This is a genomic window from Alteromonas antoniana (assembly GCF_019249295.1).
Taxonomy (GTDB): domain Bacteria; phylum Pseudomonadota; class Gammaproteobacteria; order Enterobacterales; family Alteromonadaceae; genus Alteromonas; species Alteromonas antoniana.
This window is the reverse complement of record NZ_JAESDH010000001.1, coordinates 1-57,671: the sequence shown is the minus strand read 5'-3', so window position 1 is coordinate 57,671 and position 57,671 is coordinate 1. Positions and strand designations below refer to the sequence as shown.

Annotated in this window: 58 protein-coding genes and 3 tRNA genes (1 of these 61 running past the window's edge); 25 read left to right on the top strand and 36 right to left on the bottom strand. The window is 50.0% G+C overall.

Annotated elements, in window-relative coordinates; all coding sequences use genetic code 11:
- From astA to rpe, 6 genes are all read right to left on the bottom strand, one after another.
- Positions 1–827: the 5' portion of an arginine N-succinyltransferase gene (gene astA, locus JKP77_RS00300; RefSeq protein ID WP_218309212.1), read on the bottom strand. It extends 208 nt beyond the left edge of the window; the window shows 827 of its 1,035 coding nt (coding positions 1–827); the start codon lies at positions 825–827; the stop codon falls past the left edge of the window.
- A 27-nt stretch (positions 828–854) separates the two neighbouring features.
- On the bottom strand, positions 855–2,063 hold the full coding sequence (locus JKP77_RS00295) for an aspartate aminotransferase family protein (RefSeq protein ID WP_218309211.1): 1,209 nt from the start codon (positions 2,061–2,063) through the stop codon (positions 855–857).
- Between the two features lie 295 nt (positions 2,064–2,358).
- Positions 2,359–3,522, bottom strand: a complete 1,164-nt coding sequence (locus tag JKP77_RS00290; RefSeq protein WP_218309210.1) for an HDOD domain-containing protein — start codon at positions 3,520–3,522, stop codon at positions 2,359–2,361.
- A gap of 183 nt (positions 3,523–3,705) precedes the next feature.
- Positions 3,706–4,305, bottom strand: a complete 600-nt coding sequence (locus JKP77_RS00285) for an anthranilate synthase component II (RefSeq protein ID WP_218309209.1) — start codon at positions 4,303–4,305, stop codon at positions 3,706–3,708.
- Between the two features lie 20 nt (positions 4,306–4,325).
- The gene (trpS, locus tag JKP77_RS00280) at positions 4,326–5,333 is read right to left on the bottom strand and encodes a tryptophan--tRNA ligase (protein WP_218309208.1); all 1,008 of its coding nucleotides are present in this window, start codon (positions 5,331–5,333) and stop codon (positions 4,326–4,328) included.
- A 34-nt stretch (positions 5,334–5,367) separates the two neighbouring features.
- Positions 5,368–6,045 carry a ribulose-phosphate 3-epimerase gene (rpe, locus tag JKP77_RS00275; RefSeq protein WP_218309207.1) on the bottom strand — a complete coding sequence of 226 codons (678 nt, stop codon included), beginning with the start codon at positions 6,043–6,045 and terminating at the stop codon, positions 5,368–5,370.
- 404 nt (positions 6,046–6,449) lie between these two features.
- Between rpe and JKP77_RS00270 the strand changes: the two genes are divergently transcribed.
- The 3 genes from JKP77_RS00270 (at position 6,450) to JKP77_RS00260 (ending at position 8,013) form a co-directional block, all read left to right on the top strand.
- Positions 6,450–7,115 (top strand): TorF family putative porin, encoded by a 666-nt coding sequence (locus JKP77_RS00270; RefSeq protein ID WP_218309206.1) that lies wholly within the window; start codon positions 6,450–6,452, stop codon positions 7,113–7,115.
- A gap of 365 nt (positions 7,116–7,480) precedes the next feature.
- On the top strand, positions 7,481–7,816 hold the full coding sequence (locus JKP77_RS00265; protein WP_218309205.1) for a hypothetical protein: 336 nt from the start codon (positions 7,481–7,483) through the stop codon (positions 7,814–7,816).
- Positions 7,816–8,013: a DUF2970 domain-containing protein gene (locus tag JKP77_RS00260; protein WP_338024819.1), complete on the top strand. Its 198-nt coding sequence runs from the start codon at positions 7,816–7,818 to the stop codon at positions 8,011–8,013. The genes JKP77_RS00265 and JKP77_RS00260 overlap by 1 nt, the downstream gene beginning before the upstream one ends.
- A 302-nt stretch (positions 8,014–8,315) precedes the next feature.
- Here the strand turns inward: JKP77_RS00260 and JKP77_RS00255 are convergent, their stop codons facing one another.
- The 11 genes from JKP77_RS00255 to pilM all read right to left on the bottom strand — a co-directional run bounded on the left by JKP77_RS00255 (position 8,316) and on the right by pilM (position 19,181).
- Positions 8,316–9,221, bottom strand: a complete 906-nt coding sequence (locus tag JKP77_RS00255; protein ID WP_218309204.1) for a Dam family site-specific DNA-(adenine-N6)-methyltransferase — start codon at positions 9,219–9,221, stop codon at positions 8,316–8,318.
- A gap of 12 nt (positions 9,222–9,233) precedes the next feature.
- Positions 9,234–9,362, bottom strand: coding sequence for a hypothetical protein (locus JKP77_RS22465; protein ID WP_274608599.1), 129 nt, complete (start codon positions 9,360–9,362; stop codon positions 9,234–9,236).
- Positions 9,363–9,606: 244 nt separating this feature from the next.
- Complete coding sequence (locus JKP77_RS00250; protein WP_218309203.1) at positions 9,607–11,061, bottom strand: sensor domain-containing diguanylate cyclase; 1,455 nt, start codon at positions 11,059–11,061, stop codon at positions 9,607–9,609.
- Positions 11,062–11,141: 80 nt separating this feature from the next.
- The gene (locus JKP77_RS00245; RefSeq protein WP_218309202.1) at positions 11,142–12,638 is read right to left on the bottom strand and encodes an SPOR domain-containing protein; all 1,497 of its coding nucleotides are present in this window, start codon (positions 12,636–12,638) and stop codon (positions 11,142–11,144) included.
- 71 nt (positions 12,639–12,709) lie between these two features.
- Positions 12,710–13,777 (bottom strand): 3-dehydroquinate synthase, encoded by a 1,068-nt coding sequence (aroB, locus tag JKP77_RS00240; protein WP_218309201.1) that lies wholly within the window; start codon positions 13,775–13,777, stop codon positions 12,710–12,712.
- A gap of 24 nt (positions 13,778–13,801) precedes the next feature.
- Positions 13,802–14,317, bottom strand: a complete 516-nt coding sequence (gene aroK, locus JKP77_RS00235) for a shikimate kinase AroK (RefSeq protein WP_218309200.1) — start codon at positions 14,315–14,317, stop codon at positions 13,802–13,804.
- A gap of 304 nt (positions 14,318–14,621) precedes the next feature.
- Complete coding sequence (locus JKP77_RS00230; protein ID WP_218309199.1) at positions 14,622–16,394, bottom strand: type IV pilus secretin PilQ; 1,773 nt, start codon at positions 16,392–16,394, stop codon at positions 14,622–14,624.
- A complete protein-coding gene (locus JKP77_RS00225; RefSeq protein ID WP_218309198.1) occupies positions 16,387–16,935 on the bottom strand; it encodes a pilus assembly protein PilP in 549 nt (182 codons plus the stop codon). Before JKP77_RS00225 ends, JKP77_RS00230 begins: the two co-directional genes overlap by 8 nt.
- Complete coding sequence (locus tag JKP77_RS00220; protein WP_218309197.1) at positions 16,932–17,540, bottom strand: type IV pilus inner membrane component PilO; 609 nt, start codon at positions 17,538–17,540, stop codon at positions 16,932–16,934. The genes JKP77_RS00225 and JKP77_RS00220 overlap by 4 nt, the downstream gene beginning before the upstream one ends.
- Before the next feature lies 1 nt (position 17,541).
- On the bottom strand, positions 17,542–18,126 hold the full coding sequence (locus tag JKP77_RS00215) for a PilN domain-containing protein (RefSeq protein ID WP_218309196.1): 585 nt from the start codon (positions 18,124–18,126) through the stop codon (positions 17,542–17,544).
- On the bottom strand, positions 18,114–19,181 hold the full coding sequence (pilM, locus tag JKP77_RS00210; RefSeq protein ID WP_218309195.1) for a type IV pilus assembly protein PilM: 1,068 nt from the start codon (positions 19,179–19,181) through the stop codon (positions 18,114–18,116). The genes JKP77_RS00215 and pilM overlap by 13 nt, the downstream gene beginning before the upstream one ends.
- 139 nt (positions 19,182–19,320) lie before the next feature.
- Here pilM and JKP77_RS00205 point away from each other — a divergent pair, with 139 nt between their 5' ends.
- The 5 genes from JKP77_RS00205 (at position 19,321) to yghU (ending at position 27,111) form a co-directional block, all read left to right on the top strand.
- Entirely contained in the window at positions 19,321–21,984 is a 2,664-nt protein-coding gene (locus JKP77_RS00205; protein WP_218309194.1) for a penicillin-binding protein 1A, read from the top strand.
- Positions 21,985–22,041: 57 nt separating this feature from the next.
- A complete protein-coding gene (locus JKP77_RS00200; RefSeq protein WP_218309193.1) occupies positions 22,042–23,733 on the top strand; it encodes an NAD-dependent malic enzyme in 1,692 nt (563 codons plus the stop codon).
- A gap of 175 nt (positions 23,734–23,908) precedes the next feature.
- Entirely contained in the window at positions 23,909–24,649 is a 741-nt protein-coding gene (locus JKP77_RS00195; protein WP_218309192.1) for a substrate-binding periplasmic protein, read from the top strand.
- Positions 24,650–25,056: 407 nt separating this feature from the next.
- Positions 25,057–26,025, top strand: coding sequence for a DUF4382 domain-containing protein (locus JKP77_RS00190; protein WP_218309191.1), 969 nt, complete (start codon positions 25,057–25,059; stop codon positions 26,023–26,025).
- A 234-nt stretch (positions 26,026–26,259) separates the two neighbouring features.
- Positions 26,260–27,111, top strand: coding sequence for a glutathione-dependent disulfide-bond oxidoreductase (gene yghU / locus JKP77_RS00185; protein ID WP_218309190.1), 852 nt, complete (start codon positions 26,260–26,262; stop codon positions 27,109–27,111).
- Positions 27,112–27,247: 136 nt separating this feature from the next.
- Here yghU and JKP77_RS00180 read toward each other — a convergent pair whose 3' ends face one another.
- The 8 genes from JKP77_RS00180 to argC form a co-directional block, all read right to left on the bottom strand.
- Complete coding sequence (locus JKP77_RS00180; RefSeq protein ID WP_218309189.1) at positions 27,248–27,799, bottom strand: TMEM165/GDT1 family protein; 552 nt, start codon at positions 27,797–27,799, stop codon at positions 27,248–27,250.
- A gap of 407 nt (positions 27,800–28,206) precedes the next feature.
- Positions 28,207–29,079 carry an alpha/beta hydrolase family protein gene (locus JKP77_RS00175; protein ID WP_218309188.1) on the bottom strand — a complete coding sequence of 291 codons (873 nt, stop codon included), beginning with the start codon at positions 29,077–29,079 and terminating at the stop codon, positions 28,207–28,209.
- 123 nt (positions 29,080–29,202) lie between these two features.
- Positions 29,203–30,513, bottom strand: coding sequence for an amino-acid N-acetyltransferase (gene argA / locus JKP77_RS00170; protein WP_218309187.1), 1,311 nt, complete (start codon positions 30,511–30,513; stop codon positions 29,203–29,205).
- Positions 30,514–30,520: 7 nt separating this feature from the next.
- Positions 30,521–31,903: an argininosuccinate lyase gene (argH, locus tag JKP77_RS00165; protein ID WP_218309186.1), complete on the bottom strand. Its 1,383-nt coding sequence runs from the start codon at positions 31,901–31,903 to the stop codon at positions 30,521–30,523.
- An 11-nt stretch (positions 31,904–31,914) separates the two neighbouring features.
- A complete protein-coding gene (locus JKP77_RS00160; RefSeq protein ID WP_218309185.1) occupies positions 31,915–33,120 on the bottom strand; it encodes an argininosuccinate synthase in 1,206 nt (401 codons plus the stop codon).
- A gap of 14 nt (positions 33,121–33,134) precedes the next feature.
- Positions 33,135–34,046 carry an ornithine carbamoyltransferase gene (locus JKP77_RS00155; protein ID WP_218309184.1) on the bottom strand — a complete coding sequence of 304 codons (912 nt, stop codon included), beginning with the start codon at positions 34,044–34,046 and terminating at the stop codon, positions 33,135–33,137.
- Positions 34,043–34,834, bottom strand: coding sequence for an acetylglutamate kinase (gene argB, locus JKP77_RS00150; protein WP_218309183.1), 792 nt, complete (start codon positions 34,832–34,834; stop codon positions 34,043–34,045). Before argB ends, JKP77_RS00155 begins: the two co-directional genes overlap by 4 nt.
- Entirely contained in the window at positions 34,834–35,847 is a 1,014-nt protein-coding gene (gene argC / locus JKP77_RS00145) for an N-acetyl-gamma-glutamyl-phosphate reductase (protein WP_218309182.1), read from the bottom strand. Before argC ends, argB begins: the two co-directional genes overlap by 1 nt.
- 726 nt (positions 35,848–36,573) lie before the next feature.
- Between argC and JKP77_RS00140 the strand changes: the two genes are divergently transcribed.
- Positions 36,574–36,990, top strand: coding sequence for a methylglyoxal synthase (locus tag JKP77_RS00140; RefSeq protein WP_218309181.1), 417 nt, complete (start codon positions 36,574–36,576; stop codon positions 36,988–36,990).
- Positions 36,991–37,095: 105 nt separating this feature from the next.
- Complete coding sequence (locus JKP77_RS00135) at positions 37,096–37,935, top strand: acyl-CoA thioester hydrolase/BAAT C-terminal domain-containing protein (protein ID WP_218309180.1); 840 nt, start codon at positions 37,096–37,098, stop codon at positions 37,933–37,935.
- 145 nt (positions 37,936–38,080) lie between these two features.
- Here the strand turns inward: JKP77_RS00135 and JKP77_RS00130 are convergent, their stop codons facing one another.
- Positions 38,081–38,854 carry a Spy/CpxP family protein refolding chaperone gene (locus JKP77_RS00130; RefSeq protein ID WP_218309179.1) on the bottom strand — a complete coding sequence of 258 codons (774 nt, stop codon included), beginning with the start codon at positions 38,852–38,854 and terminating at the stop codon, positions 38,081–38,083.
- A 329-nt stretch (positions 38,855–39,183) separates the two neighbouring features.
- On the opposite strand from JKP77_RS00130, the gene JKP77_RS00125 reads away from it, so the two are divergent.
- From JKP77_RS00125 to JKP77_RS22635, 7 genes are all read left to right on the top strand, one after another.
- Entirely contained in the window at positions 39,184–39,891 is a 708-nt protein-coding gene (locus JKP77_RS00125) for a response regulator transcription factor (protein WP_218309178.1), read from the top strand.
- Entirely contained in the window at positions 39,888–41,249 is a 1,362-nt protein-coding gene (locus JKP77_RS00120; protein ID WP_218309177.1) for an ATP-binding protein, read from the top strand. Before JKP77_RS00125 ends, JKP77_RS00120 begins: the two co-directional genes overlap by 4 nt.
- A 1-nt stretch (position 41,250) precedes the next feature.
- Positions 41,251–42,234 carry an alpha/beta fold hydrolase gene (locus JKP77_RS00115; protein ID WP_218309176.1) on the top strand — a complete coding sequence of 328 codons (984 nt, stop codon included), beginning with the start codon at positions 41,251–41,253 and terminating at the stop codon, positions 42,232–42,234.
- Positions 42,235–42,461: 227 nt separating this feature from the next.
- Complete coding sequence (locus JKP77_RS00110) at positions 42,462–42,656, top strand: hypothetical protein (protein ID WP_218309175.1); 195 nt, start codon at positions 42,462–42,464, stop codon at positions 42,654–42,656.
- A gap of 232 nt (positions 42,657–42,888) precedes the next feature.
- Entirely contained in the window at positions 42,889–43,353 is a 465-nt protein-coding gene (gene trmL / locus JKP77_RS00105) for a tRNA (uridine(34)/cytosine(34)/5-carboxymethylaminomethyluridine(34)-2'-O)-methyltransferase TrmL (RefSeq protein WP_218309378.1), read from the top strand.
- A 162-nt stretch (positions 43,354–43,515) separates the two neighbouring features.
- On the top strand, positions 43,516–44,511 hold the full coding sequence (locus JKP77_RS00100; RefSeq protein WP_218309174.1) for a DJ-1/PfpI family protein: 996 nt from the start codon (positions 43,516–43,518) through the stop codon (positions 44,509–44,511).
- 3 nt (positions 44,512–44,514) lie between these two features.
- Complete coding sequence (locus tag JKP77_RS22635; protein ID WP_218309173.1) at positions 44,515–45,471, top strand: GlxA family transcriptional regulator; 957 nt, start codon at positions 44,515–44,517, stop codon at positions 45,469–45,471.
- Positions 45,472–45,515: 44 nt separating this feature from the next.
- On the opposite strand, the gene gpsA is transcribed toward JKP77_RS22635, so the two are convergent.
- From gpsA to JKP77_RS00075, 4 genes are read right to left on the bottom strand one after another with little or no spacing between them, the layout of a single operon-like run.
- Positions 45,516–46,523: an NAD(P)H-dependent glycerol-3-phosphate dehydrogenase gene (gene gpsA, locus JKP77_RS00090; protein WP_338024825.1), complete on the bottom strand. Its 1,008-nt coding sequence runs from the start codon at positions 46,521–46,523 to the stop codon at positions 45,516–45,518.
- A 10-nt stretch (positions 46,524–46,533) separates the two neighbouring features.
- Positions 46,534–47,046, bottom strand: a complete 513-nt coding sequence (secB, locus tag JKP77_RS00085; RefSeq protein ID WP_218309171.1) for a protein-export chaperone SecB — start codon at positions 47,044–47,046, stop codon at positions 46,534–46,536.
- A gap of 49 nt (positions 47,047–47,095) precedes the next feature.
- Positions 47,096–47,353: a glutaredoxin 3 gene (gene grxC, locus JKP77_RS00080; RefSeq protein ID WP_218309170.1), complete on the bottom strand. Its 258-nt coding sequence runs from the start codon at positions 47,351–47,353 to the stop codon at positions 47,096–47,098.
- An 11-nt stretch (positions 47,354–47,364) separates the two neighbouring features.
- On the bottom strand, positions 47,365–47,790 hold the full coding sequence (locus tag JKP77_RS00075; protein WP_218309169.1) for a rhodanese-like domain-containing protein: 426 nt from the start codon (positions 47,788–47,790) through the stop codon (positions 47,365–47,367).
- Positions 47,791–48,133: 343 nt separating this feature from the next.
- Here JKP77_RS00075 and JKP77_RS00070 point away from each other — a divergent pair, with 343 nt between their 5' ends.
- Positions 48,134–48,475 (top strand): DUF4870 family protein, encoded by a 342-nt coding sequence (locus tag JKP77_RS00070; RefSeq protein WP_218309168.1) that lies wholly within the window; start codon positions 48,134–48,136, stop codon positions 48,473–48,475.
- A gap of 90 nt (positions 48,476–48,565) precedes the next feature.
- Positions 48,566–49,684, top strand: coding sequence for a murein hydrolase activator EnvC family protein (locus JKP77_RS00065; RefSeq protein WP_246601005.1), 1,119 nt, complete (start codon positions 48,566–48,568; stop codon positions 49,682–49,684).
- A gap of 46 nt (positions 49,685–49,730) precedes the next feature.
- Here the strand turns inward: JKP77_RS00065 and JKP77_RS00060 are convergent, their stop codons facing one another.
- The gene (locus JKP77_RS00060) at positions 49,731–50,735 is read right to left on the bottom strand and encodes a threonine/serine dehydratase (protein ID WP_218309167.1); all 1,005 of its coding nucleotides are present in this window, start codon (positions 50,733–50,735) and stop codon (positions 49,731–49,733) included.
- A 24-nt stretch (positions 50,736–50,759) separates the two neighbouring features.
- Positions 50,760–51,131 carry a hypothetical protein gene (locus tag JKP77_RS00055; RefSeq protein WP_218309166.1) on the bottom strand — a complete coding sequence of 124 codons (372 nt, stop codon included), beginning with the start codon at positions 51,129–51,131 and terminating at the stop codon, positions 50,760–50,762.
- 45 nt (positions 51,132–51,176) lie between these two features.
- Between JKP77_RS00055 and JKP77_RS00050 the strand changes: the two genes are divergently transcribed.
- Complete coding sequence (locus JKP77_RS00050; protein ID WP_218309165.1) at positions 51,177–52,109, top strand: divergent polysaccharide deacetylase family protein; 933 nt, start codon at positions 51,177–51,179, stop codon at positions 52,107–52,109.
- Positions 52,110–52,274: 165 nt separating this feature from the next.
- Positions 52,275–52,706, top strand: coding sequence for a MerC domain-containing protein (locus tag JKP77_RS00045; protein ID WP_218309164.1), 432 nt, complete (start codon positions 52,275–52,277; stop codon positions 52,704–52,706).
- A 28-nt stretch (positions 52,707–52,734) separates the two neighbouring features.
- Here the strand turns inward: JKP77_RS00045 and JKP77_RS00040 are convergent, their stop codons facing one another.
- The 4 genes from JKP77_RS00040 to rsgA form a co-directional block, all read right to left on the bottom strand.
- Positions 52,735–53,433: a glycerophosphodiester phosphodiesterase gene (locus JKP77_RS00040; protein WP_218309163.1), complete on the bottom strand. Its 699-nt coding sequence runs from the start codon at positions 53,431–53,433 to the stop codon at positions 52,735–52,737.
- On the bottom strand, positions 53,402–54,307 hold the full coding sequence (locus tag JKP77_RS00035) for a DMT family transporter (RefSeq protein ID WP_218309162.1): 906 nt from the start codon (positions 54,305–54,307) through the stop codon (positions 53,402–53,404). The genes JKP77_RS00040 and JKP77_RS00035 overlap by 32 nt, the downstream gene beginning before the upstream one ends.
- Positions 54,308–55,183 (bottom strand): archaetidylserine decarboxylase, encoded by an 876-nt coding sequence (gene asd, locus JKP77_RS00030; protein ID WP_218309161.1) that lies wholly within the window; start codon positions 55,181–55,183, stop codon positions 54,308–54,310. It abuts the gene before it with no gap.
- A 373-nt stretch (positions 55,184–55,556) separates the two neighbouring features.
- Positions 55,557–56,588 (bottom strand): small ribosomal subunit biogenesis GTPase RsgA, encoded by a 1,032-nt coding sequence (rsgA, locus tag JKP77_RS00025; RefSeq protein ID WP_218309160.1) that lies wholly within the window; start codon positions 56,586–56,588, stop codon positions 55,557–55,559.
- An 84-nt stretch (positions 56,589–56,672) separates the two neighbouring features.
- On the opposite strand from rsgA, the gene orn reads away from it, so the two are divergent.
- From orn to JKP77_RS00005, 4 genes are all read left to right on the top strand, one after another.
- Positions 56,673–57,218: an oligoribonuclease gene (gene orn / locus JKP77_RS00020; RefSeq protein ID WP_218309159.1), complete on the top strand. Its 546-nt coding sequence runs from the start codon at positions 56,673–56,675 to the stop codon at positions 57,216–57,218.
- A 98-nt stretch (positions 57,219–57,316) separates the two neighbouring features.
- Positions 57,317–57,392, top strand: a tRNA-Gly gene (locus JKP77_RS00015).
- A gap of 61 nt (positions 57,393–57,453) precedes the next feature.
- A tRNA-Gly gene (locus JKP77_RS00010) sits at positions 57,454–57,529 on the top strand.
- A gap of 61 nt (positions 57,530–57,590) precedes the next feature.
- Positions 57,591–57,666: transfer RNA gene (locus JKP77_RS00005), tRNA-Gly, on the top strand.
- The last annotated feature ends 5 nt before the right edge of the window (positions 57,667–57,671 follow it).

Below are 57,671 nucleotides of genomic sequence, written 5' to 3'. Positions count from 1 at the left end.
AACTTGCGACTGGCCTGCGCTGTGCGAACGTGGCTGAGGTTGGCTTCCACTGTCGGGCCGGCGTCGAAAATATCAACGTAACCACGACAACTGAAGCCTTCTTCCTGCAATAATCGCAGTGCGGGTCGCGTTTTATCATGCACCTCGCCAATCACTGCCTGCGCTTTTTTGCTGAGCAGGTTCACGTAGATCGGATACTTCGGCATCAGTTCTGCAATAAAGACCTTATTCCCGATGCCGGACAAGTAGTCAGCGGTTGGGAAGTCCATCGAGAAGAAGTGCTCTTCCAGCCACTCCCAAAAAGGAGAACGACCTTGTTCATCACTAACGCCTCGCATCTCTGCGATAACGGTTTCAGCGAAACGGTGACGGTGTTCCATCATGAACAGAAAACGGACTTTTGACAGGAAACGGCCGTTGATGCCGCCTCGAGCCTGTTCCCGCAGGAACAGAGTGCAGATTTCCGTAACACCCGTGTAGTCGTTGCAGAATGTGAGTATTTCCGCGGTATTGTGAATTTTAAGCTCACGGGATGAATGCACCACTTTCCCCAGGTGATAGTGGTAAAACGCATCATCCAGGCCCACAGCGGCTTCAATGCCGCTGGTGCCTACCACCTGACCGGTCAGCGTATCTTCCATAACAAAAAGATACGATTCATTGCCGGGCTGAGTGACATTTTTGGTAAAGGAGTTAGTCGCACGGTCAATTTTGCGGTGCAACAGTTCCTCGTTTACCGGCAGCGACGTAAAGCCGATACCGGATTCTTCAGCTATATCATACAGCGCAGCATAGTCGGCCGATGTGATTGGGCGAATAATATTCATAAACGCTTACTCAACAAAAAAGTGTATTTACTTCGCGTTAGCGACGGTGGCGACAGCACGTTCGAAGCGTGCCATACCTTCTCTGATATCTTCTTCAGGAATAATCAGTGACGGCGCGAAACGAACCACGTTCATGCCAGCAACGAGACACATCAGTTTTTCATCCGCTGAGGCAACCAGGAAATCACGGGCACGGCCCTGATAATCGTCATTCAGCGCACAGCCAAGCAGCATGCCTTTTCCGCGAATTTCACTGAAAACATGATACTTGTTGTTGATGTCGGCCAGCAGTTCACGGAACAGCGCTTCTTTCTGAAGTACCCCTTCAAGTACCGCCGGATCGTTTACGATATCAAAAGCTTTTTCTGCCACCGCACAGGCCAGCGGGTTACCGCCATAAGTACTGCCGTGCGTCCCTGGTTTCAGGTGTGCAGCAATCTCTGTAGTGGTCAGCATGGCACCGATGGGGAAACCACCGCCTAATGATTTCGCGCTTGTCAGGATGTCTGGTGTGACGCCAAGACCCATGTACGCATACAGATGACCGGTACGGCCTACACCTGACTGAACCTCATCGAATATCAACAGGGCGTTGTGCTTATCACATAACTCGCGGACACCTTTGACGAAGTCGGCGTCAGGAGAAATGATACCGCCTTCACCCTGTAAGGGTTCCATCATTACCGCACACGTGCTGTCTGAAATCAGCTTTTCAAAAGCTTCAAGGTCGTTGTAGTCGCAGTGATCAACTGCGCCAGGTTTAGGGCCAAAACCGTCTGAATACGCAGCCTGACCACCAACCGTTACGGTAAAGAATGTACGGCCATGGAAGCCTTTGTTGAATGCGATAATCTGGTTCTTGTCTTCACCGTGTTTATCCAGTGCCCAGCGACGAGCCAGCTTCAGAGCCGCTTCGTTTGCTTCAGCACCAGAGTTCGCAAAATACACTTTGTCGGCAAACGTGGCGCTGGTCAGTTTTGATGCCAGGCGCATAGCCGGCTCATTAGTGAATACGTTAGACAGGTGCCACAGCTTGTTGCCCTGCTCGGTCAGCGCTTTTACCAGTTCAGGATGACAATGTCCCAGTACGTTTACGGCGATACCGCCGGCAAAATCGATGTACTCTGCACCATCCTGGTCCCACACACGCGACCCTTCACCGCGAACCGGTACCATACCTGCCGGGTTGTAGTTGGGGACCATGACTTCATCAAATGTTGCGCGAGTTACCTTCATCTTTTTTACCTCTATGTGAGCGTCGTTTTCAGGGCCAATTGGCGAAAGTTCCGACGCGAATAGTGATCGGAATAGCGTGGTAGTATGCCATTTATTCAACCCGATGTCTTCCCTGTGAGCCTCTGAAGCCCTTGATTTTCAAGGGTTATGGCTTAATTTGCAGGAAAAGTGAATAACTATCTATTTAACGGGAAAAACTACAGATTAGACCATTCGGCTGAACGGCTTTACGTTGTTGGAATGTGCCGGGAAATAGCAACCGCAGGGCTGCGGTTGCATGAATATCCACAAAAAATTAACCGTTTTCTGACGACGAGATAACCGGCAACTGAAAAATGTCCACCTCTTTCATCGCTTCAAGTGCGCCGGGTGGATACTTACGCTGAACGAAGAGAGGTTTTAGTTCTTTCTTATCAACAACGCGGTGTTGATATGCCATACGAACCTGCGCGTAATGGCGGGCCTGAGTCAGAACGTCAGCCAGAGAGCCGGGTTCAGGCGTTTCATTATTAGCAACGCTTCGCATAGGAGTAACAATCGACAGTCGCCTAAAATGCATATGTTCGAAAATATCAGCGCTGACTTTATCGGCATACTCATTCTGCAATGCAATCAAATAGTTCGCTGAGGGGCGTATTTTAAGCAGTGCATCATGCACATCGCGTTGTCGGTTCCGCTGTGCCTCTTCAAGCATCTTGCGCTGTACACCGTCAAATAAGCGGAAATACAACCGCGTAATAGTGCATCTGCCCAGGTTAGACAGCATACCAAGCGTGAACGCATCCACAGGCTTTACCGAGGTAAATCGCGCCAGCTCCCGCGCAGCAACCGCTGTGCCGTTGGCATATTGCAGTAGCTTGTGTTTGATTTGCGGGTAGGGGTCCGTAATCTGAGGCAGCGTTCGTTTGAATACCAGCGAAGGCAAAATAATTCGCAAATTCTCAATGCCGATAAAGCTAAGTGCTGTGCGTAACGACTCAACAACAATGACGCGCCCTTTTGAATCACGACGACGATGGGCTGGCGAGTTCACAATCTGCATCAGCTCGTCATAGAGCCACGGTTGAGCGGAAGCAAAACGCTCGATGCGGGAGATGGTAGTGGCGCGTAACGAGAGGGTGTCAAGCATGTCAGCGGTATCATCAGATAACGACAATACTTTTTGATAGATATTTTCGGAGCTCTCCAACTGCATATTGAGTTCATGCATCACCAGCTCGTGCAGATCAAACCGCACGCTGTCGATAAAAGAAGCCTCGTGCTGTTCCTGTAGCGCTTTGTTTTTTATCGCTACTTTTTCTACATGAAGCAGCTCGCGACGGGCATCGCCCTGTTCTGACTCTTCGAATCTCACTTCACCGGGACTGCGACGTCCCAGCATTTTAAACACACGTTCCTGTGCAATTAGCAGATTGTCGAAGCGCTCATCAAAAGCGGGCAACGACTTATCGTCCGTCATGGTAAAAAAGCTCCTGCGTGTCGATGCTGCGTGAGGCACGAGACTTGCTGCATACATATAATGTCTTCCGAATAATCAGATACTACCTGTATTTATCGGAAAAAGTGAACAGACTTTAACTTTTTATACTTAAGAATAATATATTTACGAGATACCCGAGCTGATGTGCTGAAAGCAGAAGCGTCAGGCTGATTTTTTGAACCGGCTTGCCTGCTTCAGAAAATTATCCAGAATGGCATGGCCATGTTCGGTAAGCAGCGACTCCGGATGAAACTGAACGCCCCACACCGGCAAGGTCTTATGGGAAATGCCCATAATTTCACGATAGCCATCGTCATGCTCACACCATGCATCTACCTGCAGTGACACAGGAAGACTGTCTGGCGCGATGACCAGTGAGTGATATCGCGTTGCTGAAAACCCGTCAGGAACCTGCTGGAACAGCTCCGCACTGCGATGGTGTACCGAGGAGGTTTTTCCATGTCGGATCTCGCGGGCACCGGTAACGGTGGCACCAAAAACCTGTCCAATCGCCTGATGACCCAGGCACACACCCAGAATTGGAATCGTGCCGGAAAAGTGAGCAATAGCTTCAAGGCTGATGCCCGCTTCGTTGGGTGTGCAGGGACCCGGTGAAATTACCAGTTGCTCGGGATCAAGCGCCTTGATGTCTGCCAAGGTGATGTCATTATTGCGAACAACCAGCACCTCACAACCCAGCTCACGGAAGTACCGTGCAAGGTTGTGAGTGAACGAATCTACATTGTCGATAAGAAGCAGCATGTCTCTGCCAGTTTGCGTTATCAGGGCTTTTTGATAAAGCCAACAGCGTCGTATACTTTTTCAAGGGTTTCCGAGGCACGGGCTGATGCTTTTTCGGCACCATGCTTCATCACGCTATCCAGGTACGCGCGGTCTTCACGCAGTGCTTTGAATTTTTCCTGAATGGGCTCAACCAATGCGACCACCGCGTCAGCGACATCGCCTTTCAGATGGCCGTACATCTTATCTTCATACTCAGGAACCAACGAATTGACAGATTTGCCGGTTGCCAGTGATAGCAATGTCAGCAGGTTAGACACACCGGGCTTTTCTTCCGGATTGAAATAAATGCGCGCCTGCTCATCAGAGTCTGTGACAGCACGTTTTACTTTTTTAGCCAGTTTTTTCGGTTCTTCCAGCAAGCCGATGTAGTTATTCGGGTTGGTATCTGACTTAGACATCTTACGCTCAGGCTCTTGCAGGCTCATGATCCGTGCGCCAAATTCAGGAATATACGGATCAGGCAGCGTCAGAATGTCGCCGTAAAGGTTGTTAAAGCGAGTCGCGATGTCGCGAGTCAGCTCCAGATGCTGCTTTTGATCTTCGCCCACAGGCACTTTGTGTGCGTTGTAAACGAGGATATCGGCGGCCTGCAGGACCGGATAGCTGTAAAGGCCCACGTTAATGTTATTCACATTCTTGGCAGACTTGTCTTTAAACTGGGTCATGCGATTAAGTTCACCCATTTGGGTGTAGCAGTTAAGCACCCACGCAAGCTGTGCATGTTCAGGAACGTGCGACTGCACAAACAAGGTGCTTTTTTCCGGATCAATGCCGCAGGCTAAGTACAGCGCCAGGCCGTCAAGGCAGGCGTTGTATAGTTTTTCTGGCTCCTGGCGAACGGTAATCGCGTGTAGATCAACCAGCATATACAGACAATCATGATCATCCTGCATGGAAACCCATTGCTTCAGCGCACCCATGTAGTTACCTAAGGTGAGTTGTCCTGAAGGCTGGCAGCCGCTTAATACAATGGGTTTGTTACTCATGGTGTGTTACCTGTAAAACTGAAAATTATGTGATTTATGCTGTTTCGGTGTGGGCGATTTCCCGACGCATTGCGCTGATAACTTCTGCGTAGTCATCCGCATTGAAAATCGCGGAGCCGGCTACGAACATATCAGCACCGGCTTCAGCAATCTCGCGAATGTTATCGACTTTTACGCCGCCGTCAATTTCTAATCGAATATCCCGCCCGCTTTCTGCGATACGCTGCTTAACCTGACGAACTTTATCCAGCGTTGAGGGAATAAAGGCTTGCCCGCCGAAGCCCGGGTTCACCGACATCACCAGTATGTGATGCAATCTGTCCATTACATGGTCAAGGTAGCTGAGCGGTGTCGCCGGATTCAGCACCAGACCGGCTTCACAGCCAAGGTCGTTAATAAGCTGAAGGGAGCGGTCGATATGCTCAGAAGCTTCCGGATGAAAACTGATATAGCTGGCTCCCGCTTTGGCAAACTTCTCAATTAACTCGTCAACCGGCTTGACCATCAGATGCACATCGATTGGGGCGGTGATCCCGTAATTTCTCAGCGCCTCACAAATCATCGGCCCGAAAGTCAGGTTTGGTACGTAGTGATTATCCATCACATCAAAGTGAACGATATCTGCCCCAGCACGCAATACCGCGTCTACTTCCTCACCCAGTCTCGCAAAATCCGCTGACAAAATGGAAGGAGCAATTAAACACTTAGCCATAGCCATTCCTTATCCCTTAAACACACGTTGAGAACGTGAAAATATCCGGGCGACTGAACATGTTACATGGCAGCAGATGAAACAATGTCGTGCCTGCTCATGCACCCTTTGAAAGTGAGCACAGAGTGTACCGAAAAGCCTTGGGCTTAAAAAGCGAAAAACCTGCACTGTTTCAGTGAGTGTGCTGCATATTGGTGCAATTTAAACCTCTTCCATTTTTCAGGCATCGTTACACGTATATTTTTACGTGAATAAAAATTCATAAAAAACAGCTGTTTACCCATTTTTTATGGCAAAGATAAATTGTGGTGTGGTTGGGCATCACTTTTGCGTAGTAGGGGCATAAGAACAAAAAGACAGAAAAGTTAAGAACATCAATTTAATAAATCCAACGGAGAACACACATGAAAACATTGAAAATGTCAGCTTTGGCAGTTGCCATAGTCGCTGCAAGTGGATTGAGTCAGGCGCAGGCTGCCGTAGAAGCTAACATCGGTGTTACCAGTAACTACCTGTGGCGCGGTGTGACGCAAAGCATGAATGATCCATCAATTTCTGGTGGTGTTGATTACTCGCACGAGAGCGGTTTTTATGCGGGTACCTGGATTGGAACCATCGATTGGGGTGCAGGCGGCGCAACTGAAAACGACTACTACCTAGGTTACAGCGGCGAGTCAGGCGATTTCGGTTACGATGTCGGCTACATCTACTATAACTACCCGGCAACTGGTTACGAAGATTCAGACTTCGGCGAAGTTTACTTCAATGGTAGTTACATGGGCTTCGGTTTTGGTGTGGCTTACACAGTAAACTCACAGGTGGCTGACGGCTCACTGTTTGATACTGGCGATATCTACTACAATGTCTCTTACGGCTGGGATTTGCCAAACGAATTTGCTCTGGGCGTAACTTATGGCTACTACGACTTTGATTTAGGTAGCGATTCGGATTACGGTCACTATCAACTTGACCTGTCAAAAGGTGACTTTACACTGACAGTGTCCAAAGCGGATGACGAGTCAGGCGACGACGATACTAAATTCGTTGTTAGCTGGGGTACGTCTTTCTAAGACACCTTACAGGGCAACTGCCTTTACCACGTTGAGTCTTGTCTGGCGCCACTTTTTAGTGGCGCTTCTTAATTCTACGACAAGTACACATCTGCAAATGACCCTCAGACCGCGCAATATGACAATTGCTGATACCTGATAACGCTGCCTGTGTCTGTTTTCGGGCTGGTCTGTATCGTCTGCGGCCAATTATCTGACCGCCTGTATATTTCTGAGCTCCTACTTTAAGTCATCGCCCTGAAGTATACCTGCCTGCATGCGTGCGCAACCTCAGATGCACCTGCGGCTTGTTTCGTACTGTCACAACGTCCAGTTTACCAATTTTTAATGAATAACTTGTTGTCGAAATATCTGATTGCAATATAATGAGATTACTTTTTAAGCGTATGGCAATGCTCAGGATGACATTTAAAACCTGTACAACATTATCGGTTGTAGTGGCTGGCGTAGGATTCGCTGGTCTGGTGGCGTTCACCGAACCGGATACTGTGTGCGAGTTCCAGCCTTTAACGGAATATGATAATCGCTTACCAGCCAGTCACGTGCAAAATCAGTGCGTTGGTGCCAATCAAGGTGAAGTAAGTTGGGTTTCCTGGGTATCAGGGCGGTCACTCTCTTATGAATTTCACTATTTGGACTTGCTGGAGCTACTTCACGGTGGCAGTAAAGACAATGATTTTTCTACGCCTAAAGGTCAATAGTGGGCGATTCCACTAAACCTGGTTTTATCGCCGTAATTCTCAGTGTGCTGGCAAGTGCATTCGGTGTGCAGAGCCATAAAAATTACGAACGCGACTTTCAACAAACCTCCCCGGTGATGTACGTCGTAGTTGGTGTAGTGTTTGTGATCTTGTTTGTTATTTCTCTGGTTTTTCTGGTTCGCTACATTCTAAGCTAACTGCTGTTCACACCTGTGAGCATAGTCCAACCAAGCTCATCCTTTTATATCATTTCCCTTTTTCTGAGCCGAAACCACCGCATTGCGGGGTGATATTATTTAACACCACCCTTCGTATTAATACGCCCCTGACATGCCTTTATGATGGTATCTGATTTGTCATATGGCTTGAGTCGCGAAACAAAAAAAAACGGTTTAAGGTACGAAGCAGGCTATGCCTGAGAAGCGGAAAGCCGGGTAAATGGTCTGCCTGAAGCAAACTGTTACGGACGTTGGCTGGCCGGGTACAGGTTGGAGCTGTTCTAAGGGAGGGTGATATGCGTGGCGTTTGCCGCGATAGTTTTTGCTTTTTTGCGACGGCGTACCGGCTTTTTCGGAAGTGATTCATTAGGCGGAAAATAAGCCAGAATTTCCGCAGCGGGTTTGCGCAAAGCCCCATTCTGACTAATCGAACGTTTTACGGAAAGCATACTGAAATCAGCGCCTCTGTAGAGCTCGCGGGTAAGAGGCAGATCGTGATTGGAAATCAGCACTGGGATCCCACGTACCGCTGAGGCTCGGTGTGCAAGAGTGGCGAGCTTATGTTGCGCATCATTGCCGAAGCTTCGCGCGGCATAGCTGGTAAAAGCGGCCGTCTTACTTAGCGGGGCATAGGGTGGATCGCAGTAGATGACATTGCCTCGTCGTGCGCGACTGAACACTTTCTCAAACGGCAGACAGGTAAAGGTGGCGCGCTGCGACTTCTCAGCAAATATCAGCATTTCTTCTTCAGGAAAGTACGGCTTTTTATACCGGCCGAAGGGAACGTTAAACCGGCCTGCCAGACTGTATCGACACAAGCCGTTGTATCCGTGACGGTTGAGATATAAAAACAGAATGGCACGGTAGTAATCGTCAGTGGTAGTGTTGAACTCTTCTCTTAACCCGTAGTAGACAGATTCCTGATTGTTGTCTGACGTGAAGAACTGTCTGGCATCGTGGATCACCGCATCCGGCTGTGCTTTTAACAGGTTATACAGGTTTATCAGATCAGGATTGATATCGTTAAGCAGGTAGCGCTTGTAGTGGGTATTGAGAAATACAGAGCCGGCACCGACAAACGGCTCTATAAGCTTGTTCGCCTGAGGTAACTTGGCTGCAATATGCTCAACCAGACTGTACTTGCCACCGGCCCATTTAAGGAAGGCCCGGTTTTTCTTCTGCATCATGCTCTACTAAAACTACCCGCGCGGAATGTAAGCGGTGGCTTCCAGAATTTCCAGAATGTGCTGAGGCGGCCATGCCAGGATTAATGACAGACGTTCAGGCACGACGATACCACTCTTATAAAATAGGATTGTATCTGGCATCGGAGATCGCGACAACCTGCAAACTCATCGCAGGCGCTTTTTTATGGTAATTCGCTTGGTAAATCTACTCTTGAGCCCTTATGACTCGTTCCGGGCAGAGCGTAATACTGACGCAACCAGTAATTTGTTGCAGTGTCTGGTCACGACAAAGGATAACCGCACGTCAGAAAGCATCGGTACGGCAAAGTGGATAAGAGTCTGTTGGTAAACGTCATTATCTCTGCGGGCAGACGGTATAAATCCGTTATGCTTCAACCCGCCTTGTGTGGCCGTGCGCAAGTTCCGCTGTAGAATGCGCATCCGTGAAAGCACTCTGTTGATGAGTGCGAACACAATTTCTGCCTGACGCTTTGGCCTGATACAGTGCGGTATCGGCACGGTTGATGAGCGCCTGCTCGTCATAATCCGAATGCGGGCTTGTCGTTGCTACACCAAAACTGGCTGTGACACGCACGTCGCTGCCATCGTCGAGCTCCACGAAAGCGTGCTCAATGGCAGTGCGAAGCTTTTCTGCTACGGTTAACGCCTGGTTGAGCGTGTGAGAGGGCAGGATAACCGCAAACTCTTCTCCCCCGAAGCGGGCGATGAAATCGGTACTGCGGTTTATTGTCGCCGCCATCTTTTCAGACACATGACGGATACAGCGGTCGCCATTAGGGTGGCCATAAGTGTCGTTAAACTGCTTAAAATTATCTATATCAACAAGAATAAGGCTTAAAGGAAGATGGTCCCGCTGGGCACGCTGCGTGTCCTGCTCCAGGCGCTCATCAAAGGCCCGGCGGTTTGCCAGGCCAGACAAACCGTCTGTGCTGGCCATCCCGTGCAATGCGGTATTTTGTTTTATCACCTTATGATAAAGGTGCATCGTTTCCAGAAGCAGAGCAATAAAAACGGCTGAGGAGGACACCAGACTAAGGGCTCTGGACGCATACCAGCCAACACTGAAGCGCGAGCCTGAGTAAATAGCTACCACACCCTCACAGGCAGTCGCGAGCATCGCAATTACCAGCCAGGCGTAAATGGCATTGGCAAGCTTGCCTTTCAGAATAATCGTCAATAGCGCCGCTGTGCATAGCATGACATTCAGCGGCCCGATTATGTCGAGCAGCCCCGATGTGAACATTGACGTGTCTTTGACCAGTACCGGATAGGTTATCCAGCCGAATAACGTCGGAACGATGGCAACAAGTGCAATCGCAACCGTTGAGCCAGTGATAAGCAGCGCCCAGCTCTTAAACTGATCTGTGACTATTGGGGAGCTTCCATCAAGCAACATGGCGATAGTGACAATTATCGGAAAGCCGAGGTGCCAGAACGTCCACAACCATGCGGCCTGCGAGTGGGCTGTGGCAATGAAGCTAACCTGATCGAACGCGCCGGCAAGCAAAGCAACCTGAAAAGGGGAAATCAGCACAACCCAGAGGTATGCGCAGGCAAGTAGGCCAAAGGTAAGAATGCCGGTGTTTCTGAATTGCGAGAAAAGCAGGACTGCAGAAAACAGTTCCAACACGAAAACCATACCGCCGTAGGTACCCAGAAACAATGGCGAGGCAGCACCTTCGGCACGACCATTGATAACTGACCAGACACTGGCAATCACAATGACTAAAGCAACACCAGCCAAAATGCCGTACTGCAACGACCCCGGACGGGAATTCAGGTGGTCATATTCGGAGCGGCTTTTCGCGTGGAGTGTCATAGATTAAGAGCAGGGGGATCAAACAAATCCCTACGCAACAGAGAGTGCTCTCGATCACAATGTAACGGCTTTCTGCGTCGCTAAATGCTCGTCGCTACTCTCAATTCGTTCAGGATCTGATTCCCCCGTTTGACAAAAGCATTCTCGCGGCCCTGATAATCAGGCAATGACGCAAGCGCCTGCCGGGCATCCTGCAATGAGGAAAATGGCTGATGAAATAATAGTACATACCAATCGCCACCATAGCGTTGTGTACGATAAACATGGGTCAGCGCGGTTAAGTTGTTATCACTGACAAACCGGGCGAGCAATGCGTTATCTTTCATGCCTGCAAGTTGCAACATGAAGTCGTCCTGACGCACAAGGCTGGCGACGAGATCATTGTCAGCAACGATCTGCTCAGGCGCATCGGAGGCCACGTTCTTGATGTCGGTATTGTCGCTAGCCGGGCTTTCGGTAGTCACTGTGTCTGTCGTCACCGTTTCACTTTGCGTCACTGCCTTTGTCTGTGACTGTGGCGGAGTATCGCTAATGACGTCCTGGCTGACTGTCACTGGATTGTCAGCAACTGTGTCTGGCTTAGCCGATGATGCTACGTTAACAGGTGCCTCTTGTTCGGTGTTTTCAGGTAGTCTCTTACTCGTTTCCGAGACGTTACTCTTAACCCGCGGCAGCGCGTCGACGGCGTCCTTCCACTGTGTAACCAATCCCGAATTGTCGTTGCCGGGGCCCGATATCTCTGTATTGTCTGGTGACGTGTTCTCTGCCGGGATGGATGTGGCATCAATTTGCGGCGCTGCGATTTTATCGAACGCAGATCCTGGAGCGACGGTATCATTGCTCACAGTAGCCGGCTCGCTTTTTAGCGGACCAAAAAGTGAGCTGATATCGTTTCCGTATTGCCATGCGATGAGTGAGCCAAACAAACTCAGGAATACCACCACAACCGCAGCAAGAAACCACGGTGACTTAAGCCGGGGAGTGAAAGATTGCTGGGATTGGCCATAGCGTCTTGCCATGTGCTGTTGAAAATCTTCCCGTCTGCGGGCTATCAGTTTGTCTAAGTCAGAGCTTTCCGGCTCCGTGTGCACAGACTGGCTGCTGATCAGCAGTGGCGTATCGGTGTTTTTTGCAGGAAGCCACTGTTTGGCATTCTCAGCCCACTGCGTTTCCCCGAACAGCAGTACATTCAAATGCTGTTTATTGCCTGCAAAACGGCTTTGTAACACTAAATCCCAGAGCTCCTGAAGTAGCCTGTCAGGCATATGCTGCGCTTGCGTCAGGGTGATGAGAATTGGACCTTCATGCTGGTTTAATGAGGACAGAAGTTCGTTGAGCGGTCTGACGTAGCTACCAACCACCTGACCAAGCAATTGCCTGCATAGCTGCCGACGGTAATCTGACAGTTCCATTTCTGGCTCTGCGGTGACATAGGCAATTTCTGTATCGTCGTGCTGTTGGAAGACAAACGCCTCCAAGGTGCGCTGTTGCTGCGCAATAGAGTCGCCACTCACAAAGATCAGTTGCGACGAGTAGTTGACTAAATATTCCAGTCTTTCATGCAGTTCAGAATGCACGAGCGTACCCTCAGCGTGTTGCCTGTTGGTCAGTCAGGCTGATAAACCGTTAGTGAAGGCATCTGTTGGTATCAGGCAAGCACAGCCGTGAGGATCTCATCGGTAACGTCTTTGGTTACTACCGCTTTACCGATGTGCTGCGGTAGTACGAACCGAATGTTGCCTGCTTCGACTTTCTTGTCGCGCTTCATGTGCTTTACGTAGTCGGCTTTTGTCATGCTTTCCGGACCTTTCACGGGAAGGTCGAAGGCAAGGAAAAGATCGCTGACGCGACGGGTTTCCGACGCTGTAAACCAATCAAGATGCATTGCCGTATTACAAGCAATTATAGTACCAGCTGCTACTGCTTCGCCATGTAACCAGTTTCCGTAGCCGAGTTCAGCCTCAATGGCATGACCAAAAGTATGCCCAAGGTTGAGTATGGCGCGTAATCCACCTTCGCGCTCGTCCTGCGCTACCACTTCCGCTTTAATCTCGCAGCAACGCTGAATAGCCTGAATTAACGGCGCCTGCTCATGCGTTTTTAATGCATCAGCATTCGCTTCCAGCCAATTGAAAAACGCTGCATCATAAATAATGCCGTACTTGATCACTTCTGCCATGCCGGCGCTGAATTCACGTGCCGGGAGTGACCGCAAAGTGTCGGTGTCAATCGCTACGAATACCGGTTGGTAGAAGGCCCCAATCATGTTTTTACCCAGCGGATGATTTACCGCGGTTTTTCCCCCTACTGAGGAGTCGACCTGAGATAGCAGTGTGGTAGGCACCTGGATAAATGGCACGCCACGCTGATAGGTGGCCGCGACGAAACCGCAAAGGTCGCCAATAACCCCACCGCCCAGTGCGATAAGGGTGGTATCGCGGGCTGCATTCATCTCCAACAGACGGGTCATAACTATGCCAAACTGATCCAGCGTTTTATACTGCTCGCCATCTGGCAGGATAATAGTTTCTACCTGTTTGTCGCCACAACACGCCTTGGCCTGTGCCAAGTAAAGCGGTGCGATGGTTTCGTTGGTCACAATGACGGCGAGAGGACCCTGAATATAGGGCACAAAAAAGCCGGGCTGGCTAAGCAGTCCGGCTTCAATTTGTATCGGGTAACTACGCTCTCCAAGTTCCACAGTTAAGGTTGACATGGGCGTAGCTCCTCTTTCTATAGGTTATAAACCGATTTTGCTGATGATTTGGTTTGCAACGGAACGTGCAGACTGGTCGTCGGTATCTACTACGTAGTCTGCAACTTCTTCGTACATAGGATTACGCTCTTGAGCCAGATCGCGAAGCACTTGTTCCGGGTCGCCGTTCTGTAATAATGGGCGACGCTTATCGCGTTGTGTGCGAGCTACCTGTTTGTCGATAGTCGTTTGCAGATACACCACAATTCCACGCGCTGACAAACGGTTGCGTACTGCTTTATTAACCACAGAACCGCCACCGGTTGCAAGTACAATTCCTTGCTTGTCTGTCAGATCGTTAATAACAGTCTCTTCGCGTTTGCGAAAGCCATCTTCACCTTCCAGGTCGAAAATCCAGGCAATATCGGCGCCAGTGCGTCGCTCGATTTCCTGATCGGAATCATAAAACTCAAGGTGAAGTTCATCTGCCAGGTGTCTGCCTATAGTGCTCTTGCCCGCACCCATAGGGCCAACCAAAAAGATATTACGTTTTTCAGCCATATTTGCTTATATCACAACTTTTCTAATGTTAGGGGTGGTGTGTTAGGAAAACGCTGTCTGGCCACCCATTCATTCATGCTTATTCTACCGTTCAATAAGCACTGCGCCTTTAACCTCGCTTTAATTTCGAGAGCGGGATTATCTCAGTTTACTGCAAGGCGTTGCAAGTTTTGTTGAACCCTAATTCTAAATCTTTAAAAATCAATCATTTAAAATGGTTTAGTAAAAGAAAAAGGGCGCTAATCAGCGCCCTTCAACGAAAACACATTTATCTACAGCCTGAATCTGACGATATTGGCTCCGGTTAAAGTGTTTCAGCAACGATTTTCGGCGTCACAAATATCAGCAGCTCACGCTTCTGATATAGCTTCCCGGTATTGCGAAACAATGCACCCACAACCGGAAGGTCGCCAAACAGAGGCACCTTGCTGACATCATCAGTATTGATTTGCTGGAAAATACCACCCAGCACAACAGTTTCTCCGTTTTCCACCAGTACCTGAGTTTTAATTTCCTGGGTATCAATTGCAACAGCCGGGCCGGTTGACGTCGATACCGTTTCGCCGCGGGTATCCTGCGTAACTACCAAATCCAGAATGATGCGGTTGTCCGGCGTGATGTGCGGCGTCACTTTCAGGCTCAGTACGGCCTTCTTGAATTCCACAGACGTTGCACCGCTTGAGGTCGATTGTACATAAGGTATTTCAGTACCCTGTTCGATGTACGCTTCCTGCTGATTGGCCACAGTGATTCGTGGACTGGCGATGATCTCACCTTTATTTTCAGATTCCAGCGCAGATAGCTCAAGGTCGAGAATCGTGCCATCTACCAGGCTGGCTACCTGAAAGCCAATGCGACCAGCTGGGCTGCTCACCGGCAGATTCACATTCAAGCGATCAGTGATGCTGGGGATCGTCCCGCCCGCAATGGTTTGCGCACCTTCAATCGAGCCGGACACACCGTCATCATCCTGACGGTCACTGAAACCCCAGCGCACGCCAAGTTGTTCGTCGATATTGTCGCGCACTGTTACCATGCGGCTTTCAATCAACACCTGTTTTACCGGAATATCCAGTGAGTCGACCAACTGACGAGCTTCGTCAATTGACTCCTGAGTATCTCTCACCAGAATGGTATTGGTTCGGTCATCAACCGTCACCGAACCCCGTTCGGTCAGAATGCCACCTTCTGAGGTTTTGAGAATCGTCGCCAGGTTTGCGGCTTTCGCATAATTCACCGTAATACTGGCCGATTTCAGCGGCGCCAGATCGGCGACCTGCTTTTTCGACTGAAGCTGCTGCGCTTCACGGGCTGCCAGTTCTTCCGACGGAGCGATCAGCAGAATGTTACCGTCTAACCGCTTATCCAGTCCTTTGACTTTCAGGATCATGTCTAATGCCTGATCCCACGGCACACCGGTCAGACTGATGGTTACGTTACCTGACACGGTATCCGTAGTGACCAGGTTGAATCCGTTTACCTGAGCAATAATTTGCAGCACTTTTCGTACAGGCACGTCCTGGAAGTCGAGTGACAGCGGCTCACCGGTATATTTGGTGCTCTGATCAAGCTCCGCAATTTCTTCATCAGACATGGGCTGGATTTCCACACGCAGTGTATTATCCTGCTCTGAATTGCGGGCAAAAACCCGGCCTTCGTATGAAATCACTACCCGCGAGGCGTCTTCGTCCTGAAAAGTCTCAATGGTAGAAACGGCGGTGCCGAATTGCATGACATCGAGTTCTACTAACTGATCCTCAGCCAGTTCCACGGCAGGCAAAATCACAGTCAGTTGTCCCTTTGACTCAATCAGCTGTGGATTCGCGGTACTGCCATCAAAAGTCAGGGTCGTCACTGCCGTATTCTTTGCAGCCCGCGTAAATCCAATGTCGGTAAGCGTTGCATTGAATACTTGTTGGGACTCTGCGTACGGATCCAGCAGTACCGGCTCTTCCTGTGCGTGCACCGGTTCGGCAAACACCTGAAACAAAAATAACGCTACGGCAGAACCGCCGAACCACGCCCATTTTTTGCTGCGTCTGTTAAGTTTTTTATTAAAAATATATCGTTCAGACATTACCATTTTCTCCTGCTGCCGAGGCTTGCGTCAGCGTCGTCTCTTTACGTTGCCAGCAACCCGCTCCGTCAGGCAGCAATTGTTCGATCACTACTTCGTTTTGACTTACAGATTTCACTTCGCCATGAAATAACCCTACATGGCTGCCAATTGTGGCCTTATATAATCCGCCGTCGTTAGTTTTAAACAGTGCCCAGCGCTTTCCTTGTGAGGTAAAACTCCCTGACAACGACAGCGCGTCCAGACCATATTCTTCAAGTTTTTCTTTGTTTCGACTGAAATCCGGCTGCAAACAGTTGGCTTTTTTGACAACCTCTGCCTGCGCCTGTTTATTCCTCGGACGAACAAACGGGCTTCGTAAATCCTGTGCGGAATAGACAAAAGCCGGTTGTTCAGCAAACTCTGGATAAGGTTCGATTGATACCTGCGTAGTTTGCTTTACCTGCTCAGTATAGGTTCGCAGGTCATCCAGCTTCGGAGAACACGCCGACAAAGCGCCGACGCAGAACGCCACGACTACAACACGTTGCGGTGTTCTCATTTTTCACCCCCTTGCGTGCCGTCATTGGCCGTACGGTAGGTTTTTGCCTGCAGTTGCAAGCGAAGCTGGTCACTTTGATTATCAATCGTAAAATCGTGCAGCGTTACAATACGTGGTAAGTCGGCGATTTTCGATACAAATTCACCAAAATTGTGATATCGACCAGAGACTTCCATTTCAATCGGCAGCTCAGTATAAAACTCCTTCGGAATTTCCTGCTGCCAGTTCAGCATTTTAAAGTTCAGCCCGGACGTAGTGCCAACGTAAGTAATGTCGTCGAGCAAGCCCGGCGTTTCGTTGCTGGTGGGCAACGATTTCAACATCGACGAAAAGTCCTCTTCGATGCGTGCAAGCTGGTCTTTATACGCTTCCAGGTTAACCGCGATGCGGTATTTTGCTTCAAACTGTAGTTTTAATTCCTGCTCTTTTACTTCCGCCTTATCCAGTATCGGTAGTTTTGGGCTAATTAGCAGATAGTAACTCAGTGCGCCAATCACAATGGCAACAAAAGCGGTTACCACAATTTTGACTTCTTTAGGCCAGATGGCGATTTGTTCGAAGTCGAGTTCGTTCAACTCTTTTAATTTAGAGGCGTCAAATTTCATCTTATTTTGCCTCCTTTGTAGCGGCCACCGGATGTACCGGCGCAACCAGCGGACTAATACCAAATCTCAGATTAAATTCGCTGATAGCATCATTCGCACTGGTATCGGCGACAATGGAGGATAAATCTCCACCAGTGAACACTTTTGACGACTCCAGTTTACGCATAAAGTCTGACAACCGGTTGTTCGATTCGCTGATACCCTCAATCTCGATGATATTACCCGTGCGACGCATCGATCTGAACGACACGCCAGGCGGAACGATTCGGGCCAGTTCATCGAACACGGTCGGCGCGGTATTCCGGCTCGCCTGAAGCTGCTCAATGAGCGCCATGCGACGTTCTATCGCGGTCTTGCTTTCCTTAATCTTCTGGATTTCCTGAATTTGCTGATCCAGCGCAGATATTTCCTTTTCCAGGTACGTGTTTCGCGCATTCTGATGCTTGATTTGTTGATCGATAGCCTGACCGATAAACCAGAAAATCAATCCAACAATCGCTGCGACAGCCACCATGCCGAGCAGATATTGTTTTTTCTGGTGCTGACGTTGCTCTTCACGCCAGGGAAGCAGATTTATATGTGCCATGGCGTAAAACTCCGACTCGCAAGCCCTGCAGCAATAGCCAGCTGCGGCGCGATTTCCTGTAGTTGACCGGCATCCAGTTTCGAGCTGATGTTCATACCATCAAAAGGATTGAACACCTCTACCTCGATATCAAACTCTTGCTGCAGTATCTCAATGAGCGGAGATAACACCGCAGCGCCGCCACTGAAGAGGATTTTAGACGGCCGTTCGGCGTGCAGTGTCGTCATATACATCTGCAGCGCTCGGTTTATGTTTTGCTGCAGGTTGGCAGCAAAAATCGGTAACGTATCTTCAACCCAGGTAGAGGGTAGGGTGTGGCTTAACAGCTGTCGCTCAGCCTCTTCTCGCTCAATCATGTGGATGGCCGCGAGGTCGTTTATTAACGCATTTAAGCCAAATGCATGTTCTTTGCTGTAGGTGACGTTGCCGTTTTCTACAACGCAAACCTGAAGCAAAGACGCGCCGACGTTAATGCAGCATACTGACTTATCTTCTTCTCCACCGTGATAGAAAAAGTCAATGGCATTGCCTAACGCATAGCCTTCAATATCGACAATTTTCGGTTCGAAACTCGCTTCTCTCACCAATACCAGGCGCTGATCCACCTGATCTTTGTGCGCGGCTGTTAGCAGTACATCGACTTTTCCCACGTGGCTTTTGCTCTCACCGATTTCTTCAAAATCCAGGTAGACTTCTTCCAGCGGATAAGGAATCAAGCTGTCAGCTTCGATTTCGATCTGGTTTTCCAGCTCGAAATCATTCTGATCCGGGTCCATGTAAACCACCTTGCTGATTACCGAGCTTCCTGCCACAGCGACTGCTATTTGTTTGACACGCGTATTAAGAGACTTTTTAAGCTTCTTAAGGGCAATGCTCAAAGGCTCGAAATCTTTAATTTCGCGCTCCTGGAATGCATTTTTGGTAATTGGCTCGCATGCATACCCCTGCAGCGCGTAACCATCGCCGGACTGCTCTAACAGCACAGCTTTTATTTGACGCGTGCCTATGTCTACGCCCACAATGGGGGGCAATTTTTTCTTAAACAGCGATTTCATGTGCTGGTGTCCGAATTCATAGGTGACTTCTCTACCTTAGGATATTACGCAACTTTTTCGTTATTTATGGTTCTATTAACGACACATACGTATAAAAATATAAGTCATTTTGGCAAATTTGCCTTGGTATCATTAATTCGTGAAGTATATTAAGCCCCTCTTTTTTATTGTAATCGTCCTCGGAGTACTAGGAACGGCTGCGTTAGTAGGTATCTATTTTTATATCAAACCTGACCTGCCCAGTGTCACTGTTCTTAAGGATGTTCGTCTGCAAACTCCCATGCGCATTTACACGCATGACGGAAAATTGATCTCTCAGTATGGTGTTAAACGGCGGATCCCGGTAGAACTTGAGGATGTTCCTCAACAACTTATTGATGCCGTGCTAGCTACAGAAGACAGTCGCTTCTATAAGCATAAGGGCATCGACCCTATCGGTATTATCCGGGCAGGAGTGAATCTGGCTATCACTGGCGAGAAGCAACAGGGCGCCAGTACCCTCACCATGCAGCTGGCGCGAGGTTTCTTTCTTACCCGTGAAAAAACCTACATCCGTAAGATAAAAGAAATCTTTATTGCACTGCATATGGAGCAGGAGCTGACCAAAGATGAAATCCTCGAGCTTTATCTGAATAAAGTTGAGCTTGGACACCGGGCATTCGGCTTTGGAGCCGCCGCACAGGTTTATTACGGCAAAACGCTTAAAGATCTCAATCTTGCGCAACTTGCAACCATCGCCGGGCTGCCCCAGGCGCCCTCCGTTCTGAACCCAATAAGCCGACCAGACCGTTCCCTTGAACGTCGTCGGATCGTATTGATGCGAATGCTTGATGAAGGGTTTATCACCAAACAAGAGTTCGACGAGGCAGCGAATGCGCCTGTTTCTGCTCGCAAACATGGCGCCGAAATTGAAGTCGATGCCCCTTATCTTGCCGATCTGATTTACTCGGAAATGGTTGAAGTGTATGGCAAAGACGAGGCCGAAACTGGCGGGTATCAAGTGTATGCTACGGCGCCATCCGATTTACAAATCGCTGCACAAAACGCCGTAGTGAGAAACCTTCATGACTACGATGAGCGCCATGGTTATCGCGGGCCACTGGATTACTTCTGGAACAAACCCGCTGAATCAGACGCCGAGCCTGAAAACGATAGAGTGTCCCCTGCTGATGCCGGTGAGCAAAAACCGCAGCGGCCTGCCGTTAGAGATCAATGGGATAGCGACGCCATGGTAAAGGCGCTTGCTGACTATGAAGAGATTAAGCCGCTGATGCCGGCTGTGGTACTGAAGGTAAAAGGGCAGTCCATTGATACGCTGGATAAATATGGGAAACAGCGAACCATCGAATGGGAAGGCTTAGACTGGGCCCGCGAATATATCACCGACAGTCGACAGGGCAATGAGCCTGAAACTGCGAGCGATATTCTGACCGATGGTGCGATAGTGTATATCCGTAAGCAGGAAGGGAGCTGGCGACTGGCACAAATGCCTGAAGTCAGTGGCGCATTTGTTGCGCTTAACCCCCATAACGGTGCTGTGCAGGCCGTGGTGGGTGGATACAGCTTTTATCAGAGCCAGTTTAACCGGGCGACCCAGGCAAAGCGTCAGGTAGGCTCTAATATTAAACCCTTCGTGTATTCAGCAGCGATTGAGAACGGCTATACGCTGGCAACCATTATTAATGATGCACCGATAAACCAGTGGAATGCTGCTACGGGTGTAGCCTGGCGACCTCAGAACTCGCCAGCGGAATACGATGGCCCAATCCGTATGCGCGTGGCATTAGGTAAATCAAAGAACGTGGTTTCTGTGCGTTTACTTCGCGGCGTTGGATTGCAGGAAACCGCCGATCATCTCACGAAATTCGGTTTTAATCGTGAAGATATCCCCCTGGATGAAACCGTCTCGCTCGGGTCTGGTTCGCATACGCCGCTGGAAGTTGTGCGGGGTATGTCTGTTATCGCCAATGGCGGGTTTCTGATACGTCCTCACTTTATAGACCGGGTGTTGGATGAGCAGGGCGAGTTATTGTGGAAAACCCAGCCGGTATGGGCATGTGATCCATGCACTGATGACACCATGACAGAGGATTCCGACATACCGGAAGACGATATCGAGGCACGCCTTGCGGCAGAGCTCAACCAAACTGGCGTGGTAACCAGTGAAAATGAAGATGTGAAGGTCTCTGCACCTCAGGTTATTTCCCCTCAGAATGCCTTTTTGGTAGGTGAAATGATGCGCACAGGCGTGCGAGCTAACGGCAATTGGAATAAGAAAACGTATTGGCTGGGTACGGGCTGGCGGGCTCGCAACATTCTTCAGAGAACTGATATTGCCGGCAAAACCGGTACAACAAACGACTCCCGCGATACCTGGTTCAGTGGCTTTCAGAGAGATCTTGTTGCCACCGCCTGGGTAGGCTTTGATGATATGAACCGTCAGCTGGGGCGGGCCACCCGCAACCAAAACCTGATAAACCGCAATCCTGAAAAATTTAACTGGATAGGCAATGCCTTGATAGGTACTGAAGATGGTGCGAAAGCGGCAGGTCCTGCGTGGATCCGGTTTATGGAAGTGGCACTGGCTGAAAAACCCCATTCCCCTATGCCGATCCCAGAGGATATCGTTCGCGTGCGTATTGATCGTACCAGTGGGAAGTTGACCCGAAGGACAGACCATACGACACTATTCGAATATTTTATTCAGGGTACTGAACCTAACGTCTACGTTCGTGACGATGAAGTGGTAGACCCTGCCGTCGAAGAAGAAACCGAAACACCTGAGCCGGAAGAGATTTTCTAACCTACGCAAAATCTGGCTCAGGCACTACAATTGCCTGAAAATACATTCGGAAAATCAATGTCAGAAGAGTCAAAACGATATCTTTATATTCCCCATTCCGGGCCGTCTCTGTTGGAGACGCCACTGTTGAATAAAGGCAGTGCCTTTACCGCCAGAGAGCGAACCGCTTTTAATCTGACTGGCCTGTTGCCACCACGCTATGAAACTGTCGAAGAGCAGGTTGAGCGTGCATACATGCAGTACAGCACCTTTGATGATGCGCTAAATAAGCACATCTATCTGCGTGCCATTCAGGACAATAACGAGACACTTTTTTATCGCCTCGTGCAGAAGTACATCGACGAGATGATGCCAATCATTTACACCCCCACGGTTGGCGATGCGTGCGAACAGTTTTCAGATATTTATCGTAGTTCACGGGGCCTGTTTGTCTCGTGGGAGGAGCGCCATCAACTGGACGATATCGTCCGCAATGCTACGAAACGCAAAGTGAAGGTGATTGTTGTCACTGATGGTGAGCGTATCTTAGGACTGGGAGACCAGGGGATTGGTGGCATGGGGATCCCAATCGGAAAGCTATCGCTGTATACCGCCTGTGGCGGGATCAGTCCGGCCTACACGTTGCCAGTCATGCTGGATGTCGGCACCAATAACGAGAAACTGCTGAACGATCCTATGTACATGGGCGCACGGCATCCGCGCATAAGTCAGGAAGATTATGACGAATTTATCGACATGTTCATCAAGGCGGTAAAACGCCGCTGGCCGGAAGTCATGATTCAGTTTGAAGACTTTGCGCAGCCAAACGCCATGCCGATTCTGAATCGTTACCGCGATAACATTTGTTGTTTTAACGACGATATCCAGGGCACCGCAGCTGTGACACTGGGCACGATCCTGGCGGCCTGCCGTACCACCGAGCGCAAGCTATCAGATATGAAAGTCGTGTTTGTTGGTGCTGGTTCTGCAGGCTGCGGTATTGCCGAAATGCTAATCCAGCAAATGGTGCACGAAGGATTACCAGACGCGCAAGCACGAAAGCAGGTCTTTATGATAGACAGATTTGGCCTGCTGACAGAAGGTATGCAAGGGCTGCGCGACTTCCAGCAGAAGCTGCAGCAGTCAGAAGTGGATATTGCCGACTGGACCTTCAGTGGTGAGTACGCGTCATTGCTGGACGTAGTGCACTGCGCGAAGCCGGACATTCTCATTGGTGTTTCAGGACAACCGGGACTGTTCACGGAACAGGTTGTAAGAGCAATGAAACAGCATAATTCGTTGCCGATCATCTTCCCGTTAAGCAATCCGTCACGTCAGGTTGAAGCCAGACCAGAGCAGGTTATCGAGTGGACTGACGGTGAGGTAGTCATTGCGACAGGAAGTCCGTTCAAACCGGTTGAGCATAATGACGTGGTGTACCCCATCGCTCAGTGTAACAACAGCTATATCTTTCCGGGAATTGGTCTTGGTGTTATTGCAACAAAAGCGCGCCTTATCAGTGATGAAATGTTGATGGCCGCCAGTACGGCTCTGGCGAATGCCTCTCCGCTTGCGAATACAGGCACTGGTGCTTTATTACCACCACTTACCGAGATAGCTGATCTAAGTAAACAAATTGCGTTTGCTGTCGGTAAGGTTGCTATGCAGCAGGAACTGGCACTGGAAATGTCTGATGATGCTTTGAAAAACAGTATTGATAAGAATTTCTGGAACGCGGAATATCGCCCGTATAAACGGGTAAGTATTTAACCGAAACCCGGCAGTGTACTGGTATGCTGCCGGACCATTTCCTCTGTAATTCAAAGGGTTTTAAAAAACCTTAAAAAAGTATACACTTTCCCTTCATTTGGCCAGTTCTGGTCATTTCACCTCATTATCTGTTGCTGTACTTGTTGTTGAGGAATTAACAAGAGGAGCGGGCAGCTTGAAACGCATAATCATGCTGGTGGTGTTGTTGATAACTGGTAGTCCGGTCATCGCACAGCCATTAGTCTGGGTATCTCCGGACTGGGAAGCAGATGATCCAGCAGGCAGTAGCAAGAGTCTTATATTCGATATTCTTAACGCCATTTATGAACCTTTAGGGTATGAGATCCTGCATCAGCAGTTTCCCCTTAAGCGAGCGCAGAGCATGCTGACTTCTGGGGAGGCACAACTGCTTGGTGCAGCCCAGGTGCTTGACGGGCTTGCTGTGCCTCATTATCCCATTATCAATCAGTCAGAAATGGTCATGTATCGCAGGGCACGCATTAACTTGTCGAGTGGAGCAGACGGCCTGCAAGGGTTATTTGGCGTCTGGCCTGCCGTCAAAAATGATACATTGACTCAGCGCTACCCGTTTCTGAACGGAATGGCAGTGGATAGTTCGTCGGAAGCTTTTTTATTGCTGATTTCCGGAAACAGGCCTATTGATTACTACATTGATACGAGTAGTCGGATGGCAGCAACGATGGAAAAAAGCCTCATCGTTTACGAACCAGGTGATTTTGCTATCGGTCAACTTACGGTAGAGCCCCACTATATTCTGTTTGCAAAAACGACCGAGGGCGTATTGTTACGCAAGCAATTTGAGAACGGCATTGAATCTCTCTATTGCTCCGGTGAGCTGATAGAAATTTATGACGGCTGGTCTACGCCTGTGCCTGATATCTCTCCATCCTGCTAGGCTGCGTTGATCTCATTATCGTCAGTCACGTTATCTTACGCCCGTAATGCTGTGTTCGTGTCTATACGTTTCTGGTTTGGCCTTTTCAGGCAAGGGTGTTGATGATTAGCGTCACCCTCTTCCTTTGTTTTATCAGGCCTCCGCTTAATAAAAAAGTGCGGGGATGCCCGTTATACCACGTCAAATAGTCAGCCAAAGCATCGCTAGCCGCCGGTTTTCCCGTCCTAACTGGGAGCGAAAGCGACTTGCGCTAAATCTGTAAAAAAGTGTTGCCTGTTTGCAACAACTTCGTAGCCTTAATTAGATAGCTCCTTCCTCAATAATAGCTAAGTTTTTGATTTTTAGGTTTTATTTTGTTTTGGCACGATACGTGTTATTCAAAACCAAAGTAGTAAGGAGTAACCCGTATGAATATAAAAAGTTCTCAAAAGTTCAAAATTGCCTCTTCAACCACTTTGATCCTGGCCGCACTGGCAACGCTGACGGCGTGTGGTGGAAGTTCAGGAGGCGATGATGACATTACTCCCGAGCCCACGACCAGCCAATTCTCTTTAGCGGTGTCTGATGCCCCGGTAGATAATGCATCGCAGGTTGTGGTGTATTTTGACGAAGTTGAACTTACCGGAAATGGTGAGCCTGTGACAATTAATGTCGAGGACGACGATGGCAACCCTAAAATGATTGATTTGCTTCAGTTACAGGGTGAGGCCTTTGAGCCCATTGTTGACGACACCGAAATAGACGCGGGTGAATACAGTCAGTTAAGACTGGTTGTGACAGAAGATTCTTACATCGTAATGGATGATGGCACGTTCCCATTACGCGTACCAAGTAATGAGCTGAAACTGGACGGCTTTACTGCGCTACCCGGATTTGAGGCTGCTTACACCGTCGAGTTTGATTTACGAAAAAGTCTGGTTGACCCGCAAGGCCAGGAAGCAATTTTCCTGAAACCTCGTGGTGTTCGTCTGGTTGAAAACGACACCGTCGGTACGTTATCCGGCACGGTGAGCGAAGCGTTAGTGCTGGCGCCAGAGTGTGCAGCCAAGGCTGATCCGTTTGCGGGAAATGCAGTTTACGTTTACGAAGGAAACGACCTGGATACGACGATGCTTGGTGATGATGCCGATGCGTCTGAAAACGATGATGAAGTTCGCCCGTTTACTATCGCGCCAGTGACTTATAACGCGACATCTGAAGAGTATGAGTTTGTCGCAGGCTTTGTCCCCGCAGGTGACTATACGGTGTCTTTCTCCTGCCTGGCCTCTTTCGATGAGCCGGAAACGGACGAAGATGAAGAAGATGGATTTATGCTGATGACGGCGGATGAAACTACCGTTACGGCAAAAGAGACAACAACACTGACTATCGAGTAAGTGTAACAGTTTGCGGACAAAGGATTGCCCGCCTTTTATTCTTTAAAGCCGGCCATTTGAGCCGGCTTTTCTGTGTATGGATGCTCGTTAAAAATTCCACACTTTGCCGTTGTTCAGGTTGCCGCCAGCATTTTTTAAGCTATCTGCCTTTTTTCGCAAATCCTCATCCACAGTTTGACGTATAGGTATGTCACACAATCAGTTTTTTGTTCTGATGGTAAAGGAGTTTGCGAAATGAGTGACAAGAGTTATACCCCCCCGAAAATCTGGACCTGGGAAAAGGAAGACGGTAGTCAGTTTTCAAAAACTAACCGCCCCATATCCGGACCGACACATGAGCAGGCACTGCCTGTGGGCGAGCACGATTTGCAGCTTTACTCGATGGCCACGCCAAACGGCCAGAAAGTAACCATCATGCTGGAGGAGTTACTGGAGGCCGGTGAAAAAGCGGCTGATTACGACGCCTGGATGATACACATTGGCGACGGCGATCAATTTTCCAGTGGATTTGTTGGGGTCAACCCCAACTCGAAGATCCCGGCGCTGATGGATCACAGTCATAATCCCCCCATCAGATTGTTTGAGTCAGGCTCCATCCTGCAGTACCTGGCGGATAAGTTTGGGCGCTTTGTGCCGGAAGATCTGATTGCCAAAACCGAATGCCGTAATTGGTTGTTCTGGCAGGTGGGATCGGCGCCGTATCTGGGCGGCGGTTTCGGACACTTCTACAATTACGCCCCGTATCCTATGGAATATCCGATAAACCGTTTTACGATGGAAACCAAGCGTCAGCTGGACGTTCTGGATAAGCATTTGTCGTTTAACGAGTACATGGCGGGCGAGGAGTACTCGATTGCCGATATGGCCATCTGGCCGTGGTATGGTGGGTTGGTTCTTGGGAAGCTATACGATGCCGCTACCTTCCTGCAGGTTGATGAGTATAAGCATCTACAGCGCTGGGCGAAACAAATCGCTGAGCGGCCGGCAGTACAACGTGGGGTTATCGTCAATAAAACCTGGGGCGACGATGCACAGTTGAAAGAGCGACACAGCAAAGCGGATGTAACCAAGGCGCTGAAAGGGTGATGACGCACGAGAGGAGAGTGCAGACGCGTCTGCCCTCTCCCCGTTTCGGGTATACAAACGCCAAAAAGGCCACCATCCCAATTCAGAGTGACGTAGTGACGGGCGGCTTAGGTGTAAAAAGCACGACAACCACTTACTACCATAATGTCACCACACCTAGTGTGATGAACAATCCTGATGCCACCATTTGTATGGCGCGCACCGGGGTGATGTCGAGCAGCTTTTGCCCTAAGTAAATAACTGGCAGGTTAGCCAGCAGCATTCCCAGCGTGGTGCCAGCCGTGACCCACAGTACGGACTGGTATTCCGCCGCCAGCAACACGGTTGCAACCTGCGTTTTGTCGCCGATTTCCGCCAGAAAAAATAATATGGTAGTTACCCAGAAGGCACCCAGATGGTCAAACCGGCCGGGAACGTTTTCCGGTTTATCCGGTATTAGCAGCCACGCTCCCATGAGAATAAAGCTGATACCCAGAATGAGATTGCCGGTGTCCCGCGACATGAACGAGCCAATAAACTGTCCCATCCACGCTGAGAGCCCATGATTTAGCAGTGTGGCGGTCAAAATGCCGAGGATCAGGGCAACAGGATTGCGAAACCGGGAAACCAGAAGTAGGGTGAGGAGCTGCGTTTTGTCACCAATTTCTGCAAGGGTGACGGCGGTTGTAGATGTAAGAAATGCGTCCATGAAACAATACCGGCGGGATAGTGACCAAAGACACGCAACATCCTCCCGCCACATTGGGATGTATTGTGTCTCAGGTCTCGCTCATATTTTCAAAAGATATAAACGCGCCATGTGCCGTTTTCGCACAACTATGTTGACGCGCTTTCCTGCTGGCGCAGGCGAGCTACTCCCCCGATAAACGTTACTATTTTACTACGATGCTTCTTCGATGTGCGCAATATACGGCAAACTGGCGACGTTAAACGTCAGATATCATGAGATTACTAGAGAGTGTTGGGACTAAAATGGCTGCTAACTGCGTTGTCGCTGACTTATTTGGATTGCCAAACGGCGTCAACGACGCCTTGTTTTCAACCATTTTAGCCACCAACATAAATAATGAACAAAGGTCAACACTCTCTAACAGATCAGCCTGCTAAAATCGAAGGCGGCAGGTGCCCTTCAAAAAAAGACGTAGCCTTAGGCCACAGCGACTGACACTGGCGGGAAAAGAACTTCATATGACCAATATCTTTAAGCCCGTGCTGCTGCGGTTCGATAATTTCAAGCTCGGCAGGCATGTTTGGATAGACGGTTAACATATCGCGGGCATTACGCTCGCAGGCAATATCATCATCGCTGGCAAGTAACCAGTGCGAAGTGAAATCGACAGTATCGTACCAGTGTCGTGTTACCTCGTTGCCAAATGCCGTCTTTACGTACCCTTGTCCGTTACACCACTGCTGCCACTGGCGGGCTACCTGCTTGGGTAACGGTTCACCCATGCCGACCAGATGCGACTTAGTATGTCCGAATATAAGGTTATTCAGTGGAATAAACACATTCATAAAAAAGTGTGCTTTGATTTTATAGGACATTGCCATATTGCGCAGACTGCCCGACGAGCTGCCAAAGTTGAACATACCGGAAAGTTCGGTGACATTGTGCATCAGGCCAGCAAGCTGTCCGCCGGCACTGTGTCCCATTAAAAAGTGGGGTACAGAGGGAAACCGTTGCTGAAGCGCAGAGAGTACGGCAGGCATGTCTTGTGAGCCCCACAATACCAGACTCGCGTCGCTGTTCCTGATATTCCCCTTAAGTGACTCACCAATGCCTCTGTTATCAAAACTGATTACACCAAACCCCTGCTCACAGAGGTAGTTTGCAAAGTTGAAATAAAACTGGCGTTTGATACCGGTTGCAGGGCCAATCATGACGGCGGCCTTAGGCGATTCCGGTACAAATAGCGTGGCTGCAAGCGGCGTATTATCCTTGCAGGTAATGCTTATATCCTGATGCATGGTATCGTGATTTTGATTCTGGTCAAACCAGTTAAACGTAAAACAGATGCAATGGCAAGTAAGCATTAAGGTGTGAGGGCTAAAGGGTGAGAAGAAGGCGGCGAGTGACCGCCTTAGTGAACGCTATAGCGTCAGCGTAAAGACCTTTGAATTTCGCTGAAAGTTGTACAACTCTTTTTTTACCGCAGGCAAAGCGCTGATATCCGCGGGTGCGAAGCCCTGTTCAAGGAACCAGTGTGCCGTTACGGTCGTTAATACGAACAGACGACTAATGCCGGCATCCATAGCCCGCTTACGCACTTCGTCCAGAATACGCTCGCCCCGGTTTTTACCGCGGTAATCCTGATGTGTGGCAACACAAGCCAGTTCTGCACAGCCGTCATCAGGGTAAAGATAAAGCGCAGCGCAGGCGATGATCATACCGTCACGCACTATGACAATAAACTGGTTAATCTCGCTCTCCAGACGTTCCCGGGACCGTTTTACCAGCACGCCACTTTCTTCCAGTGGCTTAATGAGGTTGAGAATGCCGCCTACGTCTTCGATGGTGGCTCCGCGAAGTTGCTCGTAATGGTGCTCCATAACCAGCGACCCTTCACCGTCGCGGGTAAACAACTCCTGCAGCAGTGCACCATCTTTTTCATAGCTGATACAGTGCGCGCGGGGAATGCCGGCGGCCACGCTGGTGGTAAGGGCACTAAGCACCGTCGATTCGGTAGTGATGTCACCCTGATAAATGAGTTGCTCTAGTTGTGGGCGCTCAATGGTGCGAAGCAACTTGCCGTCACGATTAAAAATGCCGTCGAAGTTTGAAAACACAATCAGCTTGTCGGCCTTAAGCGCAATGGCAGCCTGTGTGGCTACGTCTTCATGAGAGAGGTTAAACACCTCGCCGGTGGAGGAGTATCCCATGGGCGAGAGCAGCACTATCGAGCCGTCGTTTAAGTGATCGTTAATGCCCGTGGTGTCGATGCGGCGGACCTGTCCGGTATTTTCAAAGTCGATACCGCCGCGCACGCCCATAGGTTTGGCAACGACCAGGTTCCCCGAGCACACCCGAATTTGCGAGCCGTGCATGGGGGAGTTGGGCAGCCCCATGGTCATCAGCGCTTCAATTTGCGAGCGTACCGAGCCAGCGGCATCTTTTACGCATTCCAGCGTTTGCTTGTCAGTCACCCTGACGCCTTCTTCAAAGCGACCTTCAATGCCGCGCAATGCGACACGCTGGTCGATTTGTGGTCTGGCACCGTGCACAACCACGACACGAACGCCCAAACTATTGAGCAACGCGATATCGTGAATAATATTGGGAAAATTAGGATGTTCAATGGCCTCGCCACCGAACATCAGCACAAAGGTTTTACCCTGATGGGCGTTGATATAGGGCAGCGAGCTTCTGAACAGCTTGATACCATCGTGATGTGCCAGCACCATGCGCGCGTTATCCTAACTTGTCCAGATTTTCGAGCTCCTGATACAGTGCTTTGGTCACTGTCTCGGCGCTCGTTCCGCCCAGAATATTTCGCTGGTTTACGCCATACTCCAACTGAAGAACCGGATAGACGTCCTCGTCAATTTTGTCACAGACAGATTGCAAATCAGAAAGCGGTAAGTCCTCGATGGCACAACCTTTATCTATGGCCAGCAGAACCACTTTACCGGCGATATCGTGGCCGGTTCTGAACGGAATGCCTTTACCTACGAGATAATCGGCAAGCTCGGTGGCGTTGGCGAAGCCCTGCGTTGCAGCTTCACGGCAGCGATCTTCGTTAAGGCCGGTAGAATCAAGTACCTCGCTGGCGATGCATAAACAGCAATGCCACTGGTTTACCGTATCAATTGCGCCTTCTTTGTCTTCCTGCATGTCTTTGTTGTAGGCCAGCGGTAAGCCTTTCATGGTCACCAGCAGTGCCTGCAATGAGCCGAATACGCGGCCACATTTGCCGCGCATCAGTTCCAGCGCATCCGGGTTTTTCTTCTGCGGCATTAAAGACGAGCCTGACGTAACGGTATCGCCTAACTGCAAAAAGCCTGCTTCGCCAGAATTGTAGAAGATCATGTCTTCTGCCATGCGCGATAAATGCATCATGCTGGTGGAGGCGGTGAACAGAAGCTCCAGTACAAAGTCACGGTCAGATACAGCATCCAGGCTGTTAAGGCAGGGCGAAGTAAAGCCCAGCGCATCGGCTATCTCGTGACGGTCAACCGGGTAGGTCGTCCCTGCCAGCGCGCCAGAGCCTAACGGGCACTGATTCATGCGGGCTTTCAAATCGCTTAGACGGCTTAAATCCCGCTTAAACATCTCTACATACGCTAAGCACCAGTGTGCAAAGTGAATAGGCTGTGCGCGCTGCAGGTGAGTGTATCCGGGAATGATCGCCTGCTGGTGGCGTGAGGCCACATTCAGAAGCGCACGGATCACGCCGAGAAGGTCCTGCTTAAGCGAATCGACATGCTCGCGTACCCACAGCCGAAAGTCGGTGGCGACCTGGTCATTACGGCTGCGGCCGGTGTGCAGCTTGCGGCCAATGTCACCGAGCTCGTCAATCAGCGCGGCTTCGACAAAACTGTGAATGTCTTCTTCGCTGCTGGCACTGAAATCGAGTTCGCCGGCCTCGGCCTTTTGCTTCATTGCCGATAGCGCATTTTCCAGCTGTTGTTGCTCGTCATCAGTCAGTACGCCCGCCTTCTTTAGCGCGCGTGACCAGATGATAGAGCCCTGCATGTCCTGCGCTGCCATTACCTGATCAAACGGCAACGAGTCGTTTACCTGTTTGAACATACTGCTGCTTTCGCCGGCAAACCGGCCACCCCACAATGCCATGTGTTGCTCCTTTAACCCTGTTTTTTCAGTGCGTCGATGCGGCTGGATAAGCTGAACAGACGAATAAAGCCTTCAGCATGTTTCTGATCGTAAACATCATCGGCACCAAACGTCGCGAAATCTTCTGAGTACAGACTGTTCGGTGAACGTCTTTGCGTGACCGTCGCCTGTCCCTTGTACAGTTTCACCACAATGTCGCCGGTAACTTTTTGCGCAAACGAGGCGGCACCGGCAAGCAGGGCATCGTTCAATGCGGTAAACCAGCGTCCGTCATACATGACGTGAGAAAACTCCAGGCCAATCTGTTCGCGGTACTTCAGCGCGGCTTTATCCAGTACCATGGTTTCCAGCGCTTTGTACGCTTTAAGCAGCACTGTGCCGCCCGGGGTTTCATAGCAACCGCGGGATTTCATACCCACAAGACGGTTTTCGACAATATCAATGCGTCCAACACCATGGGCACTGGCAAGTGTATTGAGCTTCACCAGCGCCTGATAGGGCGACAGGGCTTCATCGTTAACATGCGTCAGCTTGCCTTCGTTGAACGACAGCGTGACGCGCTCTGGCTTATCCGGTGCCTCTTCCGGGTCCACCGTCATAGTCCATACCTGCTTCGACGGCTCCTGCCACGGATCTTCCAGTTCGCCACCTTCGTGGGAAATATGCCAGGCATTCGCATCGCGGCTGTAGATTTTGGTAGCAGACGCTGTGGTTTTGATATTGCGTTCGGCCAGATAGGCCAGCAAATCTTCACGGGAAACCATGTCCCACTCACGCCATGGAGCGATAACTTTTAAGTCAGGAGCCAGGGCGGCAAAGGTACTTTCAAAGCGCACCTGATCATTGCCCTTACCGGTACAGCCGTGGCTAAGCGCATCTGCGCCAACTTTACGGGCGACTTCCACCTGCGCTTTGGCAATCACCGGACGTGCCATTGACGTTCCCAGCAGGTATTCACCTTCGTACACCGCGCCGGTCGTGATCGTGGGGTAAATGTACTCACTCACAAACTCTTCTTTCAAGTCCACGATGTGGCATTCACTGGCGCCCGTGGCAATGGCTTTCTCGTGCAGGCCTTCAAGTTCTTCTTCACCCTGACCCACGTCAGCCGCGAAGGCGACCACTTCACAGCCATAATTTTCTTTTAGCCAGGGAATGATGGCCGAGGTGTCTAATCCACCGGAATAGGCCAGTACAATCTTCTTCACGTTTTGCATAAAAATCTGTCCTCTCAGGAGCTGAGTAATTTGGTTAAAATGGCGTTTTGGCCATGCATTCTGTTTTCGGCCTGCTGCATGAGCAGAGAAGCATCGCTGTCGATGAGTGAGCCGGTTATTTCCAGGTCGCGATGGGCAGGCTGGCAGTGCATCACATGTGTCGCGCCTGTTGTTGCCATCAGGTCTTCATTAACCTGATAGGGCATAAATTTCTCTTTGATTGCCGACAGTGGAGTATCGTCCCCCATCGATAGCCAGGTGTCAGTGTAGATGACGTTCGCGCCTTTTGCTGCGCTGACATCGTTGCTTACGGTAATGCTGGCACCGGTTTGCTCGCCAATGGCTTTAGCATGGGCAACAATATCCGCGTTGGCTTCATGACCTTCAGGCGTTACAACCACCTGATTGCATCCAAGCAATGCGCCGACAATTAACAGCGAGTGGGTGACGTTATTGCCATCGCCAATGTACGCCATGGTCAGGCCTTCGGTCTTACCAAACTGTTCGAACAGGGTCAGATAGTCTGCCAGTCCCTGACACGGGTGGTATTTGTCACACAGGGCATTCACTACCGGTACCCGGGAAGCGTCACTGAACTGCAGTAAAGTATCGTGTGAGTAAACCCGGGCCACAATCGCATCTGCCCAGCAAGCGAGGTTCGCTGCCATATCGACGGCATCTTCCCGGCCAACCAGCTTCCCGGCCTGACTGTCCAGATACACCATATGACCACCCAGTTTGTTAATACCGATATCAAAGCTGACGCGGGTGCGCAGAGACGGCTTCTCGAATAAGGCAACAATGGACTTGCCTGCCAGAATATTGGCAAAGCTGGCTGGCGACTGCTTTATTTCTACGGCCAGTGACAACAGGTTTTTCATTGCCTCGGGCGTCCAGTCGGAAAATGTGAGTAAGTCCTGTTTCATGATACGTCTCCTGACAGGTCAGTGTCGGGCAGTACACGTGTGCCCGTGGTGTTAGTGAGAATTTCGGGAATGGGTGAGCCCCAGCTGGCAATTGTGACCGGACGTGAAAGTGAGTTTGCAGCCAGCAGCGCGGCGTCAACTTTGACTTTCATTCCATCAGTAATCACGCCTTCCTGACTCAGGGTGGCAATGTCCCGGGCGTTCAGGCTGTTTAACAGTTGCTTGTCACCATCCAGTACACCGGCAACGTTGGATAACAGCAATAATTCACCCTGGATCAGTTGCGCAATAACGGTAGCAGCCTGATCGGCATTGATATTCAGAAGTCGCCCCTGAGCACTGCTGCCAATTGAACTGATCACGGGCAGCAACCCCTGCGACAGAACCGACTTCAATAACGATGCATCTTCGGCGGAAGGGGTACCCACTGCACCGAATTTCTCTTCCATCGGCTGGCAGGACACCATATTGCCATCCAGCAGTGATAAGCCCACAGGTGTGCAGCCGCTTTCGATAGCGATAGCGCACAAAGATTTGTTTGCACTGCCGGCGAGGGCTCCACAGATAAACGGCATATGTTCATCAGGCGTTACCCGCAGCCCGTCGATTTTGGCGCTGGCAAGGCCGAGGCTGGCCATCAGTGTTTCAACCAAGGGGCCGCCACCGTGCACCAGCACAACCGGACGTGTTTCTGTTACCGTATTGATGCTTTTCAGCAAGGTTAACGCTGCCGCCTTGTCATCCAGCAATGCGCCGCCAACCTTAATGACGATAGGTGTTCTTTTCATTACGCGACGAGTCCCTTTGAAATGTCAAAACCGCACATCAGGTTGGCACATTGAATCGCCTGGGAGGCAGCTCCTTTCATAACGTTATCAATGGCTGCGCTTATCACAGCATAACCAGACTGCTCATCCAGTTTCCAGTGAAGATCGACAAATGGCGTGTAGGCAACATCATCTACTTTTGGCATGGCGTCGCGTAGCCTGACCAGCGGCGCATCAGCATAAGCTCTGGTAAACGCATCGCTCAGCGCAGCGCTGGTTACGCCGGGGTTAAGTTTTACCGTGACAGTGGCAAGAATACCCCGCTTAAAGTTACCCAGATGAGGCGTAAAAATAACCGGCGTGCCAAGATACGCTTCTATCTCTGGCGTATGGCGATGTCCCAGTACACCATAAGCCTGCAAACTAACCTCATAAAAGCTGGTGGTGAGACTGGCTTTTCTGCCCGCTCCACTGACGCCAGAGACGGCATTAATGACCGGACGCACCGTGTTATCCAGAAGCTGTTTATCAGCAAGCGGCTTCAGCGCCGACAATGAGGCCGTGGGATAACAGCCGGGAACCGCAATAATGCTGGCGTCTTTAATCGCATCTTCGTACCACTCAGCAAGGCCATATACAGCCTTATCCAGACTCGCCTTAGCGGTATGCTCAAAGCCGTAGAAAGAGGCAAATACATCGGTGTCTTTTAATCGGAATGCGCCGGATAAATCAAGGACTCGGGCCTTGCCAGCACTTAGTACCGACATCCAGTCGTGGCTGGCCTCATGTGGCGTAGCCAGAAATACCAAATCCATTGTCTGGCTAAGCGTTTCCAGCCAGGCATCAGAGAGTGGGGTAAGCATATACGGCAGATGTGCCAGGCCACCATGCAACGACGATACTGGCTTGTCGGCATCGTGACTGTTTTCGGACACGAAGGTATGGATCAGGTTCATTTCTGAATGCTGATGAACTAACTGAATAAGCTGTGCGCCGGTATAACCACTGGCACCAATAATAGAAACATTGATCATAATTTTGACTGACTAAGGGGAAAGTGAAAAAAATCACTTTTTACCTTTGTATTTTGGCTAGGGCATTCTCCATCAGCCTTAACCGCTACCACAAAACAAAGGTAAAAAGTGTGCTACCGCAACTGCAAATACGCGCCAGATCGTCGCGGGCAATGCAATGTGTAGCCAGCCAGGGGAGAGTAAATCTGTGTGTTGCTATCAGCTGTTGTTGAGCCGAATAACTGTGTCATTCCTGTGTCCTGTTTCTGTCTTCTGATATTCAGATGAACCGTCCTTAAAGTATGGATGAATATCTGAAGAAATCTAAACCATGTGCAAGTTTAATGATATGGAATAATTATGCAATAAAAATAAATAATTATTTCTCGTCTTGGGCGTGAACTTAGTTAATCAGACCGTTGTTACAGTGTGTTGACAAGGCAGAAAAGAAAACTGAAACTGAGTTCCTGTGCTGGCAAATAACTATGCTACTTCGATGAAGAGTGTGCTGTCCCTGCTTTTCTGGTGCTCACAGGTGGCCTGATAAAATCTAAGCGCTGTTTTACATCTTGTCGCCTCGAAAAGTTTATAGGTTGGCAGGGGGAAAACCGGTACCTTTTTTATCGCGGTTGTTCGCATCGTTTGCGACCGGAACAGCGAATGTGAAACCAATGACAAATACAGTACGATAAATAACATAGGTGCGGCGTTGCCTGACGTCCACATACTTACAGGAAGAGAGACACAATGAAAACCGCTACGGTTGCACTGGTTGCCCATGATCATAAGAAAAGCGATTTATTGCAGTGGGTAAAAAATCACATCAAGGTAATGCAAAAGTGCGACATTGTTGCCACCGGCACAACCGGAGGAATGATAGCTGAGCATACCGGTTTATCTGTCACCCGGTTTAAAAGTGGTCCGTTAGGGGGAGATCAGCAAATTGGGGCGCTGATTGCGGAGGGCAAACTGGACGCGCTGTTTTTCTTTTGGGACCCGTTAAATCCTGCGCCGCATGATCCTGATGTAAAAGCGTTGCTGAGATTGTGCTCAGTATGGAATGTACCCGTGGCTTGTACCCCGGCGACCGCGGATCTTATGGTGACCTCACCGCTGTTTTTATCGGATGACTACCACCCGATAAAGCCAGATTACGGGAAGTAGTGTCTGCTCCCGTTATTCTTAACAAAAGGGACTCAGTAAACATGACAATATCAGCACAGTCGGGGTACGCTAAGTGCACTACTTCACCCGTATGGATACGATGATATGAAGAAATTAGCGAGACTCATTATTCTGTTGAGCGCTGGAGCGATTTGGTGTGTTGCGGTACATGCTCAGGAAAAATCTCCTGATAAGGTACCCTTCACCGGCAAGTATTATCCCGGCACCTCATCGCAAAATAACCCGCCGGTGTTAGTGTTAGGCGGCTCTGAAGGAGGAATTCCCACCAAATTTGCCGACGCAGTGGTCGAGTCCGGTCACCCGGTTTTGGCGCTTGGCTATTTCAAAGCTGATGGACTGCCTGACGAACTTGAGCTTATTCCTCTTGAGTATTTTTCCGATGCAATGTCGTGGATACAGCAACGCAGTAACAATGCAGACAACGTGATCATCGTGGGGTGGTCAAAAGGCGCCGAACTTGCACTATTGCTAGCCAGTAAGCATTCTGAAGTCAGCCGGGTAGTGGCGATTGCACCAAGCAATGTGGTTTGGGCTGGCATTATGAACGACTGGACAGCGGTACCAGACTCAAGCTGGAGCGAAGGCGGCAAACCCCTGACGCACATCCCTTTCAGGCCCTCAGGTAAAATAAACGGATTGCTGGATCTGTATTCGCAGTCTCTGGAAAATCGTGAGGATGGAGGTGAAGCCGATATTGCTGTTGAAAATATACAAGCCGCTGTCACTTTGATGACGGGAGGCATGGATGATATCTGGCCATCAGGGGACATGGCGTCTCAGGTGTGTTTACGAATGAATAAGGTACGTGAGGGAAGCTGCGAACATTTGCACTATGAGGGGCTGGGGCATTTGCTGAACTACCGGATGCTCGACGACGCCGACGCGTTGCATAATGTGTTTCTCAATAAGGTCACCGGAAACTGAACCGGCATGCCCGCCGCAGTGTTGTGGTGTTAAACAGGGTACGCCTGCAATCTCAGATAGCATCAAAAGCACGTTCATAGCAGATTGTTGCAAACTCAGCAGGTTTACAACAATCTGACGATAGCGGCTAATGCGTTTACAGGTGTTATCTGCGATGGGGTTTACCGCGATCGTGCCTGTCTTTACGCTCATCACGCATAGCGAATAACGCCTGCTGCTGATTGTCATCCAGTACCGACAGCATACTGGCTTTATGTTCCGCGTGAGCTACCATGGCATCGGTCATATCCTGTTGGTATTCATCCGCCAGTGCATTCCATGTTTCTTCGCTGAACTTATCACTACGGATAAGCGCTTTTTCTTTTGTCCTGAAGGCTTTCATCAGGGCCCGGTTGTTTGCTGACGCATCGGAATAGTCGGTTTGCAGCGAAATCAGCGTCTCTTTTTGATCGTCAGTCAGAGAGAGTCTGCCAAAAGCACGGGGAAGCCGGTTCTCGTCATGTTTTTCGCGTTTTGCAGAACGCTTTTGATGCCGCTCGATGTCCTGTTGTTCCAGCGCATTCCGCTGTTCGCTGGTCAGTAACTGATAGATAGTGTGTCTGAGTTCCGCGCGCTCGAATCGCAGCGCTCTTTTCGTGGTTGTGCGTGCGGCCAGGTTCGCCCTGAAAGTGTCTTCGTCGAAGCTGGTCTGCTGTTGCCACATACCGTTGCGTCCCGGCTCGCCTGTTCGTGTAAGCGCCACGTCTTGACGATGCTCCTGAATCAGCTTTCGGATATCCTGTTTCTGCTCACGGGTAAGGTCAAGGGAACGCAGCATGTGTTTAATCTCGCTGTCAGGTCCGTGCATCGGACCGGCAACGACAATACTGCTGCTTAACGCCAGTACACCGGCAACGGCGATAACGATAGTCTTTTTCATTGTTCGTCTCCTGTAATGGTGTTGAACAACTCAACACGATGAAGAGCTTACGCCAGGTCAATGCAAAGAAGGGTCAGGGTTATGTAAAGCTTGTGTAAAGACGTCTTAAGAGTTTTGTCTTAATGATGCACGACGGCGTATTCTATAGGTGAAGCGAGCAAGTCTGTAGCTATCGGGTTGTATTCCTGCGCTAGCACAGATTAATTCGATTCTTCCCTGATGCTGTGATGCAAAGGGAAAACGCACTCTGGTTGAATAATGTCGTGAACAATCTCCAAAGCAATGAGTCTGTAAATGAGCAAAGTTAACGTCCCCGGTACGGAACAAAAATGGGTGTAGAGGAAGTGAATCAGTCCATACTTATTATCGATGATGACGAGGAACTTACCCAGATGCTGCAGGCTTACCTTCAGGGCATGGGATATGATGTAGCGGTGAGGAACGACAGCGCAAAGGGACTGGCCGAAGCGACGACGGGGTCGCATTATGATCTGGTGCTGCTGGATGTGATGATGCCGCAGATGGACGGTTTCGATGTGTTAAAGCAGCTTCGGGTGAGCCATAGCACGCCGGTTCTGATGCTAACAGCAAGAGGGGATGACTATGACCGCATTCTTGGTCTGGAGCTGGGTGCCGATGATTACTTACCCAAGCCCTTTAATCACCGCGAGCTCGCTGCAAGAATCAAAGCGATATTCAGACGCCAGGAATTCACGACGGCAGCGCAACATCAACAGGATATTATCGTTAACGGCATTTTGCTTAGCAACAGTCGTCAGGCTGTTGAGGTAAACCATGTTCCCATCACACTGACCGCGACGGAGTTTTCTGTACTGCGACTGTTGATGTTGCAGGCGGGAAATCTGGTGACCAAAGAAGATATCAGTCTGAAGGCGCTGGGGAAGAAGCTAATGGCATTCGATCGCAGTATTGATATGCATGTAAGTAACCTTCGCAAGAAAATCGCCGTTATTGCATCCGATGAGAAAATTCGCACGATCCGGGGCGCCGGGTATCTGATGAAGGTATCATCGTGACCAGATATTCATTTTTTAACCCTGCCCGCCGCGTTGTCGGACGTGTTTTCCTGTGGTTCTGGGCAACGTTTTTGATAGCAGCAGTAGTCGCGGTATGGATTGGGCGTACGTTTATTGACAATGTTGAAGTCAGTACCCCGGAAGAGAAAGAGATTGCGGTACTGGAAAATGCGGCTGAAAGGCTGAAAACCGCGCGCCGAATGCCGCCGCTCCGGTTTGCCCTGGAGCGAATCAGCAGGCAGGAAAGAACGATGCTGGTGGCGGTCGAGCGCCAGTCCAATACTGTGATTCAGGGTAGTGGGCCCAGGTTGCGGCCGAAAGAACAGTTGCGGATCCGCCGGTTAGTCTCTCAGCAAGCGCCCATTGCGCTGGTTAATCGCGGCAGCCGGATAGTGGGGCCGCAACGTCTGACTTACGATGGGAAAGAAATTGCATTATTTGTGGTGCGACCGAATCGGGACGCAGACAACAGCACGTTGCTGTTTTCCATAGTTGTAGTGGCTCTGGTAATCACTATGCTGCTCTCCTATTTATTTGCCCGTCACCTCGTGAGACCGGTGTTACAGGTGCAGCGCTGTGCCCGGCAACTGGCTGAAGGTAACTGGCACGTGAGAATCGACGATGCCAGCAAACGTCAGGATGAAATTGGCCAGCTTAGTCGTGATTTTAATCAGATGGCGGCACACCTGGAGAAAATGTGGGTTGCACAGCAGCGCCTGCTTGCTGATATCTCTCACGAGTTGCGCTCGCCGCTGGCCCGTTTGCAGATGGCCTTAGGGTTAGCCTGGCAACAGAATATCGACAGTGACACGCTCACCCGTATAGAACGTGAATCCGAACGTATGGATGAACTAATTGGGCAACTGCTGCACCTCACCCGGGCGGAAAGTCACAAAACCGAGCGTGAGCCTGTAACGTTAGATGCGTTATTAAACGCGTTGTGTAGTGACGCCAGGTTTGAGGCAGAAAATATCAATAAGCAGGTAAACGTTGCTCAGATACCGTCGCAAACCGTGAATGTTGATAAGGAAATGGCTCGCCGGGCCATAGAAAATGTTCTCAGAAATGCCATTCATTATGCCAGCCACTGCGTTGATGTTACCGTTTCCGTGAAAAACACTTACTGGGAGATTGCCGTTTGTGATGACGGGTCGGGACTGACGGCGGAGGAATGTGAACAGATTTTTACGCCGTTTTATCGAACCACGCAGGCAAGAGACCGTGCATCCGGTGGCGTTGGACTCGGACTCGCAATTGCAAAAGCCGCTGCACATATGCATGATGGCAGCGTACAGGCCCGGCCCCGAGAGGGGGGAGGATTGTGCGTGACTTTTCGTTTTCCATTGGACTCAAAGTAGTATGGACTGGATATTAACCACTGAATCAGAGCTGGTAGAGAAGCTGGCAACAACGATAAATCCGTTTTGGCAGACTCAGGTCACAACGGGAGAGTTTACCGGGGAAGGCGGCGTCACGGTGCATTATGCCTGGTGCGTACCGGAAAACGCGCATACCACAGTGGTTATCAGCTCGGGACGCATTGAATCGTTACTTAAATATAAAGAACTGATTTACGACCTGTGGCACAACGGCTTTGCCGTTTTTATCCCGGACCACAGAGGCCAGGGGCTGTCGGGAAGAATGACCCATGATCCGCAACACGGCTTCGTGCACAGCTTCGACGACTATGTGACAGACCTGCTGACCTTTGTTGACGATATTGTCAGGCCAAACAGCAAGGGTCCCCTGACTTTGCTTTGCCACTCTATGGGTGGGGCGATTGGCACGCTGACGCTGTTAAAAGCGCCGGAGGTATTTGAGCGCGCAGTGCTGGCTTCCCCAATGTTTGGTGTGAAGCCTGCGTTACCGGACTGGCTGGCCAATACTCTGATTTCTGCCGGCCTGACTTTAAATCGTCTGCGAAAGAAAGATTCCGGTTATTTCTTTGGTCAGACGCCTTACGTGGCCTATCCCTATGCCATTAATACACTGACCCACAGTGAGGTGCGTTACCGCCTGTTCCGCGAATTGTATGATGAAGATAAACGTATCCAGTTAGGCGGCGTTACGACAGAGTGGTTGCGCGCGGCGCAGGACGCGATGGACTCGATTGAGCAGCAGGCGGCGCACGTATTGCTGCCTGTGCTGTTGTTCAGTGCAGACGAAGATAAAATTATCGATAACAAACGCCAGCGACGCGTCGCTGCCTCTATGCCCAATGCCACCGTGGATATTGTCAGTGGCGGTTACCATGAGCTTTTCACCGAATCAGATGCATTACGCACTCCGGTGTTGCAACGGGCCATGTCATTCTTACAGAGTCAGGCTTCTGACGACGCATAAATATCGGCATGACTATCGTGCCTGCTTGCCTGAGGTTCAGATAACTTATTGATATGTAAGCCCGGGCAGAATTTACTGTTCCCCTCCCCATATCTGCTGTAAAGCAGGTATGGGAACTGCATCCTATGTAAAAAGCGATACTCAGAGTTCCGTTAAATGTCAGCGCATTTGCGGAATACGCTGTCACAGAGCATGTTTTCGATGTGCTGACTTTTTCAGGATGTATTATGAATGTCTTAACCTTATTAACAATGCCACTGCAGGCGCGAACCGGTGATCAATCATTGTATGATGCTTATGGTTTATTTGTGTCTGCATCACCCTTACCGGACAACGTCACGCCTATTGCCACGACCAGCGTTGCAGCCTCATCTACCGCGCAGCCGGCTTCAGAACCTGATAAGGTCCGCGTTAGCCGGTAGCGTAAAGGCGCAAGTGCGTTGCAAGGTGACCGCGCTGACAGCGCAACGTTGCAATACACGGATGCACAAGCGTAGCGTCATTCGTCTGAGCTAATGCGGCACAAATGCGTTTTTACCAGCCGATTTTCAACTTATCAGCGTGTTCGAAGGGCTCGCTGCGCTCAGCGTTCTATTGCCAGCAAGATCACAACACACTATCCTTGGCGGCATCGAAATAGTAAGAGCCCTTGCCATGCTGGATATCGTCCTCTATCAGCCAGAAATTCCCCCGAATACCGGTAATATCATCCGCCTTTGCGCGAATACCGGATTTCATCTTCATCTGATTGAACCCCTTGGCTTTGACTGGGACGACAAGCGGGTGCGTCGCGCTGGTCTTGACTATCATGAGTTTGCTGATGTGAAGCGCCATGCGTCCTTAGAGGACTATCTGCAAAACGAGAAACCTGCAAGAGTGTTCGCGTGCACGACTAAGGGAAAGGCCTTTCATTCTGATATTCAGTACAAAAAAGGCGATGCGCTGTTGTTTGGTCCGGAAACCCGGGGATTGCCGAATGATGTTATTGACGCACTGCCGCCAGCGCAGCGAGTCAGGATCCCTATGCTTCCGGACAGCCGCAGTATGAATCTTTCTAATGCCGTGTCGGTGTTTGTGTATGAAAGCTGGCGTCAGCTCGGGTATGACGGGGCGCGTTAAGCGCCCTTGCTGCTTCCGCTTTGTCTGCAAGGTGGTGCGAAACCCTATGAGATTTTGGAAGACGGTTCTTTGAGGTGGCATAAATAGTCTGATCTGTGTCATTATGCCAGGGTGGGTTTTGCGTACACTCTATGCGTGAAAACACCAACTGGACACCCACAAATGACTATAATAAATCACGTGACATCCCGCTTCTGGCTGGCCGCTGTACTGCTTCTGCTTGCGCCGTTTACTTACGCAGAAGAAAAACCGTTTACGGTTGCCATTCTAATGTTCGATGAGGTGCAGATAATTGATTTTGCAGCCCCATACGAAGTATTCGGTCAGGCCGATTACGACGTGTTCACCGTCTCCGAATCAGGTGAGTCGATTACCACCGCAATGGGTCTTAGCGTGACCCCCCGCTATTCTTTCAAAACCATGCCTCAGGCCGACGCCATTCTGGTTCCCGGTGGCGATACCCATGAGGTCATGGCGGACAAAGAAGTGCAGCACTGGTTGCAGGCGATGCAAAACCAAAACAAGTACATATTGTCTGTGTGTACCGGCTCACATATTCTTGCTGAATCTGGACTGTTAGATAATAAATCTGCGACAACGTTTCACGGTGCCATGGACGCGTTTGAAAAAAATTATCCGGCAATTACCGTGTTACGGGAAAAGCGGTTTGTCGATAACGGGAAAGTGATCACTTCTGCAGGACTGTCATCCGGTATCGACGCCTCTCTTCATTTGGTCAGTGAAGTGTCGGGTGAAGAAAAAGCGCGGTCCGTGGCATTGCACATCGAGTATGACTGGGACCCTGACGGCGGTTTCGTTCGCGCTGTTATGGCAGATCAATACTTTCCGGATAACCAGTACGACTGGCCAGAAGGGATCCGATTTGAGCGTTTATACTCATTTGGTGATACCGCAGACTGGAAAACCGCGTACACGGCAAAAACCCCGGTATCGGCCGCAGAATTGCAGCAGCGCTATAAAGACGCGATGGCAGTGCATGACGACTGGGAAGCAGTGACCAAATCATCTCCCGGCATGATGCGCTGGCGAGGTATCAATGCCATGAGGGAATGGACGCATCAGGTATCCGTAGTGCCCGAAGAGGCACCTGATACCTACACCATCCTGCTTGAAATGCATCACACCCCGGTGGAGTAACCCGTGATAAAACGAAAAATTGGCTTTCTGTTGTTCGATCAAATGAATGCGCAGGACTTGGTTGGCCCCATGGAAGCCTTTTTTTCTGTCAGTGAAATTACGACCTCACCTTACGAGTTGCTGTTTATAGGCGACAGCGCGGGCAGTTACCGCAGTGAGTCCGGACTGGCGATGCAGGCAGATTATGTACTGGCAGACCTGACGTCGCTGGATACACTTATTATACCGGGCGGTGCTGGCTCCCGGTCACCTGACGTGCAGCGAGTACTTTGCCTCGGACTCAAGCAAATTAAGCCGCAGGTGAGACGGATGGCCAGCATTTGTACCGGCGCTTTTCTGCTTGCTGAAGCCGGGCTTCTTGATGGTCTGCACGCGACAACGCACTGGCAGTTTGTCGGTGACCTTGCGGCAGATTATGCCGGCATTCATGTGCATCCGGACGAGCTTTATATTGATAACGGGGATATTGCGACGTCTGCTGGCATTACTTCGGGCATTGATTTGGCGCTGCGACTGATTGAGAACGATCTTGGTGCAGAGGTCGCGACGAAAGTAGCGCGCTTTTTAGTTGTGCATTACCGGCGGGCGGGCGATCAGGCGCAGTTTTCTGAGCCGTTGCGCTTTCAGCAGAAAGCCAATACCGGCTTTGCGTCACTGAGCAGCTTCGTACTGGATAATCTGCAAAAGGAACTGAATGTCGGTGAACTTGCCGCACACTGTGCAATGAGTGAGAGAAATTTTTATCGCCAGTTTATTCGTCAGATGGGGGAAACACCGGCCAGATATATTGAAACTCTCAGGCTGGATTATGCCAGGCAGCTACTGGTAGAGAAGCCGTGGTCATTAGGCCGGATCTCAGAGGCCTGCGGCTACCGCAGTGCCGATGCGTTTCGACGTGCGTTTTACCGGCGCTTTTCACTGTCGCCATCAGACTACCGGGAGCGATTCTCCAAAGCATAAGGCAAGCGCAGAAACAGACTCTGCGCTTGTTCTTATTACTCAGCTTACGCCGTTTCGCTTTTCAGATCTCGTCCGAGAAGGGCAAGTGCCGCTTCTTTGGGAGAGCGGCCGTTATACAGGACTTCATAGATTTGCTCACAAATCGGCATTTCTACGCCCATTTTGGTTGCCAGAATATGCACTTCATCCGTGTTGCGGTATCCCTCAACAACCTGACCAATATCGGTAATTGCCTGCTCGACACTTTTGCCCTGACCCAGGGCCAGACCAAAGCGCCGGTTCCGCGACTGATTGTCGGTACAGGTCAGCACCAGATCGCCTAATCCTGCCATCCCCATAAACGTCTCTGGCTGTGCGCCAAGTTTCACGCCCAGGCGGCTAAGCTCAGCTAACCCACGGGTAATCAACGCGGTACGGGCATTGGCGCCGAAACCAAGTCCGTCAGCGAGGCCTGCACCAATGGCAATCACGTTTTTAACTGCGCCACCAAGCTGAACACCGATAATGTCGGGATTGGTATACACTCTGAACGACTTGGCACAATGCAACTTAGCGGCAAAGTCAGATACCAAGGTGTCATCTGCTGAGGATAACGAAATTGCAGTAGGCAGACCGGCTGCCATTTCTTTCGCGAAGGTTGGGCCGGAAAGGACTGCGAGCGGAAATCCCTCACCCAGCACATCTACGGCAACGTCACGAAGGAAACGGCCAGTTCCGGGCTCAAGGCCCTTCGTTGCCCAAATGATACGTTGGCCTTCGCTCAGCATCGGCTTAATAGTTTCCAGCATGCTTTTAAACGCATGGCTTGGAACAACTACCAGAATGTCACGACTCGCCGTTACCACCTTTTCAAGATCGGCTTCTGGCTTCAGCGCGTCAGGGAACGTCGCTCCCGGTAAATACCGGGCATTTTCACGTTCGCTCGCCAGCGCTTCAATATGCTCAGCGTCGCGTCCCCACAACAGGGTGGGCACATTATTTCGGGCCAGACAAAAAGCAAGGGCGGTGCCATAAGACCCCGCCCCTAATACCGAAACCGATTCCGATTTCACAGACACGTGATTACGCGTCCATTTTCGGTGCTTCACCGTTCTCTTTGGCTTGCTGTGCACGCTTTTGTACATAAGCCGCAAAGATCGCGTCGAAGTTAACCGGTGCCAGGTTCAGCGGAGGGAATGTTCCACGGTTAACCAGGCTGGAGATAGTTTCACGTGCATAGGGGAACAGCATGTTGGGGCAGAAAGAGCCAAGCGTGTGCGCTTTGTTTTGCTCTGGCATTTCGCCAACATGGAAAATACCGGCTTGCTGTACTTCACACAAAAAGCCTGTCTCTTCACCCATAGACGCAGTGACTGTCACAGACAGAACCACTTCGTATACGTTTTCTTCAATTTTGTTTGTGCTGGTATCCAGATCCAGTTTGATTTCCGGCTTCCACTCTTTCGTGAAAATAGCAGGCGCATTTGGCGATTCAAAAGAGATGTCTTTTGTATAGATACGCTGGATATTAAATTGTGGAGCCTGGGCTTGTTGGCCAGCAGCGGCGTCATTGTTGGTTTGATTTTCGTCAGCCATGTTACTTCCTAATCATGTTGTATTGATGCATTAAGGTCAGAGTGACCGCTTACCGGGTAAGCATTGCATCGAGTTCTTGTTGTTGTTCCAGCGCAACCAGATCGTCACATCCACCAACGTGTTGGTCATCAATGAAAATCTGAGGAACGGTCCATCCGCCGTTGGCTCGCTGAATCATTTCGTCGCGTAATTCAGGCTGAACGTCAATTGCATACTCCTGAAATGATACGCCTTTTTGTGTCAGTAACGCTTTTGCGTGATGACAGTAAGGACAATGTCCTTTGGTGTAGATTTCAACTTTGCTCATTGACGTTACCCCTATTTAGAAACCGGCAGGCTGGCACTTTGCCATGCGTTCATGCCACCCTTCAGTACGCAGACTTCGCTGAATCCGGCTTTTGCCATTGATGATGCGATACCGCGGGCACTGTTGCCCATTGCACAGACAACAATAATGGGTTTGTCTTTATTTTTTTCAAGCTTCTTGAAATCTTTCTCCCGGATCTCTTCGGGCTTTAACTGGCGGGCACTTAAAATATGACCGGCTTTATAATCTTTCTGAGGGCGCGTATCCAGTACGATTGCATCCTGTTTATTAATAAGCAGGGTGGCCTCATGTGTGTTCACTTCCTTAACCGGCGATGTCCACGCTGAGATGTAGCTGAATATCAGCATTGCTACCAATGCTGCCCAGATCCCGGCAAGCAGCATATTGTTGCTTGCAAACTCGATAAGCTGATCCATTAACCTCTAACCTTTGCCTTACAGACCACAAAAAGAGTGCAAAGTATATAGAAAATTCTCGCAGAAACCAGCCTGCATTGCTTCAGTGCGGGGTCGGGTTTGCTTTATTCGGGCAGGTTATTGATATCGCGCAGGTAATTCGAAGGCCCTAACGGTGTTTAGTACGTAACAGGATAGTCCCTGCCAGGCACAAGCAGAGCTGCCACAGGCGTTGTACACCAGGTAAGCGTACTAAAATCATACCGTTGTTGAGAGAAGCGCTCTGCTTTTAATTGCGCTGGGCAATTGGTAAGGGGTCCGATACACTGCAAATATCAGACGAAACACTTAAAGGAAATAGGTTATGGAACTGTCTCAGGAAGAATTATCAGCAAAGCAAAATGCGCAAATCGCTTATGTGCTCATGTTGCTTGGCGTGTTTACCGGCATTCTGTGGTTTATCGGCGCTATCTGGGCCATGCTTAAAATAGGTGATGCCCGCGGCACGCGATTCGAAGATCACTATTCCAACATTATCCGCGTATTTATCATCGGGCTGGTACTCAGTGTGGTTGGCGGTATTCTTACTATTATTCTGATTGGCTGGCTTATACTGCTGGCGGTATTCATCTGGTCTGTTTTTAAAATCGTGAAAGGGCTTGTCAGACTGTCAGACAACCAGCCATACAACGCCGTTGCCTTATAATTTGTATAACAACGACAAACCTGCTGAAATGCTCGTTGGTTTGCTGATTGTTGCTTGTACCTGATGAAAATGCCGTATCTGAATCATCGTATGTTTTATTCCCTGTTGCTGGGCATCGCATTGATGATGCCTGCAGGCGCTTTCGCGCAGGAAAAAGAAAAAGCACAGTTAGCAGAACTTCAGGCTGAACTGAAAGCCAGACAGCAAAAACTGGCCGAAAGCCAGGCTTCAGCGGAAGAGCTTGAAGCCGTACTGAAAGAATCTGAAGTGCAGATAGGTCGTGTTGCCAGCTCGCTGAACCAGACGGAAAATGCGTTGCAGACAAATCGTGCTGAGCAGAAAACCCTTGAGGCAGAGCAGTCTGAACTTAAAACTGCCATTCTTCAGCAGCAATCGTTGCTGGCCAGTCAGCTTCGCAGCGCGTTTATGGCCGGGCACTATGACTATGCAAAAATGTTGTTTTATCAGGATGATGCCCGTACTTTCGAGCGGGTATTAACGTACTACCAGTATGTGAGCAAAGCCCGCCAGCAGGAAATTACCAAATTCCGGGATAATGTTGAGCGGCTTGAAGCCGTAACGGCGCAGCTTGAGCAAAAGGCATCGGAACTGGAAGCGCTACTGGCAGAACAACAGCAGCAGCGTGCAGTGCTGGTGGCTCGTCAGGATGATCGTAAGCAAACACTGAATCGTCTGAATGCGACAATTCGCTCTGAAAGTGCCCAGGTAGAAAAGCTGCAGGCGAATGAGTTGTCTTTAATGCGGGCCATTGAGGAAGCCCAGCGCCGTGCTGAGCAGGCAAATATCACATTAGAAGGACTGGCGCAGGGCAAAGGTCAGCTTCAACTGCCGGCTAAAGGGCGCGTCAGAAAGCTGTTCGGCCAGCGCAGGCAAGGGCAGGTTAAATGGAAAGGCATTGTTATAGAAGGTGATGAAGGCAGTGCCGTTCAGGCGGTGTCCAATGGCCGGATACTCTACGCCGACTGGCTAAAAGGCTTTGGGCTGGTGACGATTATCGATCACGGGCAGGGTTATATGAGTGTATACGGTCACAACCAGGCGCTGCTTAAGCAGGCTGGCGATACCGTAAGCCGGGGTGAAACGATTGCGCTGGTTGGGCAAAGTGGTGGCCAGAGTTTTCCCAACCTGTATTTTGAGATACGCCACAAGGGTAAAGCCTTAAACCCGAGCAGTTGGTTACGCTTCTGAGTTAAAAGGCACGCGACTGGCTGAACATGAAACGCACTTGCGCGAACTATGCCTGGCTGTCGCGATTGACGATACGTTTAAGTACCGGCGCGGCGATATTGCGACCGCAGACTACCACGGCAACATTCTTACCGGCCAACTCCGATTCACACTGCGATAGCGCTGCTAATGCAACAGCAGCCGCTCCCTCGATGATCATGCGCTCTTCAAAAATGGTATCGTACAGAGACTGCGCGATAGCATCTTCGGAGACAAAAATTTTCTTATCAATAACGGCCTGACATACATCGAACGTGACAGCGCCAGGTTCAACACCGCCGGCAGTGCCGTCTGATAAGGTGTCTGATTCTTCTACGTCAATCACCTTTCCGGCTTCCAGGCATTTCGCCATGGCTGGCGCATTTTCAGGCCAGCAACCAATAACATTGATGTGTGGATTGTGAGCTTTCAACCAGGCGCCGGTGCCGCCGATAAGTCCGCCACCGCCAACCGCAATCACAACGGCATCGACAGCGGGCAACTGATTAAAGATCTCCAGACCGATGGTTCCCTGTCCCGCCATAACGATATTGTCATTGTACGGTGAGATATAAGTCAGGCCTTCGGTATTGGCTTTATCCGATGCGGCTAACTCTGCAACCAGGCAGTCACCCGGAGCATGAATGACTTCTGCGCCCATCGCCCTGATTTTCTTCACTTTGAGAGGTGAAGCATTCTCGGGAACAAAAACCGTTAACGGTACGCCGCTCTCTTTGGCCGCCATCGCACAGGCCATACCATGATTGCCTGAACTGGCAGTAATAACCCCTTTCTTTTTACTGGCCTCATCCAGTGACAAGATTCGGTTGAGTGCACCACGATATTTAAATGAGCCGGTATGCTGCATATGTTCGTGTTTCAGGTACACGTTCATGCCGTGGCGCTGAGACAGACCAACATTGTATTCCAAGGCCGTCTGATACGGTGGTGTTGCGGCCTTTTTCAGTTGGGAGTGAGCGTGATCCACGCGTTGCGCGACTGTGTCAATGAGTGAGGTAGGCGTGGTTGTCATAAGATCTCTATCTGTCTGTCGTTATCAGGAAAAATAAGCAATGGCACCGAAAACCAGAAAGCCCATGGAAAGTGAGAAAACCAATCCCATCCAGTCTTGCTTCGTCGGTCGCTCTGCGTTTCTGCCATTAATAATATTTACAAATACCGCTCGGTTGTTCTCATCTTTTCGGGTAGTCGCCAAAATCAGTAATGCCAGCGGCGGAGCAATGCCCCCTAAAATAAAGAAACCCAGAGGGCTTCGGTTATCCGCGTTGGCGATGGCTGCACTGACCAGCGCACAAATCAGAAATAAAGTCGGAGTAAATTCAAAGGTTTCCATAATACTATTCACACCTATCCGTAGTGTTGTGATAATCATGCCCGTTAAGCGCGCGCCAGGCGTGACTATTTCCATGGTGCTGAGGTCTTCAACATTGCTTACAAAGAAGTATACACTGGTATGGACGTTCTTGTTTCATGGCCTTTTCACGTCCCCGGCAGACTGCTATTCTTACCCTATCAAATCATGCTTGCCGTGACGAATACAACAACAATAAATCAGGTAATGTCCGTCTATAAAAGCCGTCTTTTCTCAATGTTTTCAGCACCTGCTTTTTCCCGCAAAACAGCAGTTCTGTGGCTGTGCTTTTTGCTGCCATGGTCTGGCCTGGCGCTGGCAAAGCCGCAGGTAATGATCATTATTGATGATGTAGGTTACCGGCATTCTGATCTGGCAACCCTCACTCTGCCTACTCAGGTGACGTTGTCTATCTTACCGGATACGCCACTGGGAGGCACAATTGCTGACCGCGCCTCCCGCCAGGGCCGTGATGTGATGCTTCACCTGCCCATGGAGTCAGAAAACGGAAATAAACTTGGACCTCGTGCTCTCACGGTTGGCATGTATCCACACACAATTGCCGACACCTTGAGTGACGCCCTGCGAACAGTGCCTAATGCGATGGGGATTAACAATCACATGGGCAGCCTTCTGACAAGAGAGCGACTACCTATGCAGGCACTAATGCAGGCAGTCAAAAAGGAAGGCTTATTCTTCATCGACAGCAAAACCACACCGGATTCAGTCGCCGCGGATATTGCCAGAAAAACGGGGATCCCGACTGCCGTGCGTGACGTGTTTCTGGACCATGTTCACACCCGGGAGTTTCTTGAGCAGCAAATGACTGAGCTTGTTGGTATTGCAAAGAAACGGGGCGTGGCGATCGGTATTGCACACCCACATCCGTTGTCAGTGGCGTTTCTTGCTGAAGTGTTGCCCGAGCTTGAGAAGCAGGGGATTACACTGATATCTGCAAACGATTATTTTTCCTCTCCGGCTTCCCCTTCCTCAGTGAAACCGGCGAAGCGCAGGGTCATACTTGCACCGCAATAGCACCGCAATAGCACCGCAATTACACCTCACTTTAATCGCAGCGATTTAACCTGCCTTTCCGTATTGATTAATTTTATTAAATTTTGAGTTGAGGTTTTGAAATTAGCCCAAAATGTTATATTATAACGTCTCTGGCCCGGCACCGGGCTATCTGGAAAGGGTGAAATGAATAATATCGAAGACAATCCGGCAAAACTTGATCGTCTGGGGATTTGGGTCTCCGGGCTGTGTGCGCTGCATTGTCTGGCGTTACCTGTCTTAATTCCATTATTGCCACTTATCGGCTCGGCCTTTTTCGCGCAAGTGTGGTTTGAGCGTCTTATCCTGTCTGTCTCACTGCTCATTGGTGCCGTGGCGTTGTTGTCCGGGGCGACCCGCTATCATGGTAAATATTATCCTATGGGGTTACTTGCTACCGGTGGCCTGATTTACTGGTTCAAGGATATTTTTGGCCATGAATTCGAACCGTTCACCATTGCTATTGGCGCGTTACTTATCATTACCGGTCACTGGGTAAACATGCGTTTATGTCGTCAGTGTAAATGCTGTCGCAATACCGTGCTCTCAACGCATGCAGTGGCAGGCCACGGCAAGTAACTCACTACCGCGCTGCAACTTTCAATACCTACAGGTAATCACCCAGCGTAGCGCGGGCCACAGACGGTACGTTAGTAAAGATCCCGTCGACTCCCCAACTTTTCAGCATCAGCATGTCATCCGGCATATCCACGGTATATACCAGCACCTTTAATCCTGCCTGGTGGGCTTCACGGACATAACTTTCTTCAATCATGTCCAGTGTGACATGGAGGGAATAGGCGCCTAATTCACTCGCAAATGCAGGGCCATTTACCGGAAAGCTGGCGGTCAGCGCACCAATCTGTAGTGCTGGTCGCTGCGCTTTAATGTCACGCAGCCAGCGATGATTAAATGAAGAAATAATAATATTATCTGTGGTCAGACGGCTGGAATGCAGCGCCTCGTCGAAGGCCTGCAGCCAGGCTGCGACATCGTGTAACTGTTTAATTTCAATATTACAAATACTGTTGCCAGGACATAACGCCAGCACTTCATGTAAGAACGGAATTTGTTCGCCGTAACCGGCATCCAGAGAACGTAGTGTAGAAAGCGTCTGATCGAGGACACGACCAGAACCGTTGGTAGTGCGGTGCAACCAGCGGTCATGGAAAACAATAATATCCTGATGCAGCTGGTAAGTATCAAACTCCAGCCCGTGAGCATGTTGTGAAAACGCTTCGCTGAAAGCACGAAGTGTATTCTCCGGAGCGTCTCTACTTGCTCCCCGATGCGCCAGAATCAGCATCGTCGTCTTCCTTTTTATGCAGTTTATGCGTATTCATCGTTTCGTAAATGGACGCGGAAGTCACCAGTAATCCTCCTAACAGTGCTCGCCATCCGGGAGATTCTCCAAGCAGAATAACTGCCAGTATAACGCCGTAAAACGGTTGCATACACGCAATCAATGAGAAGGTTTTAGCACGTAAATGTGTCAGGCATGCGGCAATCAGTGCGTGGGGCAGCGCAGTAAAGACACTACCAAGCAAAAGCAGCAGCCACCAGGCACTCATCGGCGCGTCAATCAGCGCTTCACTGCCCAGCGGCAAAATACAAATACAGACAATCAGGATCTGCCATGCCATTGCTTTGGCACCGGAATAGTGTGAAAAATGCTGGCGGTGGATCAGGTTGCGAAAGGAATACAGTACGGCAGAGAAAATGCCAATGATGACACCCAGCGTCACATCGTTCTCAAGTGACACTTCAGGAACAATAAAATAAATGCCGACTAACACCGCGATAGCGGAAATGAAGTCCTGCCATACCAGCCTGATGCGTTCAAAAAAGGGTTCGATAAGTACGGTGATGACAGGAAACGTGAATAACGCAATCATACCCACTGACACGCCGGCACACTGCATAGCAGCGAAGTAGGTGACCCAGTGGGCTGCCATCAACACGCCCAGTGTGACTGCCACGGTATAATCTTTGCGAGAACCAAGGCGGAAAGATTCCCCACTGATCCATAAATAAAGCATCAGCGCGATACAGGCAAAAACTGAACGCCCCAGTGTGATATCTGTCGCATTTAGGGGAATAATCTGCGAGAACAGTGCTGTCCCGCCAAGCAGGACAACAGTGAAGTGAAGCGATATCAGGCTGCGTTTAACCGGATCCATCTAGACGTTGTCTGACGCCGGCGACACGTGTGCCATTGGCTCACCCAAACGGGTAACCTGACCAGCAGTAAGTTCATCAAACTCAATAACGTCTTTTTCGAAACACACAACAATGGTGGAACCCAGTTTAAAGCGGCCCATTTCTTCACCTTTGGCCAGCTTTACGCTGGACTCGGTGTCTTTTTCGTAGCTCCAGTGCTGCACATTTTTACCCGCAGGTGGCGTAACAGTGCCTGACCAGACCGTTTCTATACTGGCAACAATTGTCGCGCCCACCAGCACCATCGCCATGCGACCGACAGGCGTGTCGAAGAAGGCGACAACCCGCTCGTTACGGGCAAACAGACCCGGTACGTTGGCAGCCGTCAGAGGATTTACGGAAAACAGCTCACCAGGAACATAGATCATGTCGGTCAGGGTGCCTTCTACCGGCATATGGATACGATGGTAGTCTTTAGGTGACAGATAAACCGTAGCGAATTTTCCGTCTTTAAATGGTGAAGCCATCTCCGGCTTGCCGCCTAACAGCGTTGTCAGGCTGTAGTTGTGTCCTTTAGCCTGGAATATGCTGTCAGCATTAATATCACCAAACTGGCTCACTGCACCGTCTACGGCGTGAATAATGACATTCTCGTCTTCATCTATTGGCCTGGCGTCAGGCTGAAGCGGGCGGGTGAAGAAAGCATTAAATGTGCGGTAATGCTCTGGCTGAGGATACAATGCCTCATCCATATTTACCTTAAAGTGTTTGATAAATAACTTAATCAGCCCGGTTGTCAGGCTTCCCATCTCAGCTGAGGCCAGTTTACCAACCAGCCTGGACAGCAGGTGTTTTGGTAAAATGTATTGCAGATTTACCTTAAACCAATCCAGCACGAAAATATCTCCATTGTTCAGACACGGCGATTGTACCCTATCTGTGTGATTACGTTGCGACTTTCCAATTATGGCTCAAAAGAGAAAAGCATAAGTGAGTGTTGTATACGCTGTGAAGTGAAAAGTGATTGCTCTGGCTGTGATGAAAATGCCATACCCAATTTCACGCTGCTAATAGGATACGGCCACGGCATTAGCTATGCCGACAACGAGACTTGTTGATTTACCTGCTACAGGACTTGCCCTGAAAAGCTTTCGGTCACGTCCCTTTCCACCGCCATTCTTATCAGGCTTAACCTGTGGCCTGCAAAAAGGCCACCCCGATTAGTCACTCGGCGATATGCCACAGCGACATGTCCTGTTCGCTCCAACTTTAAGGCGGGCTGGCGTGACTGGGGCGCTGCTCATCCATTGATGCGAGGATCTTGTGGTAACTGGCAAAACGCTCAGCGCTGATTTCGCCATCTTCAACGGCCTGGCGCAGCAGACATCCGGGATCGTTCAGATGCTTGCAGTCACGGAATTTACAGCCGCCAAGGTAATCGCGAAACTCGATAAAGCCCCACGTCACCCGCTCGGTTGGCAGATGCCATAAACCAAATTCACGGACCCCGGGGGAATCGATAAGATCGCCGCCCGCTGGCAGGTGAAGCAGTTTGGCTGCGGTGGTGGTGTGCTGGCCAAGGCCGGAATTATCAGAAATGTCGCCTACCAGTTCATCGGCATCGGGCAAAACCTGATTGATCAGACTGGATTTACCCACGCCCGACTGACCAACAAACACGCTGACACGATCATTCAGCAGGTCGTTCAGTGCATCCAGTCCTTCACCTGTTTTGCAGCTGGTGAACAGCAGCTGATAGCCAAGAGAACGATAGTTTTCCAGTTGTGATGCAGCCGTTTCCCGCTCTTCATCAGACATCAGTTCAACTTTGTTAAGCACAATAACAGGCTGGATGCCGGTATCTTCACACGCGACCAGATACCGGTCGATAATATTTAACGAGAGGGATGGCAATACCGCACTGACAATAATAATTTGGTCGATGTTTGCCGCAATAGGCTTCACGCCATCGTAAAAGTCAGGACGTGTGAGAACGGATTTTCGGTCTTTTACAACTTCAATGACGCCGCTTACCACGCCTCCGTCAGACTCCTCGCCCCGGCTGAACAACACATCATCACCGCAAACCACCGAATCGATTGTGCGACGAATATGACAGCGAGAGACGCTGCCGGACGTATCTTCGATATCGGCATGCTTACCGAACCGACCTATGACTCTGCCGGCTTCAAGAGATGACAGGTCCGCCTCGCTTTGTTTGCCTTTTTCTTTCAGGCGTTTACTGCGGTTGGCAGCCACCTGACGTTTTTGTCGGTGCGTTAGTTTTGGTTTTTTGGCCACGATTCTCACAAACTTTCACGTATACTGTACTAATGATACCGTTTGTCAGACATGCATGCCATGTCTCAATACAGAGGAAGCCTTATGACAAAGCACGATTCGAACCTGGTGTGGATTGATATGGAAATGACCGGGCTCGATCCAGAAACCTGCAAAGTACTGGAAATAGCCACCATAGTGACGGATGCTCAGTTGAACGTGCTGGCTGAAGGGCCGGTGATTGCAGTACATCAACCAGACAGCATTCTCGATACGATGGATGAATGGTGTACCCGCGTGCATGGGAATAGTGGGTTAACTGCGCGTTGCCGGGAAAGCAAGATTGATGAAGCCGAAGCAGCAAGACAAACCATCGCGTTTCTGAGCGATTATGTGGATGCGGGTAAGTCTCCGCTATGTGGCAATACCATTGGGCAGGATCGCCGCTTTATGGTGAAATACATGCCTGAATTAGAAGATTACTTTCACTATCGCAGCATTGATGTGAGTACTATTAAGGAGCTGGCGAAGCGCTGGCAGCCTGAAGTTCTGGATGGTTTTGAGAAAAAAGGGGTGCACCTGGCACTGGACGATATTCGCGAATCAATTGAAGAGCTGCGTTATTATCGTGAAAAGGTGTTCAGCATTTAAGCGTTTGCACCGGTGATGGTAAAAAAAGCGTAATAAGTGGTTGCGTTAATCCAAGATTTTTGTAAAATGCGCACCACTTCAAACGAAGTGCCTTTTTTGCGGGAATAGCTCAGCTGGTAGAGCACGACCTTGCCAAGGTCGGGGTCGCGAGTTCGAATCTCGTTTCCCGCTCCAATTTTTATTAAGCGTTAGTAAATAACCTAGCGCTTAATGTGCGAAAGCACAGCCCTCTTATGCGGGAATAGCTCAGCTGGTAGAGCACGACCTTGCCAAGGTCGGGGTCGCGAGTTCGAATCTCGTTTCCCGCTCCAATTTTTATTAAGCGTTAGTAAATAACCTAGCGCTTAATGTGCGAAAGCACAGCCCTCTTATGCGGGAATAGCTCAGCTGGTAGAGCACGACCTTGCCAAGGTCGGGGTCGCGAGTTCGAATCTCGTTTCCCGCTCCAATTTT

Coding starts and splice junctions, on each gene's coding strand:
- JKP77_RS00295 (WP_218309211.1), bottom strand. CDS start 2,063: ATGAAGGTAACTCGCGCAACATTTGATGAAGTCATGGTCCCCAACTAC.
- JKP77_RS00290 (WP_218309210.1), bottom strand. CDS start 3,522: ATGACGGACGATAAGTCGTTGCCCGCTTTTGATGAGCGCTTCGACAAT.
- JKP77_RS00285 (WP_218309209.1), bottom strand. CDS start 4,305: ATGCTGCTTCTTATCGACAATGTAGATTCGTTCACTCACAACCTTGCA.
- trpS (WP_218309208.1), bottom strand. CDS start 5,333: ATGAGTAACAAACCCATTGTATTAAGCGGCTGCCAGCCTTCAGGACAA.
- rpe (WP_218309207.1), bottom strand. CDS start 6,045: ATGGCTAAGTGTTTAATTGCTCCTTCCATTTTGTCAGCGGATTTTGCG.
- JKP77_RS00270 (WP_218309206.1), top strand. CDS start 6,450: ATGAAAACATTGAAAATGTCAGCTTTGGCAGTTGCCATAGTCGCTGCA.
- JKP77_RS00265 (WP_218309205.1), top strand. CDS start 7,481: ATGAGATTACTTTTTAAGCGTATGGCAATGCTCAGGATGACATTTAAA.
- JKP77_RS00255 (WP_218309204.1), bottom strand. CDS start 9,221: ATGATGCAGAAGAAAAACCGGGCCTTCCTTAAATGGGCCGGTGGCAAG.
- JKP77_RS22465 (WP_274608599.1), bottom strand. CDS start 9,362: ATGCCAGATACAATCCTATTTTATAAGAGTGGTATCGTCGTGCCTGAA.
- JKP77_RS00250 (WP_218309203.1), bottom strand. CDS start 11,061: ATGACACTCCACGCGAAAAGCCGCTCCGAATATGACCACCTGAATTCC.
- aroB (WP_218309201.1), bottom strand. CDS start 13,777: ATGTCAACCTTAACTGTGGAACTTGGAGAGCGTAGTTACCCGATACAA.
- aroK (WP_218309200.1), bottom strand. CDS start 14,317: ATGGCTGAAAAACGTAATATCTTTTTGGTTGGCCCTATGGGTGCGGGC.
- JKP77_RS00230 (WP_218309199.1), bottom strand. CDS start 16,394: ATGTCTGAACGATATATTTTTAATAAAAAACTTAACAGACGCAGCAAA.
- JKP77_RS00225 (WP_218309198.1), bottom strand. CDS start 16,935: ATGAGAACACCGCAACGTGTTGTAGTCGTGGCGTTCTGCGTCGGCGCT.
- JKP77_RS00220 (WP_218309197.1), bottom strand. CDS start 17,540: ATGAAATTTGACGCCTCTAAATTAAAAGAGTTGAACGAACTCGACTTC.
- JKP77_RS00215 (WP_218309196.1), bottom strand. CDS start 18,126: ATGGCACATATAAATCTGCTTCCCTGGCGTGAAGAGCAACGTCAGCAC.
- pilM (WP_218309195.1), bottom strand. CDS start 19,181: ATGAAATCGCTGTTTAAGAAAAAATTGCCCCCCATTGTGGGCGTAGAC.
- JKP77_RS00200 (WP_218309193.1), top strand. CDS start 22,042: ATGTCAGAAGAGTCAAAACGATATCTTTATATTCCCCATTCCGGGCCG.
- JKP77_RS00190 (WP_218309191.1), top strand. CDS start 25,057: ATGAATATAAAAAGTTCTCAAAAGTTCAAAATTGCCTCTTCAACCACT.
- yghU (WP_218309190.1), top strand. CDS start 26,260: ATGAGTGACAAGAGTTATACCCCCCCGAAAATCTGGACCTGGGAAAAG.
- JKP77_RS00180 (WP_218309189.1), bottom strand. CDS start 27,799: ATGGACGCATTTCTTACATCTACAACCGCCGTCACCCTTGCAGAAATT.
- JKP77_RS00175 (WP_218309188.1), bottom strand. CDS start 29,079: ATGCATCAGGATATAAGCATTACCTGCAAGGATAATACGCCGCTTGCA.
- argA (WP_218309187.1), bottom strand. CDS start 30,513: ATGGTGCTGGCACATCACGATGGTATCAAGCTGTTCAGAAGCTCGCTG.
- argH (WP_218309186.1), bottom strand. CDS start 31,903: ATGGCATTGTGGGGTGGCCGGTTTGCCGGCGAAAGCAGCAGTATGTTC.
- JKP77_RS00160 (WP_218309185.1), bottom strand. CDS start 33,120: ATGCAAAACGTGAAGAAGATTGTACTGGCCTATTCCGGTGGATTAGAC.
- JKP77_RS00155 (WP_218309184.1), bottom strand. CDS start 34,046: ATGAAACAGGACTTACTCACATTTTCCGACTGGACGCCCGAGGCAATG.
- argB (WP_218309183.1), bottom strand. CDS start 34,834: ATGAAAAGAACACCTATCGTCATTAAGGTTGGCGGCGCATTGCTGGAT.
- argC (WP_218309182.1), bottom strand. CDS start 35,847: ATGATCAATGTTTCTATTATTGGTGCCAGTGGTTATACCGGCGCACAG.
- JKP77_RS00140 (WP_218309181.1), top strand. CDS start 36,574: ATGAAAACCGCTACGGTTGCACTGGTTGCCCATGATCATAAGAAAAGC.
- JKP77_RS00135 (WP_218309180.1), top strand. CDS start 37,096: ATGAAGAAATTAGCGAGACTCATTATTCTGTTGAGCGCTGGAGCGATT.
- JKP77_RS00130 (WP_218309179.1), bottom strand. CDS start 38,854: ATGAAAAAGACTATCGTTATCGCCGTTGCCGGTGTACTGGCGTTAAGC.
- JKP77_RS00125 (WP_218309178.1), top strand. CDS start 39,184: ATGGGTGTAGAGGAAGTGAATCAGTCCATACTTATTATCGATGATGAC.
- JKP77_RS00115 (WP_218309176.1), top strand. CDS start 41,251: ATGGACTGGATATTAACCACTGAATCAGAGCTGGTAGAGAAGCTGGCA.
- JKP77_RS00110 (WP_218309175.1), top strand. CDS start 42,462: ATGAATGTCTTAACCTTATTAACAATGCCACTGCAGGCGCGAACCGGT.
- trmL (WP_218309378.1), top strand. CDS start 42,889: ATGCTGGATATCGTCCTCTATCAGCCAGAAATTCCCCCGAATACCGGT.
- JKP77_RS00100 (WP_218309174.1), top strand. CDS start 43,516: ATGACTATAATAAATCACGTGACATCCCGCTTCTGGCTGGCCGCTGTA.
- secB (WP_218309171.1), bottom strand. CDS start 47,046: ATGGCTGACGAAAATCAAACCAACAATGACGCCGCTGCTGGCCAACAA.
- grxC (WP_218309170.1), bottom strand. CDS start 47,353: ATGAGCAAAGTTGAAATCTACACCAAAGGACATTGTCCTTACTGTCAT.
- JKP77_RS00075 (WP_218309169.1), bottom strand. CDS start 47,790: ATGGATCAGCTTATCGAGTTTGCAAGCAACAATATGCTGCTTGCCGGG.
- JKP77_RS00070 (WP_218309168.1), top strand. CDS start 48,134: ATGGAACTGTCTCAGGAAGAATTATCAGCAAAGCAAAATGCGCAAATC.
- JKP77_RS00065 (WP_246601005.1), top strand. CDS start 48,566: ATGTTTTATTCCCTGTTGCTGGGCATCGCATTGATGATGCCTGCAGGC.
- JKP77_RS00060 (WP_218309167.1), bottom strand. CDS start 50,735: ATGACAACCACGCCTACCTCACTCATTGACACAGTCGCGCAACGCGTG.
- JKP77_RS00055 (WP_218309166.1), bottom strand. CDS start 51,131: ATGGAAATAGTCACGCCTGGCGCGCGCTTAACGGGCATGATTATCACA.
- JKP77_RS00050 (WP_218309165.1), top strand. CDS start 51,177: ATGGACGTTCTTGTTTCATGGCCTTTTCACGTCCCCGGCAGACTGCTA.
- JKP77_RS00045 (WP_218309164.1), top strand. CDS start 52,275: ATGAATAATATCGAAGACAATCCGGCAAAACTTGATCGTCTGGGGATT.
- JKP77_RS00040 (WP_218309163.1), bottom strand. CDS start 53,433: ATGCTGATTCTGGCGCATCGGGGAGCAAGTAGAGACGCTCCGGAGAAT.
- JKP77_RS00035 (WP_218309162.1), bottom strand. CDS start 54,307: ATGGATCCGGTTAAACGCAGCCTGATATCGCTTCACTTCACTGTTGTC.
- orn (WP_218309159.1), top strand. CDS start 56,673: ATGACAAAGCACGATTCGAACCTGGTGTGGATTGATATGGAAATGACC.